The sequence below is a fragment of the Nostoc sp. genome (genome assembly GCF_036917375.1).
Taxonomy (GTDB): domain Bacteria; phylum Cyanobacteriota; class Cyanobacteriia; order Cyanobacteriales; family Nostocaceae; genus Nostoc.
In genome coordinates, this window is record NZ_JBALDN010000096.1 from 1 (window position 1) to 57,671 (window position 57,671).

Sequence of the window (57,671 nt, forward strand, 5' to 3'; positions counted from 1 at the left end):
GTTCTTCTCTCACCTTCTGTCAAAAGTGGGCCTGTGTTCAATCAGACCTCCTCTTTTTTCTTTGATTTCGACGATTTAGTCTAAACTCCAGTATATTTCTCCAGAACAAATAAGTAGAATGAATCAGGGGATTGACTACCGTACTGATTTTTCTTCTTTGGGTGTGACACTCTACGAGTTACTCACGGGAGATTTACTATTTCAATCAAACGATCCGATAAAGTTGATACATTCTCATATTTGTTTTTAGATAATTTGTTAAATAATGAAAAGGTTGCTCCATCTTCTTGGTTTGCATGCAATAAAACTTGAAAAATTAGCACGCGGTATCCTCACCATAGGGAACCATAATATTTAAACGCAAGTTTGAAAAAGTTATATATTCAAGAACGGAGAGGGGGAGATTCGAACTCCCGGAGGTTTTAGCCTCATCCGATTTCAAGTCGGACGCAATCGACCACTCTGCCACCTCTCCAGTAAATCTGTCAAACTTGTGCCGATCCTTGTTTCAGACGCTATTCAGGCGCTTTTGTTGGTTAGCACTAAACTTGACAGATAATACTATACCCTATTCTCTACGCAGATTGCACTACTGGATGCGAATGTCTACGACACAATCCGCGATCGCTCATACAAAATTTCCCCCTTAGCCACCTGAAAGTCATTCCCTACCCAAACGAGGGACACTTGCGACACCACACCCGCCTCTAGGGTGACAATGGAAAAATTACGCAACTTCTCGCCATCATTTTCCACAATCCTGGGGACACTAGCCGCATTTAAGTAAATTGTCCCCTCTGGACTTCTAAAGATGGGCTTGCGCTGCACCTTCTTGGTATGGCGTAAATCTCGGTGCATGTGACCAAATGTCACCAGAGGAATGGTTTTACCAGCAGTCAAGGCTTGAGAAATCGCCTCGCCCAAATCTGGATCGCCAAAATCGCCGCCAATTGGGTGCCAGTCTTTGCCGCAGGGGTCTTCAGGGCGATCGCCTAACCCACTAGGCCCATTGTGACCCAAAAATATAATTGTCTCGTAAGCGGCGCTTTTAACAGCTTTCACGATGCGATCGGCGGATTCTTCCAAACTCGTCACACCGTAACGTTCTTTACAGATTTCCGCGAATTTCCACTCTGGGCCACCCCAAGTAAAGGGACGACCCCCCACTACAGTTAAATTCCAAGCGGGAAAATCCAATTTACCGTAACCAACATGGGACGGGCCTAATAAATCGAGTTGTTCCTGTACCCAGTCTTCCTTAGAGCGGTCATAAGGAGCCTTTTTGCGTCCCCATTCGGTGGCGGTGTACCAGGCATCGTGGTTGCCCATCACGGCTGCTTTGGGAATATCGAGAGAAGCGATCGCTCTGACCACTTCCACCGACTCGTTGCCAAAATCCCCGACAAACAGCACTAAGTCAACACCCAAATGCTTGAGTGCAACGCCATCTTCCACTTCCCATTGGTCGTGAATATCTCCAACTACAGCAATTTTGAGGTTTATCGATTGAGTTTTCTGACTGGTCATGCCACTTTCCTTGCCGTCTATCTCCAGGATATGAAACTCAGCCCGATTTGGACACAACCCCAAAATATCAACCGTCCACTATTTTTGGTAAAAACTACTATAATTGAATCCACAGGACATACATTTGCAACATAAAGCACCCCTAAACTGTGTTTACTACTGCACTAGCTCAACGAGAAAACACCCAACTGGGTGAATTACCACTAGATTTGTTTGCCGCAATTCAGAGTCTCAAAAAAGAACTCAACGCCGTTATCCTGGCGCATTATTATCAAGAGCCAGATATTCAGGATATTGCAGACTTTATTGGGGATTCATTACAACTAGCCAAAGCCGCCGAAAAAACTAATGCGGATGTAATTGTCTTTGCTGGCGTTCACTTCATGGCAGAAACAGCAAAGATACTTAATCCCGATAAATTAGTACTTTTACCAGATTTGAATGCTGGTTGTTCTTTAGCAGACAGTTGTCCAGCAGACGAATTCGCAGCTTTTAAAGCAGCGCATCCGAATCATTTGGTGGTGTCTTACATCAACTGTTCTGCTGATATCAAGGCGATGAGCGATATTATTTGTACTAGCTCCAACGCTGTGAAAATTGTGCAGCAGATACCGAAAGAACAGCCGATTATTTTTGCCCCAGATCGGAACTTGGGGCGGTACGTGATGGAACAGACAGGACGAGATTTGGTGCTATGGCAAGGTAGCTGTGTTGTCCATGAAACCTTTTCAGAAAAGAAAATTGTCCAGTTAAAAATAGCCCATCCTGAAGCAGAGGCGATCGCACACCCGGAATGTGAAAGTAGTGTATTGCGTCACGCCAGCTTTATTGGCTCTACAGCCGCCTTACTCAAGTATTGTCAAAACAGCCCCACCAAGGAATTTATCGTTGCTACAGAGCCGGGAATCATTCACCAAATGCAAAAACTAGCTCCTGACAAGCGTTTTATTCCTGCCCCGCCGATGAATAACTGCGCTTGTAACGAATGTCCCTTTATGCGGTTAAACACCCTAGAAAAGCTTTACTGGGCAATGAAAAATCGTACTCCCGAAATTACTATGTCAGAGGATATTCGTCTTGCTGCCCTGCGACCAATGCAACGAATGCTGGAGATGAGCGTGTAACCAGTATTTTTTATCCATAAGGTAGAGACTCAGTTTTGTTGCGATCTCTACCTGCAAGTTGTTTTTTCTAATTCCTTGCAATTTCTAAAACATGGTGCTAAGATTTTAAATCGTGAGACAAATCGGGTCGGTGTCCGAGTGGTTAATGGAGACGGACTGTAAATCCGTTGGCTAGCGCCTACGCTGGTTCAAATCCAGCCCGGCCCACCACTTACGAAGTTATAAGTTATAATGACTGGGTTAAGAGCAAAGCTCCCAGCATTGTAACTTACAACTAAAAAACCAAGGTTATATTTTGCCCGTGTGGCTCAGTGGTAGAGCACACCCTTGGTAAGGGTGAGGTCACGAGTTCAATCCTCGTCACGGGCTTTTAAATTGATAAAATAATCAATGTAAAAGCAAGGGCTTCAAGCTTTTGAAGGAATTTAAATGTTGAAAAGTTAATTATCTTACTTGTATTTGTGACTATTTTGACTATCAGGTTAAAATTTGGGATATCCAGCTTGTTTTTTTAGCTATGATTTAGCTATGATTTTGTAGGCTCAGTATAAGCCACAGAGACATTTATCCATCTAGTCAAATTCAGTATCGCAAGTCCCTTAATGGAGTCTAAAACCTCACTCCGATTAGATGGAATATCTGATGTATATAAAAAAGTTTTCATTTATTTAGTTTTTTGAGCAGACTCAATAAGTTTCAATCTTCGTCATGGATTGTTAACTGTCCTTCTACTTTTCCATAAGCTTTCTTCACCCAATACCCTCTAGGTGGCTTTTCTATCCCATAAGCCTTACACCACTTTTCTACAGCCTTATCAGACACGCCAAAATCTTTCCCAATTTGTGCAGTTGGCTTTTCCCAAACTAGTTTTTCTAGTTCTTCTTTTGATGGTCTTTCAACTTTTCTGGTATGAATTCTAGAGTCTGGGTTAACCTTTCTAGTTGTTAAGTCAACGCCAAACTCCTTGTAGGTTCGCTTAAGTGCTACTTCAGTTAAATCTGTAAAATCCTCCCACCAATAAAAAGCATTAGGTGATTTAGGTGGCATAGTTCTAATACCGCAACCACCAAACGTGATTGATGGATATACTACTTTGTTTATATCTGGCAAATAAAGACCATAGAAATCAAAGTCATCAGATTTATATTTTTTCTCATGACAACCATTCTTGTCTGCCCAATTGCTTTTATTTTTCAGTGTGCCATCACAACTGTACTTAGCTTGAATTCTGTAACATTTGCCATCTTTGTAGGCAATCAAATCAAAGGGCGCATGTTCAGTTACTACTGGTACAAAAACCGAATATTCTTTCTCGACTAAATCTGCTATCACTTTAGCAGCTGCTAAATCGCCCTTATCTTTTGTGTGGTGCATTTATATGAACTCTCAAGCCTATTTGGTAAATTACCATGAAAAGGCTTCTTTAGGGTTCGTATTAAGTTAAAGCGAGCGCGGCAGGGTTCGAACCTGCGACCAACGGATTAGAAATCCGTGGCTCTATCCACTGAGCTACGCGCCCAACATAAATTAATGGCTCCCTATGGAGTCACCTACACTATTATATCGTCTTCACCTACCAACAAGCAATCAAAAATTGCAGATTTACCACTAGCAAGGCTAAGATGCTAGTCGCTAGTTAGTGCAATCTACACCGAAAACAAAACAGATGGGGTATTGGTTTAGATATATTGAGTTGTCAAGGGGTTATTTGCCCGTTAGCGCTAACGCCCTCTGGGCGGCTACCTTCGGGAAGGATCGAGCGATCGCTAGGCTCATTCCTACAGTATGCTAGGTAATTTCAGCCTTGGCGATGCTGCCAAATGCCATTATATATTCCATATTAAGAGTGCCCCTGTGAGGAGTTATTTGCTAGTGCCATGTTTATTCTCAAACGGCAGGATGTTGAAATATCAAGCATTCAGCACCCAAAAAAGGATCAGCAGGTGCCGATCCTCAGTTATCAAGGGCAGACTTTTCGCTTGATTAGTGTTTTCAAAGCTAGTCAAGAGGAAGAAGCTAGAGCCTTATGGCGAGAATTAACGGATAACCGGGGTAAAGCCTGTGTTTTGCTGGAGGAACCGGAACGCTTTAGTGTTTGGGGTAAAATCCGTTTAGAGCAACTAGATAGTGACACAGGTGGTCATGGCAAAACGGCGATTTTAGTCCAAGCCGGTATTTTGCTGTTGCAGGGTGTTTCTATCGACATTGAAGAGTTTTTAGGTGCTAGGCAAGCTGCATTATTTGAAAAAGATATTGCGGAAGTGTTCAAGCAAAAACAATTTCCCCAAGCATCATCCCTAGAAGCGGTTAAATATTTGGTATCTACTAATCCTTTGCCGACAGCTAAAATACCTGATTGGCAAGAAAATCATGTAGTTATCCTATTACAAGAACTGCATCGATTAGGAAAAGCCTATTTTGGTAACGCTAATTTTACCAAACAAGTGATTTATAAGCTAGAAGATATGCCAGAAGCCGAGCGATCGCTGTTTATCACTTGGCTAAATCAATCGCCACTAGGTAAACTATGGCAGTAGCATGGAAATTTTTTCACAAAAATCCTGCCACTGGCACTTGCTTTTGGTGTCCGATTGTGTATTACCTAGTAGATACACTACTAGATATACAGTCCTTTAAATCAAAATACTGCCAGAGTGCATCTACATAGTCAAGTCTTATGAATAACTCTTACGAGAATTCGTCCCTTTCTAAATCAATTTTCACCACTCAGAACATTGTCTTAGCTAATATTGGCTGGGCCGTACTGGCACTGCTATACTTTTTGTTGTTTAGTGCCAAAGTTCCCGGAGCAGATGGCATAGAAAGCCGAGCCGAGTGGTATGTGATTGGCACAAATATTTTTGAAGCTTTAGCTTATTTGGGTGCCGGTATCTTATGCTTGAGGAACTGGCTGAGTCCGCAAATCGTCAGCGGCCGGAATGTTTGGCTCTTAATTGGGCTAGGTATGCTTTCTTATTTCGTTGGAGGGATAATTTTCGGCTATACCGAAATAGTTTTAAAAGATGAACCGGATGTGTCTGTGGGCGATATATTTTTTGTACTGACTTATCTATTACTTGGCGCAGGCATGATTTTAGCTGTGGCTTCCAGGCGAATCAATCTGGAAAAATGGCAGTGGCTAATTGTTTTAGCAATTGCAGTCTTCGGTAGTTTGTTGGCATGGTGGATTTCTATGCAGCAGGAAACGTCCTCAGAACTGCTAGTCGCTATTTTGAATTGGTTTTACGTAGTTAGCGATGTAGTTTTGTTAATTATTGCTACCACTCTGCTACTAGCCTTTTGGGGGGGAAGAGTTTCCCAGTCTTGGCGAATGATTGCAGCGGCGGCCTTTTCGCTCTACATTGCAGATATGTGGTTTAAATATGCCCAAGGCCCCAATTATCAAAGTGGGGAGATATTAGAAGTGTTTTGGGTGTTTAGCGGAGTGTTATTTGGCATGGGCGCTGTCTTAGAATATGACGCATCACTAAGACGAACGCGGCGTACCAGCGGACGAAAACGAGCTTAGTAAGGATTTTTGGTATCTACCGTGAGAAAATTAACAGACTCTGACAAGCAAGAAATTCTGAAGTTATATCGAGAGACTGCCGAAACAACCTCAACTTTGGCAGACCGCTATGGTGTGAGTAACTCGACAATTAGTCGCCTGCTCAAAAGCACTTTGCCAGAAGATGAGTATGAATACTTAGTCTCCTTAAAGCGGGCTGCGAGAACTCCTGAGGGTAGGGCGCAGGTAAGCTACGAGCAGTTACCACTGCTGACTCAACCAGAGCCGGAGATAGAAGTTCCACCCATCGAGAGCCACCCTGTGGAAGTACCAAAGGTTGAGCCACTGCCACGTCGGGTAATTCATGTAGAGCAGGAACTTTACTCAGAGGAAACGGCGGAGTCAATTGCTGCTAGTAGACGAGTGCGGCGACGCCCCTCAGCGACGGAAAAACCAAAGCTCCGAGTCCCAGAGAAATTAGAAACTCCAGAGCCAAAGCCGCCGGAAATAGTTAGCATCCCCATCCCACCGCTAAAGAATGAACATCCAGGAGCGGCTGTCATCGCGCAGATGCTGGGCGAAGATTTGCTCGACGAATCAGAGGATTTGGATGATTTAGATGATGATGATTTAGATGATGACGACTTTGAGGAAGAAGACTTTGATGATGATGACCTGGATGACCAAAGGCCGTTAGTCACAAAACGAAGACCAGGTGAAGCATCAGTTCAAGTTTTACCTCTGTCGATAGCGAATTTGCCGAAAACTTGCTATCTGGTAATTGACCGTTCTTCGGAATTAATTACGCGGCCTCTCAAAGACTTTGGTGACTTGGGGCAAATTCCCAGCCTGGAAACCCAGCAAAGAACTCTGCCGGTGTTTGATAACCATCGCGTTGCCAAGCGCTTTTCTACGAAGCGCGATCGCGTGATTAAAGTTCCTGATAGCAAAATGCTCCATAAGGCTCGGACTCATTTGCAAGCTAAGGGCATTACACGGCTGCTGATTGATGGTCAGGTCTATTCCTTATCTATGACGGTTTAGAGGTCATGGAGACACCTGCTGGCTATGGTGTGGTATTGGTGACAGCTGGCAACATACAGGAGGCAGAAGCAATTGCAAATGCCCTTGTGGAAGCTGAACTCGCTGCTTGTGTGAGTTTGTTACCAATCCACTCAATTTACACCTGGCAAGGGAAACTGCATAAAGAGCAAGAATGGCAATTAGTGATTAAAACTGATTTGGCGCAATTTCCCGCAATGGAGGCCAAAATTAAAGAACTGCACTCCTATGAAGTGCCAGAAATTATTGCTTTACCAATTGTTGCTGGTTCTCAAGCCTACTTACAGTGGATTTCTCAGCAAGTTAAAAGTAAAGATTGAGGAGTTATGAAAATCTTAACTCCTCACTCTTCGTATAATTTAAAATTACAAACTAATAATCTGTCCCATTAAATTTGAGATATAAGAGAACGAGATGCTGCGCGAACGCGGTTCGTTCCTCTACCCTTCAAACTTCGTTTCACAGACTACTAACTGTAGACAGCCCTTGCAAAACGCTCTGCCAAGTAGATAATGTCCTGTCTACGAGCAATTTGGTTCATCCATTGTTTGGGAATATTTTCCACACCGTAGTAAATTCCCGCTAATCCACCAGTGACAGCAGCGGTAGTATCGGTATCTCCGCCTAAGTTGACAGCTTTCAGTACCGCTTCAGAATAAGACGAGCTATTTAACAAGCACCACAGGGATGATTCTAAGGTATCAATCACATAGCCACCAGAATTAATCTCTTCTACTGGTATCTTGGCAATCTCACCACTGAAAATTCTGCCAAAATGCGGCTTTTCTAACAAAAATTCCCGCACAGAATAAATTGTTTGAATATCTTGCAATCCTTGTAAATAAGCTGTTTGCGGGTCAGCCCCTTCCAAGAGCGCCACTGCAATACTAATATAAATGCCACAGGCCATTTGCGATCGCGCATGAGCATGGGTAATCGCGGAAACATCATGTACCCGTGCCAACAATTCGCCTAAAGTTAAGTTTCTGTGACAATAAGCCATCGGCAAGATTCTCATTAAAGAACCATTGCCATTACTATTCTCAACCTTCCCACCCGCCTGATGGGGAACAACTCCCTGTTTCAGGCGCATAATAGCTGTGTGGGTAGTTTGACCAATATCAAAGACATCGCCACGGGGAGTCCAGTAAGCCTCCTTGTACCAGCGCCAGAAGGAATTAGCTATAGCATCCAACGAATACCCCCGACAAAGGCATTCTGCCAAGCAAAAGCTTAAGGAACTGTCATCTGACCAAGTTCCTGGTGGTTGATTCCATGTGCCATAACCCTGCATCGTTGTCACTGGAGATTTTACTCGTTCAGCGCGGCTAGTAAACTCCACCGGCACACCCAACGCATCACCGACACATAAACCCATCAAACCAGATAACGTTTTTGCAGCGGTTAGCATTATTCAATCTCCACAATAATTGCTCAAAATTAACTTTATAGATTCCCTCTATAGCTTGTTGCAACAGATGCTACAGCCTAGTTTTTCATCATCTGTGAAAAGCTGGGCAAAAATTATTAATAGGGTATTTTATTTACCATATCCCGACTTAATTTTAGTTCCAAATATTGTGACAGTTTTAAAAGCGTCCATCGGGGGAACAAAGAACCAGATTGGAAAGACATTGAGATGTAATTATAACAGCTTATTTATCAATATAAAGGATAGTTCTACTGCAATCTTTATACATTAATAACAACAGTCATTTCATAAAAGTTGGGAATTATTTGGAACATTGTCACTTTATTTTCGACTTGGAATATACAAGTAAAAAATACAAAATTTGGTAACAATTATGAAACGCTTATTCAAGTCTTTCGTGACAATTTCTGCATTGTCTTCCTTAATAGTTGCTCCTCTTTTCCTATCAGATGGTCACGCTTCTGCTGAAACTAAAAAGGGTACTGATGCTAGTTATGTTGGTGCTGGTGTTGCAGCTGGCGTTACCAGTGGCGGACGAGGCATTAACGATGATGCCACATTTGGTGGTAATGTCACAGGTCGAGTGAAATTAGGAACTACGCCGTTTTCTGCACGCGGTAATGTCCTCTGGAGTGATAAAACAAGTGCCATAATTCCAGAACTTTCTGTGGATGTGCCTATCGCTAATAAAACTAATGCCTATTTAACTGGTGGTTATTCTTTTGTTGAGAAAGATGGCTCACCAACTCCTATAGGTAACAAAGATTCAGTAGTGGTAGGTGCTGGTGTTGAATCGGAAGTTGCTAATAACTTCCTCGTCTACACTAATGCCAAAGTTGGACTTGGTGCTTACCAAAATAGCGATGCTTCTGCTGTTAGCATCAATGGTGGTATTGGTTATCGCTTCAAATAAAAGATTATTGAGTCCTCAGTCAGTTTATACTTTACTTAGTACTCAGGACTCAGCACTTCTTCACTCACTACTCCAAAAAGCTGGTTTTGTTAAGTATTACATCACTGACAAAGCCAGCTTTTGCCGTGATAAAATTAAAATATTCCTCATTATTCCGGCCGGATTACCGGGGATCAAGTAGCCGAAGGGTGCTGATTCGGCGTCTACTAATGCTTTATTGAGAATACTATACAAGTCTAATGGTTAAATCTGCTCCTTCCCCCATCGCAACCCGTAAGCCTTCCAAAGTAGAAGGAATCAAGGAAAATAGTAATTTTTTGCGTGAACCTATAGCAACTGAGATTTTTCAAGACACTACGCATTTTACCGAAAATGCGGTGCAGCTTTTGAAGTTTCACGGTTCTTATCAGCAGGATAACCGCGACAACCGCACCAAGGGACAGGAAAAAGATTATCAGTTTATGCTGCGGACAAAAAATCCGGGTGGTTTAGTACCGCCGCAGCTGTATCTGGCTTTAGATAAAATCGCTGATGAGTATGGCAACCACACTTTACGAGCAACTACCCGTCAAGGTTTCCAACTGCACGGTATTTTAAAGAAAAATCTTAAATCAGCGATCGCCACCATTGTCAAGAACCTGGGTTCAACTTTGGGAGCTTGCGGCGACATCAACCGCAACGTAATGGCTCCACCAGCTCCCTTTAAGAATCGCCCAGAGTACCAGTATGCTTGGGAGTATGCCCAGAATATTGCTGACTTGCTGACAGCGCAAACAGGTGCTTATTACGAAATTTGGTTAGATGGGGAAAAAGCAATTAGTGCTGAAGAAGCCCCAGAGGTGAAGGCAGCGCGACAGCGCAATGGCAATGGCACAATTATCCATGACAACGAAGAACCGATTTATGGCACATACTATATGCCCCGTAAGTTTAAAATTTGCGTGACCGTGCCAGGGGATAATTCGATTGATTTGTATTCTCAAGACCTGACGTTGGTAGTGATTACCAATAAGAAGAAGCAATTAGAAGGATTTAATATTTTTGCCGGTGGTGGCTTAGGTAGAACCCACGGTAAAGAAGAAACTTTCGCTAGGTTAGCAGACCCCATCGGTTATGTAGCGAAAGATGACGTTTACGACATTGTGAAAGCGATTGTTGCTACCCAGAGAGATTATGGCGATCGCACCGACCGTCGTCATGCCAGATTAAAATATCTAATCAACGATTGGGGTGTAGATAAATTCCGCACCCAAGTTGAAGAATATTTTGGTAAAGCAATTGAAGCCTTCAAACCACTGCCAGAGTTTAAATATCACGACTTCCTCGGCTGGAATGAACAAGGTGATGGCAAACTATTCTTAGGAATTTCCATTGACAATGGTCGAGTCAAGGATGAAGGTTCGTTTCAACTGAAAACTGCTTTGCGGGAAATTGTTGAACAGTTCAACTTACACATCCGCCTGACAGCTAACCACAATCTGATTTTTTACGATATCGAACCAGATAGCAAGGAAGCTATTCAAGACATTCTCAGCCGTTACGGGGTCGGAGACGACCCTAGTAAAATCGAACCTTTAGTGCGGTATGCAATGGCTTGCCCAGCTTTACCCACTTGCGGCTTGGCAATCACGGAATCAGAACGCGCAATACCAAGTATTTTGGAGCGGATTCGCGCTCTGTTGGATAAACTAGGTTTACAAAAAGAACATTTTGTGGTAAGGATGACAGGATGCCCCAATGGCTGCGCTCGTCCTTACTTAGCAGAATTGGCCTTTGTCGGTAGCGCTCCAGAATCTTACCAATTATGGTTAGGAGGTTCGCCAAATCAGACTCGATTGGCACAACCTTACATAGAAAAGCTGCACCATAATGACTTGGAAACCTTTTTAGAGCCGATTTTTGTTTACTTTAAAAAATCTCGGAAATCGAAGGAAAGCTTTGGTGATTTTTGCGATCGCGTTGGTTTTGATGCCATCCGCGAATTTGCTGCTAGCTACGAACCGCAAACAGCTAATGGTGCAAACAAATCGCGCCATCGGGTCAATTTGAAAGAAGAGGTTTATAGCAAGTTGAAGGAAGTAGCAGAAAGCCAAGGTAAGCCGATGACTCAGTTAGTGAGTGAAGCGCTAGAGGCTTACTTCCAGAATCTTTCGTAAGCTGAATAAATAGTTAAACCATGATGGACACAGATGGATTTATCTGTGTCCATCTTTGATTTGATATTCTTGAAATTTCCAAATCCCATGTCTCAACTGCAAAGAATTGCGATCGCACCCTCCCAACTCCAACAAGGTCAAATTTCACTTACCAAAGAACAACAGCATTATTTGGGGCGTGTGTTGCGCTTGCGCGAAGGCGATCGCTTTATTGCAATGGATGGTATGGGAAAATGGTGGTTAGCGCATTTAGTAGGGGAACAAGCACGGGTTTTAGAAGCGCTTTCGGTAGAAACTGAATTACCTGTATCAATTACGCTGATGGTAGCGTTGCCCAAAGGCAATGGATTTGATGAAGTGGTACGGTGTTGTACAGAGTTAGGAGTAACTTGTATTGCACCAGTATTGAGCGATCGCACTTTGCTTCATCCTAGTCCTCAAAAGCTTGAACGCTGGCGGCGCATCGCTGCGGAAGCCGCCGAGCAATCAGAGCGCTCATTCGTACCGACAATTTTAGAACCTGTTACTTTTAATACGGGTTTGTCATTAGTCACTAGTCATCCCTTGCGGGAAGGCGTTCGCGTCGCGTCTCGTAGAGAAGCGCCTGTGTCATTTGTAAACAGTCAGCAATATATCTGTGAAGCGCGTGGTGAGTTTCCCCATTTAAAAGATTGCTTACGGCACAAAGGACAAAGGACAAATGACATCGGACAAGAAACGATTATCATTGCTACTGGCCCAGAGGGAGGATGGACAACACAAGAAATCGAGAATGCGATCGCATTTGGATTTCAGCCTGTTTCCCTTGGTCGCCGCATCCTGAGAGCAGTTACAGCCCCAGTAGTAGCATTATCCTTGATTACCGCAAGTTGTGAAGTATAAATGATTTATAGCTCACGCAAAATTACTTTTGCGCGAGACATCACTCCAACGTGTATTTAAAGTAAGTGATGATTGAGCAAGTTGCGATCGCTTTTGAGCATAAAGACTATAAAACAGCAGCTAAATTACTCAAACAGCTGCAAAAAGAATCACCCGAAAATCCTTGGGTACAATATTATCTCGGTCGGCTAAATGAAGTATCTCAAAAGCGCCAAGATGCAGAAAAAATTTATCGGCAACTGCTGCGAGATACAAGGAATGCCAAAATAGTAACGCTCGCACGCGAAGGTTTGCGACGGCTACAAGAAATTGAATTAGAAGAAAGACAAAGAGCTATTTCCCAAGCAAAATCTGAACCAAATAACACCGAACTTGGCGTACTAGTTTTAGAGCCACTCAGTACCGAGATGAAAACAGAAGCATCTCGAAAATTTGCTCAGATTATGCAGCTAGACCCTTATACTGCACGGCTGGTACTGCCAAGTCGTGGCTGGAGATTGTACCGCACTGGCCAAGTAGGAGAACTAAAATTTTATGGGAAACAGCTACAGCAGGCTGGTATTCCTTGCTTTTGGGCAACAATAGCGCAAATTCAGCAAATTCAAGTTTATCAAGTCAAACATTTCCAAGCATCTACCCCACAAGCTACTGTTGTTTGCCGAAACGAGGTAAATCAACTCGGTTCTCTGACTTTTGACTGGTCAGAAGTCACAGCAAGAGTAGTGGGACTTTTGCCCATTTTTGAACAAGTTGTAGATGTTAATGCCCGCCGTAAACTGGAATGGAAAACTCAAACACAAGACTATGCTCAGTTTTGTGATTTACACATACCTGGTAGACGTTCCATTCTCCGACTTTATGATAACGGCTATGAATTTCAGAAAGGTTTAGAAATCATTCCTCAAGCTAGCCAAAATACAATCAGAATTAATTGGAATACTTTATCAAGTTGGATTGACCAGCAACTACCTCAAGTCAAAATCTGGTCAGATTTTACGTCTTTTGCAGATACAACATTAGATCAAACAGAAATATTGAGTCATATCAAGTCTCACATCGAGCTGTTTCGTAGGGAACAGACTAATTGGGATTCAGCTTTTCATTTGTATAGTGGTCTGGTGTTTGTTAAATAATTCGTAATTCGTATTACCTACCTGAAAAACTCAATTCATAAATCCAATTGGAGTGTTATATCAAATTTATGAATATAGTCAGTACTAAAAACCAGAAACTAGGGGGTTTGTATGTTCAATCTCCTCAAGGAGAGCAGCTAGTTTTTCCACTCAGGTATACGGAAGTTCAAGCAAAAATTGCCGGTAATTTATCACGCGTTGATGTCATCCAAAGCTTTGAAAATCCCTTCACGCAGCCTTTAGAAGCAGTCTATATCTTTCCATTACCTGATGAGGCGGCAGTGGATGATATGGAAATCAAAATAGGTAGCCGTATCATCAAAGGTAATATTAAAAAACGTGAAGAAGCTGTAGCCATCTACGAAAAGGCAAAACAAGAAGGACGCACCGCCGGACTTCTAGAACAGGAACGAGACAATATTTTCACCCAATCTCTAGCTAACATCAAACCTGGCGAACAAATTGATGTCACAATTCGTTACACCGAAAGTTTAAAATTTGAGGCGGGCAACTACGAATTTGTTTTCCCGATGGTGGTGGGGCCAAGATATATTCCGGGAACGTCGATAGATGGTAGCGGTGATACAGATCAAGTTCCTGATGCTTCTCGCATTACACCGTCTGTAGTCTTAGAAGGAACGCGATCGCGTCACAATATTAATGTCACAGTCGAAATTGATGCGGGTTTGCCAATTTCTGAAGTGCGTTCTCCTTCCCATCAATTAAAAATTGAACACTCAGGTCAAATTGTGCGGATTCAATTAGCTGGAGAAGATACAATTCCCAACAAAGATTTAATTCTCCGCTATCAAGTTTCTGGTGAAGAAACTCAATCTACAGTATTAACCCAAGCTGACGATCGCGGCGGACATTTCGCCATATATCTGATTCCAGCTTTGGAATATTCTACTGATGAGATTGTCCCCAAAGATGTCGTATTTTTGGTGGATACTTCCGGTTCCCAATCTGGCGATCCGTTGCAAAAGTGTCAGGAATTGATGCGGCAATTTATTAATGGGTTAAATCCCAACGATACTTTCACAATTATCGATTTTTCCGATAAAGTCAGACAGTTATCGCCAACACCTCTGCCGAATACACCAGAAAATCGTGCCCAAGCGATCGCTTACATTAACAATTTACAAGCTGATGGCAGCACAGAAATGCTCAGTGGCATTCGTACAGCGATAAATTTCCCCACACCAGCCGGAAGATTACGCAGTGTTGTACTCTTAACCGATGGCTATATTGGCAACGAAAATGAGATTTTGGCAGAGGTACAACAGCATCTACAACCAGGAAATCGCCTTTACAGTTTTGGTGTTGGTAGTTCAGTTAACCGTTTTTTACTAAATCGCATCGCCGAAATTGGCCGGGGAATATCTACAATTATTCGTCATGATGAACCCACAGAAGAAGTTGCCGAAAAGTTTTACAGGCAAATTAACAATCCTGTACTTACAAATATTCAAATCTCTTGGCAAGGTGACACAGAATTACCTGTGATTTACCCAAAGGTAGCGCCTGATTTATTCAGCGAACAACCATTAGTTTTATTTGGTCGCAAACAAGATAAAGCTAGTGGTAATCTGCAAATTTCCGGCATTTCTGCGGGCGGTAAGCACTATGAAAAAACATTTCACCTCGTATTTGAAGAAACAGGAAATGTTGCTGTAGCGCAGTTGTGGGGACGCGCTCGCATCAAATACTTGATGAATCAAATGGTGAGTTTTGAAACCAAAGCTGGTGTAGAGGCAGTTACAAAAACAGCCTTAAATTATCAACTGCTTTCTCAATACACCGCTTTTGTAGCTGTCAGCGATGACGTGCCAGTTGAACCAGGAAGCGAATACTTATCTATGCAAGTGCCAGTGGAAATGCCTGAAGCCGTTAGGTTTGGCAAAGCTTCGGCTGCACGTAAAATATCACTCTCAATGCCATTAGCACCAGCCTCAGCAGAAGCTCCCGATTTTCTCCGGCAAAAGCGATCGCCACAATCTCCAGCAGCCAAAGAAGTTGAGATGTCTTTGAGCTTTGATTTAGAGGAGATGGAACAAGATGAAATCTTAGACCCAGCCATCAACCATCAATTAGAGGTCATCAGTGTTACAGGCTTGGATGAAACAGAAATTGCTAACCTAACCCAACACCTTCAACAACTAAACTTTTCTTTCGGCTTCAGTGGTGAAATCGTCTTTGAGTTCACCGTCAAGAAAGGTCGGGTAGAACGGGTAATGTTAGACGAGGAAGCCTCTACCCTAAAAGATGCACTTGTAGTGGAGAAAATTAAGCGATCGCTCCTACTTTGGAGAGTTCCCCCATCTACAAATGGCAAAGTTATCTTAACCTTGCATCTTCGCGTTTAATCTATAGAGACCGTAAATTTACGGTCTCTATAAATTATTTAGGTGTTTTAATCTGACGCGCCATGTCTAGATAAGCACTCATATTCGCCCCTGGACGACGACGACCATTAGAGCTAGTAGTCGAAGGAGCAAGATATTTTGGTGCAAAGGTTGTTTCAGTTGGCTCTTCTTTGAGTACTTTCGCTGCCGCCGCTTTTGCTTTTTTGCCTGGTTCAATTTTAAGACCCTCAGCAGTCTGAACTAATTGAACGTCAGCTGGTTTGGGATTTTTAGCTGATTTTTCCTTAGCCTTAGACTTAGCTGCGGCGGTTTTTGTTCCATTCAAAGAATCTGGTTTAGATGGAGTTGGTGCTTCTGATGAAATTGTCTCTGCTACTTTCTTAGCATTCGATGCAACTGTTGATGTAACTGTCTCTGCTACTTTCTTCGCGTTCGATGCTACCTCTTTAGCAGCATCTTTGGCAGCATCTTTGGCTTCGTCCAATTCTAAAAAGTAGCCGTTGCTTTTCTTCTTCCCTGGTAATAGTCCGGTAATGAAGCCCAGAATACCCCCAAGAAAGCCCTGAATACCCGAAATTAACTTTTTGATAAAATCCATTACAATTACTCCTGCCTTTTACCTTTTATATTTTGAACTCGACCGTAATTGTTAAAAATTACGACAAAATGTTACATTATCTATTTGGCGTCACCCCGTTCTGGTGACAACCCTTATAGGTTTGTGCTTAATTAACATTGTAGTAAAACCACAGGGCAAATGTTCTATTGCAAGCATTTGCAACCTGCACACACCGAGAACTAATTATTAAATTTTACTGTAGCTAAGAGCAAGATTCTGAAAGCAAGCTTTACAATAATTAACATTTCTTTGCTTGGTAAATACCCAATTGAAGTTAAACAAGCAGTTTACTCTTAACCAGTGGGAAGAGTGTCATAGCCGAATAGCAGATGGCAAGATTAATTCGTTAAATTTTATACAAACTATTTTTGAAAGCATTTCAGTTTTGTTTGCCACAATATTTTTATAAAGCAAAGAATCCGAAAAGCAATAACTTCAGTTTGTAAAGCAGTATGTACTTACAAAAGTGAAATACACCCCTTAATTCAGCCAGATTTTGTAAATGAACATTGAAAATCAACAACGCAATCCCGTTTTGTTAATACACGGTATTGACGACACAGAGGCAGTTTTTTATAGAATGGCCGCTCAATTAAGACTACAGGGTTGGTCTGTATATAGCCTGAATCTGGTTCCTAATAATGGTGATGTGGGTCTTGATGAATTGGCAAAACAAGTAGCAGATTATGTTACAGCGACCTTTGCACCAGAACAACGCCTAGATTTAGTAGGCTTCAGTATGGGAGGAATTGTCAGCCGTTACTATGTTCAGCGATTGGGAGGAATTAACCGCGTGCAGCGGTTTATTACCATCTCTTCGCCCCATTATGGAACTGTGGTTGCTTATGGTTCTAGGCGTCCTGGTTGCCTACAAATGCGTCCAGATAGCATTTTTCTCAAGGATTTAAATTCTGATGCTGTAATGTTGGAGCAGCTAGATTTTACGTCTATCTGGACACCTTATGATTTAATGATTGTCCCAGCAAATAGTTCACAAATGCCCGTAGGGAGCCAAGTAATAGTACCAGTTACTCTACACCCTTGGATGCTGACAGATTCTAGGAGTTTAGCGGTAGTCACAGCAGCTTTAACAAAGCCTATTAAGCTACCTTTGCTAAATAAAAAATCCAGTCAGTAACCAGCATCCTTGTTACGCTTGCATTACTTGCATTTTTAATTTTTAATTTTTAAGTCCTATCCCCAATTTGCGTATGTTCGTAACTCCCAAAAATCGCCTCTGGGTGACGATAATACTTGAACTCCATGAGATTATGAAAGGGATCTTCTAAAAAGAAAGTGCGATGCTCAAGAGGAGAACCAACAAAGCGATTTTTGGTTTCTTCACGAAAAAGTAACTGTTGTTGTTGTGCCCTTTGTAGTAAGTCTTGCCAGTCACGTTCTTGGGTAAAAATTAGCCCAAAATGTCTGGGATAGATAGTTTGTTGCGGTGTCAAAGGTTCTTTTGTGACATGAGCCACTAATTGATGACCGTAGAGATTGAGTATCAGGGCATGGTGGTTTTCACGACCAGGAATGCAGCCCAAACCATCTACATAATATGTTTTTGTTTGGGCAATGTCAGTTACAGGGAAAGCTAGATGGAATAAAGTTTGGCTCATAGCTTATGTGAAAAATACTAGTAATTTATGCTATCTACAATTTATGCTATTAAGTTTTGATTGTGGTTAACTTGGACACAGTTTTTATTGACATTAACTTATATTCTTTATCCTTATTACTAAGATTGGGGACTGAGTAATACTTCCGCCACTGTACTCTGCGGCTACGGAGAAGAGTTTACCTAACTCAAAAGAAGTTTTGCATTTTGTTTAATCATTGCAGCGTAAATCTAAGACCTCATTGATGGTTTGACACTCAGCTTTCCGAATGATGCCTACGCAATTTAATGAATAATACAAACATATTACTTTACCTAGAGAGGTTGCAAAAATAAAGCACTAAGCATCACAAATTCGTTATTCTGTTGATATTCAGACAAAATTACTCATGATTAATTGCTGATGTCATCCTCAATAGATTCTGTAAATCCCTGGTTAGTAGCAGTAGTATTAAACACAATTTTATTGGGTTTAGCTTGGATTGCTCCGAAAAAGCTACTTACCCCTGCTGGATTATTCCATGCCTGGTTTTTGGCCATCTTAATTTGGGTAACTTTAGGCTGGCAAGGATATGCAGTAGTAATGTTCTATTTTTTGGTTGGTTCTGGCGTTACCCGCATCGGTATGGCGCAGAAGGAGGCAGAAGGAATTGCTGAAAAGCGTTCTGGGGCAAGAGGCCCAGAAAATGTTTGGGGTTCGGCTTTGACTGGGGCACTGTGTGCTTTGGGAGTAGGAATAATAAATTCGGGATTCCTCGTACCTACTACCCAGTCGGTAATCCCCAATCCCCTGTCTCTATTATTGCTAGCCTATGTAGCGAGTTTCAGTACCAAGCTAGCTGACACTACTGCTAGCGAAGTCGGTAAAGCTTATGGTAAAAGTACCTTTTTGATTACCACACTCCAACCAGTACCTCGCGGTACAGAAGGAGCGGTAAGCTTGGAGGGAACTTTAGCTGGGATTGTGGCTTCTGTAGCGATCGCACTTGTGGGCTGGGAAGTTGGCTTAATCGATATATTGGGAGTAGCTTGGTGTGTGCTGGCAGCATTTATTGCTACTAACCTAGAAAGTGTGATTGGCGCAACACTGCAATCTAAGTATACCTGGCTGACCAATGAAGTAGTAAATATTTTTAATACATTAATCGGTGCGATCGCATCTGTGCTACTTGCTTGGACATGGATAACTTTCATTAAGTAGACTGACGAGAATAAATAATTACAATTACTCGTTTAAGTGGGGTGTCGAGCAAAACAATTCCGTTAGCTGATAGCGGGGCATTTAGCCCGTTACCAGTTCCAGATTCCCCACTTAGCACTTAGCACTCAGCACTCAGCACTCTTGAAAGGCATTAGTAAAAAATAACTAATCTGCCTTGCTACTGCGCCACCACTAATATTTTCAATCCTGATTTTGTCCCCACTACACTGTAAAAGTGATTGTGGCAAATTATTTTATTTACTAGTTATATAATTTTTTGACCATTTAGATGTAATTAGTTCATGGAATCTTTATCATTTTTATCCATTAATGACTAGATTATTTCTATATGATTTAATTTAAAAGTACTATAAGTGTTTAACAATTTTCACATAATTAGTTCATGGAATCTTTATCATTTTTGACAATTAATGACCAAATAATTTCTATAGAGCAAGCAGTAAAGTACCTGCAAGCCTCTGGAAAATTGGGACAGTTCATTGGGGATATTCTCCGACAGTACGTAATTGAGGAAGAAATCCGAACACGAGATGATATTGAAATTGGTACCGCAATAACTGAACAGTCAATTATTGACTTTAGGCTGAAAAATCAACTCACTGACCCCCAAAGTTTTCAAGAATGGTTAAAGACAAATAATACAGATTACGCTACTTTTCACACCTCGGTTGCTTTTGGTTACAAGTTAGAAAAGCTGAAAGCTGTAGTGACACAAACAAAACTCCCAGAATATTTTATTGAACGCAAGATTTTTTTGGATCGGGTAGTACTTTCCCGGATTGTTGTTGATAATCGAGAATTGGCAGACGAACTCCAAACCCAAATAGAAGAAGGAGGTAGTTTTGAGCAACTAGCTAAAGAGTATTCCCTTTCAGATGACCGAATTGTGAATGGCATGATGGGAATCGTCAGCCGAGGTAGTATGCCGGATATATTACGAGCAGCTATTGATGTGGCCAGTCCTGGACAATTGATAGGTCCAATAGAAATCGTTGGCAAAGACTCTCCCCAAGGAGAAGGGCCTTATGGTTTGTTTCGAGTAGAACAATTTCTACCAGCGTCTTTAGAAGATACTCAACTACAGCAAGCACTACAAAATGAGTTGTTTGAAAAATGGCTAGCAGAGAAAATTCAAAAACTGACAGTCAAGTTACAAGTGAGTTAAAAATTCTGGATAATGAATCTTTACGATTAAAAGTGCTAGCTTCTTTGCCTTGGAATCAGCCACCGCTATCCTGGCTGACTCCCGAACAACAATCCCGATTGGAAAATGAGTGCCAAACCCGCCAGTATCGTCTTGGAGAAAAAATCTGGTCAAACGATGTCGGTGGCTATCAATTTTTAATTGTGGCTGGGAAAGTCCGCTTGCGAGAAGAGGGCGTTGGCAAACCAATAGCCGCTCTAGATGCAGGGGATTGGTTCGGCGACTTCCAAAAGCTATCTGCGGATTTTAAAGCTGTAGCTGCTAGTAAAGAGGTGGTAGTAGTTTGTTGGGAAACTGCGCTGTGGGCAGAATTTTCTCACCCACAAATTCAGGAATTTTGGCAAGCGTTACCAGTAGAAATGGAAGGACAAAGGGAGACATTTTCCTTCTCTAGCACTCCTTCAGTAACTTCAGCCTCAGACGGGACTTCCAGCCCCCACAGCCTCCAACCCCAAAAAGGACTCCCAGCCGCCAATTTGATCGCTGCAATTTATCCGTTTGTTGCCAGTTGGAATACCGCTGCTGCCTGTTTAACAATGGTGGCGCAACAACTAGAAAATTCTGTGCAACTCGAATGGGTGCAGCGTCAACTCAGAGGACAACGCCCAAAACAGGTTGTGGAAGCAGCAGAAAAGTTAGGGTTAGTGTTGCGGCGGTTACAAGTGAGTTGGAGTGAGTTGCGACAGTTGTCATTTCCAGCTTTATTGCTGTGGAATTCTGACTCACCCCAGAGTCCATCCTGGGTGGTGGCTTATGGAGTTAAAGGCGATCGCTTAATTATCGCTAATCCTCTAAATCCCGAACGGACTTGTGAAAGCTTGCCGCAATCTATAGTTGAGGCGTCTTGGGATGGACAATTGTGGCAAGTAGAACTCATATCCCAGCAAGAAAAATTTAACCTCAGTTGGTTTACCCCAGCAGTTTGGAAGTATAAGGGATTGCTCACAGAAGTATTGTTAGCATCTTTTACCTTGCAGCTTTTGGGGTTAACAACACCGCTAATTACCCAAGTCGTCATTGATAAAGTGATGGTGCAGGGGAGTTTGCCGACTCTCGATGTGATGGCGCTGGCACTTTTATGCGTAGCCATATTTGAATCCGTACTAGGCATTCTCCGCTTATTCATCTTTACCCATACAGCTCGCCGTTTGGATTTGAGTTTATCAGCGCAGCTATTTCGCCATCTGATGCGTCTGCCTTTGGCTTATTTTGAGTCGCGCCGCGTCGGAGACACAGTAGCAAGAGTCCAGGAACTCGAACAAATTCGTCAGTTTCTCACAGGTACAGCATTAACTGTAATTCTAGATAGCATCTTTGCTGTGGTGTACCTGGCATTGATGTTTTACTATAATATCCCACTTACCTTTGTGGCTTTAGCAGTACTGCCACTCTTTGCCACATTAACGATAGTTGCAACACCAATTCTGCGTAACTGGCTCAACGAAACTTTTAACCGGAGTGCTGATAGTCAATCGTTTCTAGTAGAGACAATCACCGGAATTCACTCTGTTAAAGCCCACGCAGCCGAACCAGTAGCCCGCGATCGCTGGGAAGGCTTATTTGCCCGTTTCATTCGCACAGGCTTTAAAGCTTCTACCACCTCCAATATCAGCAGCAACATTGGTGATTTTCTCACTAATTTGTCCACTATGCTGATTCTCTGGTTTGGTGCCAAGTTAGTCATCGAACAAAAGCTCACAATTGGACAGCTTGTTGCATTTCAAATGTTGTCTGGTAGAGTCACAGGCCCGCTTTTGCGCTTAGTACAGTTGTGGCAAAACCTTCAACAAGTGCTACTTTCTGTAGATCGCATTGGTGATATTCTCAACGTTTCCCCAGAAGCTGAACTGGGAACTGGCTTAGTTTTGCCACCCCTGAAAGGACAAATCACTTTCGAGCAAGTATTTTTCCGCTACCGCCCCAACTTTGAAGCAATTCTGCGAGGGATCTCTTTCAGTGCCGAACCAGGGCAGTTTGTTGGCATTGTCGGACGTAGCGGTTCTGGGAAAAGTACCCTTTCTAAGCTATTACAACGCCTCTATCAAATTGAATCAGGACGCATCCTTATTGATGGTTTTGATATAAAAAGTGCCGATTTAGCGTCACTGCGGCAACAAGTTAGTGTAGTTCTCCAAGAAGACTTTTTATTTAACGGTTCTATTTTGGAAAATATTACTCTCGGTAGTCCCGACATTACCGCAGAGCAAGTAGTAGAGGCGGCAAGATTAGCCGTAGCACACGACTTCATTAGTCAATTACCCTACGGTTACGAAACCAATGTTGGCGAACGCGGTACAGCTTTATCTGGTGGACAAAGACAACGCATTGCTCTGGCAAGGCTATTTCTTTCCCAAGCGCCGATTTTAGTTTTGGATGAAGCTACTAGTGCTTTGGATAGTGAAACTGAACAACAAGTCCTGCAAAACCTGCAAAAAATTTCTGCTAATCGTACCGTGTTTTTAATTGCTCACCGTTTTGCTCCTCTCAAACGTGCCGACTTGATTTTGGTATTAGAGCAAGGCGTGATTGCCGAACGTGGTACTCACTCACAATTGTTACAACAAAAGGGTTTGTATTGGTCACTATATCAACGGCAGCAAGCAAACATTTAATAGATTTAACTAACTCAAAGCTTGTGGCTACATAAAAAATAAACCTTTGCAAAGCGGCTTAAGCATAGCCTTTGGCGAATGGAGGATAACTCCGTTCGCCATTTTAAGTTTGCTGATTTCAATAATTATCCTTGCTCCAGTCTGAGCGACGTAAATATTTTTATAGCTAGCGATCGCAGTAGTTCTAAGAGTAATAAAAGGAGTCAGAACATCCTAGTATAATTTATACACTAGTTTCCATTAATACACCTTAAATATTTAATCTTTACTTGATAAATTTACTCTTAATAAAAACCGTAATTATCATAATGTTTTTTGGTAATAAAATTAGCATTTTGTTATTAAATTCCATAGTAATTATTGAGAATGAAGTTTTATTCACACATTCAAATCTTTTGATTGTAAAGGTTTCAAGACTTCAAACTGTCAAAAAACGGTTGCTATCTTTGAGAAAAAATTTATGCGTATTGATGATGTTAATAACAATATATTGTCAAATAAACAGCTAAATGCCACTTCAATTTCCTCATTAGATAGCTTTAATACGAAAGATGAATACAACCTAAATTTCAGCAGACGTAGTAGCTATAACTCAGCCGATGCTGATGTGCGATTGCTAAATAACGATGAATCTAAAAATAGCAATAACGCTACTAATAATGCTTTTAGCACTCAAAATTATAACTCCACTAATGGCTATGGCTTGATTAATGGAGCAGCAGCAGTGGCTAGAGCTATTGGTCAAAATACCTTTGCTGATGTTCCCGATTTGGGTGGCAATAATTGGGGAGCAGACCTGGTTAAAGCACCGGAAGTTTGGGCACATGGATACACAGGTAAAGGCGTTGTTGTCGCTGTTGTAGATACTGGAGTTGATTACAACCACGAAGATTTAAAAAATAATATCTGGACGAATACCAAGGAAATTGCGGGTAACGGTATAGATGATGATGGCAATGGCTATGTTGATGATAATTACGGCTGGAACTTCGCCGATCAAAACAATAACACCCTAGATGACAACGGTCATGGTACTCATGTTTCCGGCACGATCGCAGGAGAAAATAATAACTACGGTGTTACTGGTATAGCCTACGATGCCAAAATTATGCCTGTCAAAGCTTTAGATAGCTCCGGCTCTGGTTCCTATAGTTCCATATCTAAAGGTATTCGCTACGCTGTAGATAATGGAGCTAATGTAATTAACCTCAGTTTAGGAGGCGCATCTTCTAATCGCACTCTAGAGTCAGCCATTAACTATGCCAGCAGTAAAGGAGTAATTGTCGTCATGGCAGCAGGTAATGATGGTGACTCATCACCAGACTATCCCGCCCGCTATGCCTCCAAGTCGGGAATTGCCGTTGGCGCAGTAGATAAAAATAATAATTTGGCTGACTTCTCTAACCGCTCTGGAACAAATCCAATCGCTTACGTCACAGCTCCAGGAGTTAAGGTTTATTCATCAGTTCCGAATAATCAGTATGCAACTTATAGCGGCACATCTATGGCTGCTCCCCACGTTGCTGGTATCGTTGCCCTGATGCTTAGTGCTAACCACAACCTGACTGATGCCCAAGTACGTCAGATTGTCACAGAAACCGCAGGAAATAGTACACAAACGACAAACTCTAGTTTAAATATTTCTAATGTCAGTTCTCTAGCGAGTCAAGTGATTGCAGAAACCGCAGGAAATAACACACAAACTACAAGCTCTAGTTTTAAAATTTCTAATGTCAGTTCCCTAGCAAGTCAGGTGATTGCAGAAACCGCAGGAAATAACACACAAACGACAAACTCTAGTTTTAATAGTTCCAATTTTGGTTCACTAATCGGTCAGGGAATTACAGAATCCACAAGATATCTAACACCAGAAAATATCAATAGTTTTAATAATTCTAATTTTGGTTCACTAATCGGTCAGGGAATTACAGAATCCACAAGATATCTAACACCAGAAAATATCAATAGTTTCAATAATTCCAATTTTGGCTCTCTAATCGGTCAGGGAATTACAGAAACCGCAAGATATCTAACACCAGAGACGATCGCTAGTTGGAATAATTCTGCTTTTAGCCCTGTAATTGGTCAGGCGATTACAGAAACTACAAAATATCTGCTATCAGCCGAAGGTAATAGCATATTAACAAATCCAGAATTACGGTCGCAATTTCAAAACTATGAGAAGATTCTGGGCAGTATCAATATGAATAGCAATCAGGATGAGAATAATCCAGATTTTGTCAAACTACTAGAGGGAATGCAAAAACAAATAGATCAGTATAGAAAATTTTTGGGTATAGCTTGAAAATTATAGCGATTTGCAGTTAAGTTAAATACTGCTAGGTTAAGAAAATTAACCTGCTCATCATTAGTGAATAAATGTAGGGGTTTAACAATGCTAAACCCTTACTTGTCGCTAATCTAAGAGACTTTCCTACCTAACGGAGAATGCCTCATTGAACCGCCGTGTCACAGGTTCAGTGATGAATGTCAAAATAGATTTTTTACGAGTGACAATTTCACCTGTAGCAGCCATCCCTGGTGTAAATTCTACTTCTTGACCTCGAACGTTTACTGAGTGTTTATTTAGCTTAATTCTCGTCGGAAAAACTAAACCTAATTCTTTATCAGCAATTGCATTTGGACTGACTTGCATAACTTCGCCATCCACAATGCCAAATTCTTGGAAGGGAAAAGTCGCCATTTTCACTTTTGCCTTCATTCCTTGACGAATAAACCCAATATCGCGGTTGAGAACTTTTACCTCTAGAAGCATTTCTTCCCCTTCCGGCAAAATTGACAGCAATTCTTCACCCGATTGTACTGGCCCCTTGGTGGCTTTGACTTTATAAATTGTACCGGCTACGGGAGCCTCAATCGTTTCTAAAGCTTGTTGCTTCCTCGCCTGCTCTAATTGACCTTGTACAGTTGTCAGTTCTTCTTTACGCTTATTAAACTGCGTCAAAATTTCGCTTTGGCGTTCTGATGCTACACGCTGGGCTTGACTGCGTGCAGCGTTGTAAGCTTGTTCTGCTTGGCGAATTTCCTGGACTTGAGCAGCAATATCTTTTTCTAATGATGTGACTTTATCTTGAGCTTCTGTGATTCTATTCTGGGCGTTGATGACTTCATCTTGCGCTCTTGTGATTTCTGTCTTTGCACGAGTTAATCTTTCTTGAGCATCCAGGTAATCGACACGAGGCACAGCGCCAGGAGTAATTAGAGTACGTAAGCTTTTTTCCCTTTCTTGAGCAAGGGCTAAATTACTTTCAATTTTAATTCGGATGCTATCTGCATTGACAAGGTTGGTTTGAGCATTTGCAAAGCTGCTTTTAGCATTAACTAAGTTATCTTGCAATCGACTCAAGCGGACTTTGGCTTGATCGATGAGTGCTATTTGGCGATTTGCTTCTGCTTCTGCTGCTGCTTGACGAGCTTGGAAGTCTTGCAGGCGAGAGCTTAAAAGTTCATCTTGCAGTTTCGTCCCAGTAGTTTTGCCTCCAACACGTTCTGCATCCAAACGCTGTAAATCGTTTTGAATCAATCTGGTAGATTTAGCTAGGCGGGAAACATCGGTTACTTGCAAGTCTGGATCTTTTTGAATCAGAACTTGACCTTTAGTAACGCGATCGCCTTCTTGCACTTTAACAGCGACAATTGATCCTCCACCCAAAGATGTCACCGGTCTTACCTGTGTAGAAGCAATTAATTCCCCCGGTGCTGTTGCAACTTCATCTATTTGCGAGAAGTACGCCCAGGCGATCGTCCCAAATACGATGGCGCTCATCGTTCCCGCTAATAATCTAGTGTACAGGGGCGGCAATTCCTGTACCGCCTTCCCCAACTCATAAGTAAGTTGTTCCTCTGGTTGGGCGAATCGCTCTTTTGTCTGACGTGCTTGAGCAGCATTTGCAGCTAAGGAAGATTTCATTTGTGTCCTTTATCCTTTGTCCTTTGTCATTAGTCATTTGTCCTTTGTTATTCACTAATGACAAATGACTAATAACTAATGACTAATATTTAATTCAAACTGCTAAATAGCGCCGCAAAAAACTTTCTAATGTCTCCAATTGAAAGTTAAAAATCGCCTCTAAATTGGCAATTTCATCTTTTGTGCAGAAAAATTCATTGGCTAGCAATGTGCGATAAGTTCCCAAAGCTTTTTGGATTTTGGGATTAAATAAACCCAATGCACTCTGTAACCCATCAATGACAAATAGGGGTGAGTTAATTATTACTGGTTCTTTGGCGAAAATCCGACCAAAAATCCGGGGAATATCTTCTCGCAATAAAATTTCTGGCCCTCCAACGGGTAAAATCTGGTTGCGAGCGCCTTCAACTGTTACAGAATCCACCACTATCCTTGCCAAATCATCAGTACTGACAATTGAGGTACGGTTTTTGCGATCGCCAACAAGCAGATACAATCCTGTTTCTCGAAATCGTTCTACCAGTGGCAGCAAGTTAGATGCTAATCCAGATGGGCGCAAAATAGTGTAATTTAAGCCACTAGCTGCCAAATATCGCTCTACTGCTCGTTTAGCTTTAAAAACAGGAGCGTTTTCATAACCGCGATCGGCTCCTAGTACAGAAATAAAGACAAAATGCTCTACGCCATTGGCTTTTGCCTGGTCGATGAGTTCAATATTGGCGCGGTAATCTAAAGATAGGGCATCGCTATCAGAACCGTGTGTGCTGATAATATACCGCACACCCTGACTAGCTTTCTGGATATCTTTTTGTTCTAACAAGTCACCGATGAAGATTTCTGCACCTCGGTGTTCTAACTCGCTATAGCGCGAGGTAAGGCGGACAAATGCCCGCACAGACTGTTCTCGTTGTCGTAGGAGTCGCACAACTCTGCGACCAATTCCTCCCGTTGCTCCAGTTACTAGAAACATACAAATACCTAAATTGAATAGTTACAGCGTTTATAGTTGTCAAAATGCTCGATATATGCTTAAACTCCATTGAGCAATACTTAAATAGAGATATGAGCATATTTTTATACTTTGTTACTATGCTCAAGATATTCTCACGCTAATAAATCACACCTTATTCATTTTAATACTCTGAAAATGATCCCCCATATTTTTGTAGATGTCGGGGATAGATTAATAGGAGGGTACAACACGAAAAAGGGGGATGTCGGGGATGCAGAGGAGGCAAAACAATGAATAAAGAAGCAATTAAAGAAAGATCATACGTGCAATCCAAGAAGCATTAGATAAAGATAGAGAAAAGTAATCTTAAAGAAATAGTTGTCATAACTGTGAGAATTACTGGTATGAGTCAGCAATCAAGCATATTGCTTTCTTAATATGCTTGATTACTTGCGGAAAACACCAAAATGAGAAAGCAAACTGGGTTTTGAATAAGTCAAATGCCATTTTGCTTATTCAAATCGACTTGATATATTGTTTTTATCAAGTAACTAGTTATTGTCCATCGTGACTTTTTCGGCTTATTCTTTGGCTTTGACTGTGGTCGATATTTCTTGCACAATTCTCGGTATTTAATAGCGTATTCATTTGCAAGAATCTTTTTTAACTGTCGCTTGTAGGACAAGGAACAGACTTTTTCCCTGACCAATCTGTAAGAGTATTTTCATCTCTATAATGCCGGGGAGTTTTCAACAGCAAATACCAAGCCTCTCCAGCATCTAATAAATTAAAGTTTTCAGAATATTGAGTTTCTAACAAATCCCTAACCAGAACATAATAGTCCGAGTTCATTCCTGGAAAAATATGATGTTCAGTGTGATGAGAAAAATTTAAATGCAACAAGTCAAATATTTTGTAAACCCGGAGAGACATACTATTAATTAGTGGATCGTTAACGCTAGTCATCCGACAAAGTAAATGATTTGTATAAATATAAAAAATTACTCCAGCATAACCAATTGCAATCGGTAAAAAGTAACCAAGTATGAGCTTTATGGGGTCAAATTGGAGATAGATGAGGATACTCAGATGAATCATTATCATCATCAATAATTCCCCTGCGATCGCTCGACGATCTTTCGGACTGACTGTAAATGCAGCAGGAACATAATCGACGGATTTATGATTGAAAAATAGCACAGATGTCACATTGCGAAAAGTATGTACTCCCCAAGCAGAAGTCATTCCCACTATGAACCATATAGGATTGACTTCAGTTGAAGGCACAAATAAGTCCTGAATCCATTTTCCCCAGGTTGAAGATTGTTCATACAAGTAATTACGATCTGGGTCGCCTAAATCATTAGTGTGATTATGATGTACTCGGTTATGAACTGCTTTCCATAACGTTGGTGGCATCCACAACATTGTTAACCCTAAAAAGCTAATGATGTAGGTTAACCGAGGGTTTTTAATTACGCTACCATGCATCAAATCGTGGGTGCTAAATAGTAAGACAACCACGCTATTGCCCATAATTATGCTTAAAGGTACATAAAGCCACAAAAGATATGGCGACCAAGAATCTAACCGAGCCGCTATCATCCAGCCTAGAATCAAAATTGCCAAATTAATGAACAAGATAATTAACTTACTTGGATCGGGGATAAATGCTTCCGGTGGCATCAGGGAACGTAATTCTTTCGCATATATTTTCTGATGAATCAGTTTTTGCTCGGTACTAACATTCATAAATAATTGTCATGTCGAGAATTTAGCTGAGTGAAGTTTTGCGGTAAATTGTAGCTTTTTAAAATCGAACGATTCAATTCACAATAGCTAAAGGTCTAAATATACCACACAATATTTTTACAATAGACCTATTGGAGAATTTTGGCATCGCCCACAAGTATGCCTCAGAATAAATTCTGAGGCATACAGTCTGAAGCTGACTAAAATTATTGTTTGAACCACATTTCCAGCCAAGGACAAGAGGTCTAATCTATAGACTTCTTGCATAAGTCGGGAAAAGGGGAAAGGGTTCTGTATTGTCCCTTTCCCCTTTAACCTTTACCCTTTTCCCCAAGAATGCAAAAAGCACAAATGCCAAGAGGTCTTATGAAAAGCTTTCTTAATTTGGAATTCCCCCACATCTTGGTAGATGCAGGGGATAGGTTCATGAGATTAGTTTTACTGGCTCAACAAGTTGATAACTTGTTCAAGCGACATCTTAGCCTTGTGCAAATTGAGCAGGTTCTCCTGGTCGTATCGGTCAGGATAGCTGATTTTCCTGCCTTCCAGCGTTATCCGAATTAGTGCTGCTTGCTCATCTGTAGGTGAATTCATCTCATCTATAGCAGAACTGATTATCTGGATAGCGTTAAAGATAGGATTGTTTGGAATCAAGCTCCCACTGGACTGGCTTTCAAGCAAATAATACGATCTAAGACAACTTGGTATTACCCGCATTTCTAGCCTTTAGCTAGAAAGAAGCTTGAAAGAAGTTTTGCCAATTTAAAATCCCCCTATATCTTTGTAAATGCAGGGGGAATATTAACAATTCAAAATTGTTTCAGATGGGTATGTAAACGCTTTACACAAGCAGCCCACCTGAAAACTATTCAGACGCTTTGTTATTAGCTCTATTAGCACGCGCCTCAGCTGAAGCCATGACCTCATCGAAATTTTCTAGCACTTCGCCAGGGAAGTTTTCCAAAACTCTGGTAGAAAGAGCAACCCGCCCTTTACCTTCATCCAAGTCAATAATTACAGCTTTAATTGGCTGACCAACTTGAAATACTTTTTCTAAAGAATCAATAAATTTCTGGCTTACTTGCTTGATATGAAGTAAGGCGCTCATCCCACTTAAATCGACAAATACACCAAAAGGTTTGATGCCAGTAACTTTGCCTTCTACTAGTTGACCTAGTTCTAATAAGCTGAAGTTGCTAGAACGAGTTGCTAAACGCTGAGAAAGGATGAGTTTGTTGGTATTTTTATTAATTTCCAAAAAACCCACAGTCAGATTTTGACCTTTGAGTGCTTCTAAATTATCACGCTCTGCCAGGTGCGATCGCGGGATAAATCCCCGCAAAGAAAGAATATCGACGGTTACACCACCTTTATTCACACCCATAACCCGTACTTGCACAGTCTGAGCATTTTCCTGCATTTCGGTCAGTCGTTCCCAGATGTGCTGAATTTCCAACTGCTTTCGAGAAAGGGTAACTTGCCCTTCTGCATCTTGATCTCGGATAATCAAAAACTGCATTTCCTCTTGCAATGGCAGCACTTCCGATAAATCGGTAACTGCTCTCAAAGAAGCCTCATCGCGCGGCAGAAAAGCTGACGACTTACCACCAATATCCACATAAGCTCCATCATGGTCAAGTTGGAACACTTTGCCATGTACAAGCTGTCCCTTTTGAAATTGGTAGTCGTGTTTTTCTAGTGCTTTGGCAAAATCGTCCATTGTAAAGGGCGAATTGGCTGTTTGAGAAAGTTTCGATTCGGAATTCATGACTTTTGAAGATTGGTTGTTATTTGATATGGTGCAACTGAAGTTTAGATTGTCATTTGTCATTTGTCATTTGTATTCACCAATGACCAATGACCAATGACTAACTTGGCTGCGTATGCTTCAGTTTAGTTGACCAAAGAGTTGTTTTACTTGCTCCCAAGCATCGGCCGCAGCTTTAGGATTATAACTGGCACGGTGGTTACAGAAAAATCCGTGATCAGCTCCATCGTAGCGAAACACACGATGAGGAATTTTATATTTTTCTAACTCTGTTGCAATCTCATCTACTTGTTCGGCCGGGATGCTAGCATCTTCTGTGCCAAAAAAGGCATAGAGAGTGCCTGGAATTTCTCTGGTGCGGGTAACAGTAGGAGCGCCACCTCCCGGTGTGCGAGTGGTAATTCCAGCACCGTAGAAGGAAGCTGTAGCTTTAATATCTGGCAAGGTGGCTGCAAGATATGCGACATGACCGCCAAAGCAGAAGCCAATACAGCCAAAACCATCTTTTTTCACTTGAGGCAGATTTTTGAGGTAGTCAATTGCTAGTTGAATATCGCTCAATAACTCTGAGGCTTGAGTTTGCATGGCGTAGCTTCTGCCCGTTTCAATATCTTCGGGTGTGTATCCGGTTTCAAAACCAGGAGCAATCCGTTGAAAAAGGGCAGGTGCGATCGCTACATACCCAAGTTGGGCAATTCGTTCTGTAACTTCCCGAATGTGAGCGTTGATACCAAAAATTTCCTGTAATACTACAACTCCTGGGTAAGATCCAGGTTCTTTCGGCTCTGCTAGATAAGCAGACACTTGAATATTATCTTGCAAAAGATTAACCGTTGTGGTAATTGTTGCTTGCTCTGTCATAATAATTTTTACCAGTGGTGTGTGATTAGCCGTGTGTTTATTTGATATAACTATGCCAGTATCCCCAGCTTTTTTTCTAATTAAATTATCAATTACCAATAATGAGAGCATTAGAAATTGAGTTTAGAAAAAATTTATATGTAAATAACTGATTCGTATGTAATAAATACAACTAGTTATCAAGGGATGCTGAGTTAAAAGTGCTGAGTAGGAAAGCAACACCTAAGACTCAAACCTCAGCACTCAAGACTCAGCACTCAGCACTTAGTATTCAGGAGGTTTGGTGATGATTCAATTCCGTATTCAGCCAGACAGCGAAATTCCCGCATCAACCCAGCTGTTTAATCAAATCCGATTTGCGATCGCTTCTCGGCAATATCCCCCGGCTTACAAATTGCCAAGCACACGGGCGCTGGCAATGCAAACTGGGTTACACCGCAACACCATAAGTAAGGTTTACCGTCAACTGGAGGAAGACGGATTTGTTGAAAGTATGGCTGGTTCGGGTATTTATGTTCGTGCCCAAGGTCATGAGGGCGGTAGTAGGCTGCAATCACCAATTCTCAAACAAAATCCTGATGCATATCAAGTTGTCCAGCAAGCACTTGATGAGTTGCTCTCTCAAGGATGTTCGCTGAATCAAGCTAGAGAGCTATTTTTAGCGGAAATTGACTGGCGCTTGCGTTGTAGTGCGCGAGTATTGGTTGCAGTGCCATCTTATGATATGGGTGCTGGTGAGTTGATGGTGTATGAATTAGAGCGATCGCTAAAAATTCCAGTCCAGTTGGTAGCAATGGAAGAATTAACCGCAGTGCTGGATAAAACTACCTCTGCGACAGTCGTCACCAGTCGGTATTTTATCAGTAATGTGGAAGCGATCGCAGCTCCAAAAGCTGCACGAGTAATTCCTCTCGATATCTACGACTACAGCAAAGAACTTAGCCTCTTGAAAACCTTACCAAAAGAAAACTGTGTTGGGATAGTTAGCCTTAGTTCCGGGATTGCACGAGCCGCAGAAGTCATCCTCCACGGTTTGCGGGGCGATGAACTATTGGTGATGACTTCGCAGCCAAAAGATGCTTACAAACTTCAGGCAATGGTTAAACGGGCTGAGGTAATCATCAGCGACCAAGCCAGTTTTGCAGCAGTGCAAGCAGCCGTACAAGCCTCTGATGAAGATATTATTCGTCCACCAAAGCTGATTAAGGTTGAAAATTATATCGGCGCTAACTCGATTAACTTGCTAAAACGAGAACTGGGTTTAAGTTAATCTCAAGATAATTCTACCAACATCTTTGAGAGCAACTAATACAGGAGGGATGGGATAGTGCAGATTGTGATTGTGGGCGCAGGCCCAACAGGTGTAACCCTTGCCCTGCTCCTTGTAAAACGTGGTATTGCTGTAACGTTAATTGAAGCAGCAAAAGACTTTCATCGTGTATTTCGCGGTGAAGGATTAATGCCCAGTGGCTTAGAAGCTTTAGAGGAAATGGGTATATCAGCCTTGTTGGAACATATTCCCCATCGCCAACTTGACGCGTGGGAATTCATTATCGGGGACAAGCAGTTATTTCGAGTTGATGAACCAATGGGGGCAAGCCGACCCTGTACGCTAGTTTCACAACCACCACTCCTCAAAGCACTGATTTCAGAAGCTCAAACCAATGATGGGTTTGAATTTATCCAGGGTGTTCCGGTCAAAGATTTACTGTGGAGTAACCAACGTGTCGCAGGTGTAGTACTGAGCGATGGGAAAGAAATTACTGCTGACTTAGTGATTGGGGCAGATGGTCGAAATTCTCTTGTGCGACAACGTATAGGATTGGAATTGGTACGTCAGCCCAAAAATATTGATATTCTCTGGTTTAAACTTGCCGCCAGCCCTGAGTTTGCAGCCGATAATGTGTTTCGTACAATTGTAAATGGCGATCGCGTATTTACCATCTTTCACGGAGCAGAATCAGGCAAACTACATCTGGCTTGGGTGATGTCGGCAACCGAAAACACTGACTCCAAACAAGCCAACTGGGCAGAGATTTTTGCCTCCTTATCGCCCTCATGGCTAGCAGAGCATTTCCGTAATCATGCAGACACCATCGAATCCCCTATTCGGCTTTCTGTTGTGGTTGGTTATTGTCGGCAATGGCACGCACCAGGGGTACTGCTTCTAGGTGACGCTGCACACCCAATGTCTCCCGTCCGTGCCCAAGGAATTAATCTCGCATTCCGTGATGTGATTGTCGCTGCGAATCATCTTGTGCCGTTGTTGCAAAAAGAAGCTGGACACCAGGATATTGACATGGCACTGTCGCACATCCAAGCGGAACGTGAGCCAGAAATTATCCGCGCCCAGCAACTCCAGTTAGAGGAAGCTAAACAAGGCGAACTACTGCGAAAAAATGCACTGGTGCGATCGCTGTTGATTCAACTTGCTCCCTTGCTCCGTAAAATAATTAAAAAGTCTTGGTTAAAGCGACAATATAAAATGCGTCAAGGTATCACGCAGGTACAGGTACACTTAACTGTCTAAAAAACCGCCATCAGTTATCCCACTTGTGGTTGTGGGGTGTTAATTTGCAAAAACTCTTGTACCTGTTGCATATAAGTTGGCGCATCTTCCAACATTGGGAAATGCGCTGTGTTACGAATCATCACAAATTTCACTTTGTCACTCAAGGCAGCAGCTTGACGCCCCATCTCGGCTGGAATAATTTTGTCATACTCCCCTGCTACAAGCAGAGTCGGCACTGTCAGCTTGGCAAACTCTTGCGGCATCACTTCAGATTGAGCCTTACTGACTGAAGTAAAAATTGTTCCTAAAGCCGCATCGTAATCTGCTTCGAGAAAATCTTTCAAAAAAGCTTGCCGCTCAGAATGTGGTATGGAACTATGCAGAAATCTGGCCATAAACATCCGGTCAACAAATGGAATTTTGCTTAACCACTTGGGACGGAATTTCACTACATAGCCACCAAATTTATGAAAAGCACTAAAAGATTTTTCGTCGTACTCAAAAATGCCGCTACAAGTTAAAATTCCTCGTTCTACTCGTTCGGGATAGCGGTTAAAAAATAAAGTGGCAACAGAAGCGCCCATTGAATGAGCATTGATATAAACACGCTGAAGATGTAACCCATCTAGCAAACCTGCCAAATCATCAGCGTATTCCTCTAATTCATAGGTTAACTCTCTGATTGCCTGTGATTCTTCCTGGGGGGATTCAGATTCGGCAACAGCTTCACTGGCTTGGGCGATGGTTGGTTTCCCACCAGAACGGCCAAATCCCCGCATATCGTAGAGTAAACAATCAAATTGCTCCGATAAAGCATCAGCAGTATTTTGCCAATATCTAGCCGAACCAGCCCAACCATGCATAAAAACCATCACTGGTTTTACCAAAGAACCGGATGGTCTTTTCACCCATTCGTAGTAATGCTCAACGCCACGAACATTAATATAAGGCATTAGTCATTTGTCCTTTGTCAGTTGTCATTAGTCCCTGGTATATGGTTATTATTCCTTATTTTTTGACCAATGACTAATGACCAATACAACTCTTGGAGAGGCTACGCCAACGAATACGTGGTAGTTGAGCGCAGTCGAAACTCAGTACAAGTGACTAATGACTATTAAGCTGATTCTGGCTTCGGTAGTGAAGACGGATGTATTATCAGTTCAGCAGTCGATCGCTTCTCGACCATTTCCCTTGTAACTGTACAGCGTGTCACATCCTTACGGGATGGTAACTCATACATTACATCCAGCATCAATTCTTCGACAATACCACGTAATGCTCTAGCACCAGTTTTACGGCGGTAAGCTTCTTGAGCGATCGCTCGTAAAGCATCTGCTTTAAAATCTAACTGAACATTATCCATCTTCAGCAGCTTTTGGTACTGCTTGACTAAGGCGCTGCGTGGTTGAGTAAGAATCGCCATCAGCGCTTCTTCATCTAGCGGATCTACTACTGCTACCATTGGCATCCGCCCAATAAATTCTGGAATCAGGCCAAATTTTACTAAATCATCCGGTTCTAGATGGCGAAGCGTGTCTGCTGCTCGTTTCTCCTTCGATTGGCCTTCTCCCGGTTGCACAAAGCCAATTGCTTTTTTGCCAACTCTCTGGTCTACAATCTTTTCTAAGCCCACGAAGGCACCACCACAGACGAACAAAATATTACTTGTATCAATCTGGATGCAGTCTTGATAAGGATGCTTACGTCCTCCTTGGGGTGGTACATTAGCGATCGTTCCCTCTAACATTTTCAGCAAGGCTTGCTGCACGCCTTCGCCAGAAACATCGCGGGTAATTGACGTGTTCTCGCTCTTACGAGCAATTTTGTCAATTTCGTCAATGTAAATAATTCCCCGTTGCGCTTCCTCTATATCCAAATCTGCCACCTGCAACAGTCGCAGCAAGATATTTTCCACATCTTCTCCCACATACCCTGCTTCCGTCAGCGTCGTCGCATCGGCTACGGCAAAGGGTACATCCAGGATTTTCGCTAGAGTTTGCGCTAAGAGAGTTTTACCGCAACCAGTCGGGCCAATTAACAATATATTGGACTTTTGCAGTTCTATGGCGTCATCCGCCCCAGGTTTGCCACTGGCTTTAGACTGAATGACTGCCAGCCGCTTGTAGTGATTGTAAACAGCTACTGACAACACTTTCTTGGCTTCGTCTTGACCAATAACGTGTTCGTCTAGATACTTTTTAATCTCTCTTGGCTTGGGTATTTGATTAAACGAAATACTAGCAGAGTGAGTACGCCGTTTTTCAGGTGGCTCTGCTCTTGGTGCTGGTTGTGCTGCCGCACCATTAGTATCGAGTAACTCCTCGTCTAGTATTTCATTACACAAGTCAACGCATTCATCGCAGATGTAGACTCCCGGCCCTGCGATTAATTTACGCACCTGCTCTTGAGACTTGCCACAAAATGAACATTTCAAATGGGAGTCGTACTTAGACATACCAGCCTCTTATTTCAGAATGGTGACGTTTTCCCCTGCTACGGGAAGATTTTGCCTGGAAATGACTTGATCGATCAAACCGTAGTTTTTTGCCTCTTCTGCCGACATAAAAAAGTCGCGCTCAGTATCTGCTTCTATTCTTTCTAAGGGTTGACCAGTATGGTGAGCCATTAACTGATTCAACTTAGCCTTAACGTAAAGAATTTCTCTGGCTTGAATTTCAATGTCAATGGCTTGACCTTGAGCGCCACCAAGTGGTTGGTGAATCATAATCCGGGAGTCGGGCAGAGACATTCGCTTACCGGCAGCCCCTGCTGTCAACAAAAATGCCCCCATGCTCGCGGCTAATCCAAAACAGATGGTAACAACATCAGGGCGAATTTGCTGTATTGTATCATAGATTGCCATCCCTGCGTAGACGGAGCCGCCAGGAGAATTAACATACAGTTGGATGTCTTTTTCTGAGTCTTCGGCGTCTAGGAATAACAACTGAGCCACAATCGAGTTGGCTACGGCATCGTCTATTGGCGTTCCTAAAAAGATAATCCGCTCTCGCAGCAGGCGGGAGTAGATGTCGAAAGCTCTTTCTCCCATGCCAGATTGCTCTATCACCATCGGCACGATGTTGCTAGGGCTGCTTAACTGGGAGTTAATGTTTATTCGACTTAAGTTGCTGATTGGGGAATTTCCCGACTGCGATTCAAGCATACAAGCTTTCTTTGACAATTATTTAGGACAAATGTTTCAGCAGCAGATGCTGCCTTTTCAACGAATGGAATTTTTATAAGCTACGTATTAACCATTATGCCTCATATAATTTCCTCTCGTGTAACACAGTATCAAGCTCAAGTGATAACAGGTGTCACTATTTGCCGAAAATTCATTATTTAATTATTCCGACTTAATCCCTTAATTGGGCATTGGGCATTGGTTATTTCTCTCCCTACTTCCTCATCTCCCTTACCTTACCCATTTCACCAGTACTTTAACTCAGAACTGGTGAACTCATGGTTGTGGAATTTTTTATTATCCTTCTGTAACTTCTGTAGAAGCTTCGCTGTTTTCTTCCTCAGTCTGAGGTGCATCAGCATCAGCATCTGATTCTACGTCTTCCGTTTCCTCCACAGGACTCAAGGAACCTTCGGGTACAAGTTCAACTGAGGAATGTTCTAATAGCCAATCAATGGTTTTTTCGGTTAATAGTTCGTTTTCCACGATTGAGCGCAGTCTATCTTCATCAACGTCTTGTTCCTCCGGGTACTGTTCCAAAAGTTCTGCGACTCTGGCTGCGATTTCTTCTGGTGTTACCTCGATAGATTCGCGTTTACTGACTTCCCGCAAGGACAAGGAGCGTTTAATGCGTTCAATAGCCTCAGTACGCGATCGCTCCCGCAACTGAGGAATAATATCTTGAGTAAACAGCTTTCTCACATCCAATCCCTGCTGAGACAGTCGCATTGCTGTTTGCGTTAGCATTGCATCCACTTCTTGCTCAATCAAGGTTGCTGGTAAGTCAACTTCTACGTGCTTGAGTAGTTCCGTTAACAAGGCTTCCTGCTTGTTTGTTTTTGTTTTGTCGTCCGCCTCTTTTTGATATTGCTCTACCAAAGAAGCGCGTAACTCCTCTAAGGTTTCAAAATCGCTGACTTCCTGGGCGAAATCGTCATTTACTTCTGGTAGCTCCTTTTCCTTTAGTTCTTTGAGCGTCACCGTGAAAGTTGCCGCTTTTCCTGCTAAATCTTCATTAGCATACGGGTCTGGGAACTGCGCCGCAATTTCTTTGGTTTCTTCAGGATTCATCCCCACTATTCCCGAAATGAAGCCTGGAATAAACTTATCTTCTTGCAACTCAACTTGAAAATCAGTTGCTTCGGCTCCCGGAATCGGTTCTAGTTCAGCTGTTTCGTCCTCACCCTCGGCTCTTGCGAATGAACCTTTAAAATCGACTACGGCTACATCGCCGATTTGGGCTGCACGTCCTTCCACAGGAATCAATGTCGCCAATTCTTGACGTTCCTTGTCAAGGCTAGCGTCTACTCGTTCTGGATCGTACTTAACTTCTTCAGCTTTGACTTGCAAATCGGTGTACTGAACTAAATTTACTTCTGGTTCTACATCGACAGCCGCCGAAATCGTCAGGGGTTTTCCCGGTTCATAATTATTAATCAAATCCTCAAAAGAGGAGCGCAACTGCGGTTGGCCGATTGCTGGGATGGCTTCTTGTTTGACTGCTTGCTCAATGCCATCTTGAATTAGTTCTTCCAGCGCCGCTGCCTTGATTCGAGTTGTACCCAGCCGTTGTAGCAATATCGGCCGAGGCACCTTGCCTTTACGAAACCCAGGAATATTGGCAGTACTCGCTAAGTTTTTAATGACCTGTTCGTAAGTTTGCTTGGTAATTTCCGGCGTAATCTCTATTTCCAGGCCAATTTGGCTGGCGGGAAGTTTTTCCTGGGTAACTTTCATGCTTCGTCTCTAGTTTTCTGGTATTTTATACTCCGAGTACACACAAAACGCAATAAAATAATTGTTTGCGTTTATGGCTTGATGTCTCTTAGGGGTAATGGGAGTTTGCCAAAAGGTCTTGCGACATCCAAGGATGGATGTGTGTCCTGGGGCAAAGATCCAGTTTACTGCCAATTATCAAGGACTTGACATTTTACCTTCATAACAATTTGGTTAATGGGGTATTGGGGTTAGGGGAAAAAATCTGTAACCTCTACCCTGTAACCTAATACCCTATTCGCTTCTTCACTCCCGACTCACCTAAAACTTGGGAATTAATTATTCAGTGGGCTAACGCCGTGATATCCTGGTCTCAAAGAGTGGTTAGTACCCCAGATTAAAGTTATAGTATTGAGTCTAGCTATTATCTAGCTATTATTAAGTTATGTGTGGTACAAGAGTGCATCTGTTACTTAACCGCATAGCTCAGTTTTACGTTGTGCTGGCTTTTTGCATTTAGTAGTATATTCATCATCTAAGTCAGCAAGTTTGTAGCCAATATATATTTATTTCTTTACAGGAAGGATGCTTGTTAAACGCCTAAATGCAGATATCTCCCTTTTTATGATAAATAGCGGTTTATTGTATAATATATAGTTATAGTAAATCAATGAAAAAATCGCTGTTATTTTAAAATGCAACATCACTTAACTTAATTAAAAAAATGTATTAAATATATAAAGATATATTAAATTAAAGAAAAATCTAAACCTATTAAAAATGTATTTCCAGACTGCGATCGCTATTTAAATATAACTAAATTGTCAATTGTTCCAAGAAATTGCAGATAAGTCTCTTAAAGGAGGAAACAAGTTTGTCGAAATCCTATCGTTTAGCTATTTTAGGAGCTACTGGTGCAGTAGGCACAGAGTTGCTGGAATTATTAGAAAGTCGTAATTTCCCGGTTGCTGACTTGAAGTTATTGGCATCAGAGCGGAGTGTGGGGCGATCGCTGCGATTTAAAGGTGAAAATATACCAATAGAAGCAGTTAGCGATCGCGCCTTTGAAAATGTCGATATAGTACTAGCTAGTGCAGGTGGTTCCACATCCAAAACTTGGGCAGCAGTTGCCGTCGAAAAGGGCGCAGTGGTAATTGACAACTCCAGTGCCTTTCGGATGAACCCGGAAGTTCCTTTAGTAGTTCCAGAGGTGAATCCCCAAGCCGCAGCGCATCACCAAGGCATTATTGCTAACCCCAACTGCACAACGATTTTAATGGCTGTGGCAGTCTGGCCATTGCATAAAGTTAAACCAGTACAACGCATCGTCGCTGCAACCTACCAATCTGCCAGTGGTGCGGGTGCTAGAGCAATGGCAGAAGTCAAAACCCAAACAAGCGCTATACTACAAGGACAGCCACCGATAGCCGAAATATTGCCTTACCCATTGGCATTTAATTTATTCCCGCATAACTCCCCATTAAACGATTTGGGTTATTGTGAGGAAGAAATGAAAATGGTCAACGAAACCCGAAAAATATTTGGTACGCAGCAAATCAGAATCACTGCAACCTGTATACGGGTTCCCGTACTCCGCGCCCACTCAGAAGCCATTAATTTAGAATTTGAGACTCCCTTTAGTGCGAAGGAAGCCAGAGAAATTTTAAATTCCTCTCCTGGAGTAAAACTGGTAGAAGATTGGGGAACGAATCATTTTCCGATGCCTATTGAAGCAACAGGTCGAGATGAAGTTTTAGTGGGAAGAATTCGCCAGGATATTTCTCATCCTTGTGGCTTGGAATTATGGTTATGTGGCGACCAAATTCGCAAAGGCGCAGCATTGAATGCAGTACAAATCGCTGAGTTGTTGGTAGAGAAAAATCTACTCAAACCATTAGCTATTAGTCATTAGTCATTGGTCATTAGTCATTGGTCATTGGTAAAGTGACAAAAGACTAATGACAAAGTAAAAATGACACTTGAAAGCAATTTGCAGATAGGTTATTACAATAGAGAACCACCAAGATATAAAAACATGGGTAATCAGGAGTGAAAAAAGGGTGGGAGATTTTGGCAATGTTTTAACCGCTATGATTACGCCATTTAAAGCAGATGGTAGTGTCAACTATGATGTAGCGGCAGAACTGGCGGCGCATCTAGCTAACAACGGTACAGATACATTGGTGATGTGCGGCACAACCGGAGAATCCCCGACGCTAAGTTGGGATGAGGAATACCAGTTGTTTGTCGAGGTATTACAGTCCGTGGCCGGAAAAGCCAAGGTAATTGCAGGTTGTGGATCGAATTCCACCAAAGAAGCGATCGCAGCCACCCAAAAAGCGTCTAAAATAGGAGTACATGGTTCCTTACAAGTTGTTCCTTATTACAACAAACCGCCGCAAGCGGGATTGGAAGCGCACTTTAAGTCAATAGCACAAGCCTGTCCCGACTTACCGTTGTTGTTATACAATGTCCCTGGTCGTACCGGACAAAACCTTCAGCCAGAAACAGTTGCCCGGTTAGCTGAGGTTAGCAATATTGTCGGGATTAAAGAATCCACTGGTAATATAGATCAGGCAAGCGAAATTCGTCGCTTGACACCAAAAGAATTCCACATCTATTCTGGTGATGATTACATGACTTTGCCCTTGTTAGCGATCGGGGCAAAGGGTGTGGTAAGTGTGGCTTCTCATCTGGTAGGAAACCAACTACAGCAGATGATTCAAGCTTTTAGTGCGGGAAAAATTGAGGTAGCAAGCGAAATTCATCTCCAACTGTTCCCGTTGTTTAAAGCTCTATTTCTCACTTCAAATCCCATTCCAGTGAAAAAAGCACTGCAACTTCAAGGTTGGGAGGTTGGTTCAACTCGTCCGCCGCTATGTGAAGCTGATTTAGAAGTCAGTCAAAAATTAGAAGCGGTTCTGAAAGAACTTAGTTTAATTTAACCACCAACTTATTTAAATGCTAGTAGTATCCTCCTTGTCAAAGATACATATAAACAACGATCGTAATTGTTCATAAGTTGCAATTTAAAAACCTGTGCTAGGACTGATAGATATACTATGAATCCTTGAGTTTTACAGTTGATTTTATTAAATAAAAAATTGAAATCTTCAATTAAAACTTGATTGCTTTGGGACTGACTTAAGAGACAGATGATGTTGTCTTAAATACAAGTTCGTTAACTATCAACTTAATTAACCACAAGTAACAATCTAAGGAGAAAATGGCTAAAAACGAAGCTAATAATTCCGCCTTGAAAATTATTCCTTTGGGCGGTTTACATGAAATTGGTAAAAATACGTGTCTTTTTGAGTATGACGATGAAATAATCCTGTTAGATGCAGGATTGGCTTTTCCCACAGAGGCGATGCATGGAGTCAATATTGTTTTACCAGATACGACCTATCTGCGGGAAAATCGCCACAAAATTAAAGGGATGATCGTTACTCATGGTCATGAAGACCATATCGGCGGGATTGCTTTTCATCTTAAGCAATTTGATATCCCGGTGATTTATGGCCCTAGACTAGCAATGGCAATGCTAGAGGGTAAATTAGAAGAAGCAGGAGTCCGCGATCGCACAGAAATTAGAACAGTTCTACCACGTGATGTAGTGCGGATTGGCAAAAACTTTTTAGTTGAATATATCCGTAATACCCACTCCATCGCTGATAGTTTCACTGTTGCCATTCATACTCCCCTGGGTGTAGTCATTCACACAGGGGATTTTAAAATTGACCATACCCCAGTGGATGGCGAAAAGTTTGACTTGCAACGCCTAGCTGAACATGGTGAAAAAGGCGTTCTTTGTTTGCTAAGTGATTCCACAAACGCGGAAGTGCCAGGATTTACACCTTCAGAACGTTCAGTTTATCCCAATCTGGAGAGAGTATTTAGTCAAGCACCTGGGCGATTATTCGTCACTACCTTTGCTTCTAGCGTCCATCGCATCAACATGATTTTGGATATTGCGAAAAAGCAGAACCGTGTAGTCACAGTTGTCGGGCGTTCCATGCTGAACTTGATCGCTCATGCCCGCAATTTAGGTTACATCAAGTGTGAAGATAATCTGCTGCAACCATTGCACGCTGTCCGCAACCTACCCGATGAAAGAGTACTGATTTTAACTACAGGTTCTCAGGGTGAATTGATGGCAGCAATGACCCGCATTGCCAACAAAGAACATCCTCACATTAAAATCCGCCAAGGAGATACGGTAGTATTCTCTGCTAACCCAATTCCCGGAAATACGATCGCAGTAGTCAACACTATCGATAAGTTGATGATTCAAGGTGCAAAAGTGGTCTATGGTCGGGATAAAGGGATTCACGTCTCCGGTCACGGCTGTCAGGAAGAACAAAAACTGATGATTGCCTTAACTCGACCCAAATTCTTTGTGCCATTTCACGGCGAACATCGGATGCTAGTGAAGCACGCAGAAACGGCTCAGAGTATGGGCATTCCCGCAGAAAACATGATCATTATTCAGAATGGTGATATTGTCGAACTGACAGAAGATGCTATTCGTGTCGCTGGGAAAGTGCCATCTGGTATCGAATTGGTGGATACTACTAGTTCGGGGATGGTAAGTGCCAAAGTGTTGCAAGAACGGCAACGTATGGCTTCAGAAGGGATTATCACGATCGCAGCTGCCATTGATTGGAATGGTAAACTGTTGGCAAAACCAGAAACTCACCTCCGGGGTGTAGTTACAAGTGTAGAGCGATCGCTTTTACAAACCTGGGTAAAACAACGCATTGAAGAAATCCTTTCTGTGCGCTGGACAGAATTTGCTCCTGAGCAAGGTGAAGCAGCAGATATAGACTGGGGTGGATTGCAAGGAACTTTAGAACGAGAATTGCAACGTTCAATCCGTCGGGAATTGCAATGTCAGCCATCTGTGACTTTATTGATGCAAATCCCTGATGAGCCACCTGTAAAAGTTGCTGATGGGAGAAGACGGCGGACTCGGACTGCTGCTCAGGTAGCATCATAGAGAATTTTAGGTAAAAATCTATACAGAAATAAGTTTGAGCAGTGGCTTTCACCGCTCAAATTTTGATTGGCGCAAAGACACAGAATTTTTCTGAACGTCTTTGCGCTTTCTTTTCTCATGGCTATGGAGCTTGCCTATCATTCTTCGATCTAACTTGTTAGGTTGCTATCACTGAAGGCGTGCGTACTGGGTACTGCCAGGATGGATTGCGCTGTAGAGTACAGAAACACCCATAAGCAAGTTCATCTGATATTAACGCTTCAGACTATATCATTCTCAAATCGCACTGCCAACCTAAGTTTTGTGAAATGCAATCGATTCTACTCCCTCAAAAATCGCTACTTTTACGGTATTCAGCTAGCGATGAAAAGGATGCACTTACGTGAGAAAGTGGGAACACGGAGAGGAAAAATGCCTTCTAGGATATTACTGATGTTTATACTTAGCAAAAATTCTTTTAGAAAGACCTTATATTAAGTTCTGTAAATGTTACACTAAAACCTATCCAATGATGGATGTCTTTATTAAAATTTAAACTGTGTCAAGTTATGAACAAGATCGTAATATTACACTACCGATCCCCAGAAATTTGCGATTAACTTGACGTAGTAATAAATTAGGTTCTGACTTAAGTGGCTAATCAGGTATTACATTATATCGCAGTCAGAACGCGATTTTTCCGGGAAAGTTCGTTGCCACGTTGTATATATTCATCAAAAAGGTGAATAGCCTCAATAACACAGAGGGTTAACCATGAAGGTATTCGACAATACCACAAAAAAGATTTTTCTGGCTAGCTGGGTATCAATCAATCAAGCAGAAACTACTGACCATAAAGTAACCCAGTTAAACCATTCTCCTTCCAAGCCTCACTGGGATATTCTCCAACCCTTACGGCAGCGAGTAGAAAACATTCAAGTCCGCGATCGCCAATTAGCTCACCGCTTGTGCAAACTGATTCCATCTCAGTGCCCTTTTGAGCGCGATGTCAAATTATTTGGCAAGACCTTGTTTCACATCCCGCCGATGTGCAAGCTCAACCCCTTATACGAAGAAGTGGTTGGTTTACGTTTCCGAGCGTTGTGCTATCTAGCCGACGACTGTGGCGAAGATGTATCGCAGTACTGCTAATACTGAGATATGAGGGTTGAGGGAAAAGTTATGAGTCAGGAGTAAAACGTCGGGGATCAATAATATAACTCCTAACTCCTAACTCCTGACTATTCTTTTATTATTTTTTTACTATTTCTTTTGCCATTTTTGGATGGCATCTTGAGCATCTTCATAAGCGCCTGTCTCCTCTGGCACTAAAGCTGCCGTCGCAATTGCGGCTTTGCGTTCTCCTTCGGCGGCGCGACGCTTTGCCAGGTCTAAAATTTTCTCACTCCATTTATTGATCGATTTTTGCGCAGTATCGAAGCCTGGTTGTCCGGGTGGTACTTTCTTGGCAACTTCGATCGCCCGGTTGTAGGTAGATGCCTGTTCGGACTTAATTAAGGCATTCGCTGCATCTAAAAGAGTTTTGTTACTCACATACTGCTTACCCTCTAAACGCCACAGGTTAATTGCTGCTTGTGCTTTCGCGTAGGGGGCTTCGTCTTTGGTGATTAATCGAGCCGCAGCAATAGCGCTGGCATACTGTCTTTGTTTAGCACGACCCTCTGCTAAATCTAAAATCATCTGGCTCCAAATCTTAATATTCTCCTGAGCTTGTTCGTACAATGGTTCGCCAGGTTGAATTTTTCGGGCCGTAGCGATCGCCATACTCAAATCGCTCGCCTGAGTTTGTCTGAGAGACATTTTCGCCAGGTCTAATACTGCTTGATTTCGCTTTTTTGACTGGGAACTAGAAGTTATTTGGGCGCTAGATTGGTTGTTGAGTCTAACTGGTGGAGTGCGGTCGCTTGGTAAATTCTCGACAACCTGGCGATCGCTAACATTAGCATTAGATGATGTGCTTGATATTTGCTTAATTCTAAAAGTTTCTTGATTACGCAGAAAAACTACAGCGATTAAACCTGCTGCCAGCAAGCTGCCTCCGCCCCACAAAATAAACTGTTTCCAAAAAGGGATGCTTGGCTGATTCGCTGGCAATCGCGAGACATAACCTTTAGAAGAATTTGGGATAAATCTTCCTTTGGTATTCACTCCCAAGGAAGTTTCCGCCATTGGCTGGGAAACTAAGCTGCCACCTGATTCCTGGACTTTTTTACCTTTCGCCTGTTGGGAGGAGTTCACACTAACTTCTCCCCGTCTGCTTCGATCTGCTGAAGTTTTAGAGAAATCATCAAGGGGAGGAGCGGCACGTGCAACAGCAAAGGATTCTTCAGGATAAATCACGGGTTCTGGTTGAAAGTCACTTTCTATTGCCAATTTTGGCAAGATTACTTGCTGCCTTGATGGAATGATAGTGGCAGGGTTTTGGATAGGACGCCAGTGGTGATGACATAGCTTTGGCACAATCAGGCTTAGGTAGCTTTCTAAATCTGCCAAGTTGCTGCCATTACCAGAACGTAAAGCTTCTAACAAAGCTGCTGTAAAAAATCCGTGACCTAGTTCGCTACTCTCATGGGAAAATTGTTCTGGTTGGCAAGAAAGAATTGTTGCCAGTTGTAGTTCTTGAGCTAATTCTATTGTTTCTTCACCAACAGGAGCATCCGCTTGAGTGCCAAAAGCGCGGTTGATATCGAGTAGTAGCAATACATTCAGGTCAGCAAGTTGCAGACTTTGCATTAGCGATCGCAATTCTATGCCAGTCTCTTGCACCAGTTCCGGGTTGCCCTCTGCGGGCATTAAGTAATCTTTGCCTTTGTAGTTGACTCCATAGCCGCTAAAGAATAACCACAGATAGTCTTCCGGTTGCCAACTTGTTGCTGCCAAATCTTCAAGCAGCAGCAAAATATTTTCCTTCGTCGGGTAAGTCGATCTATCCCCAATCGGCGGCGAAGTATCTGTCATAACTAGACAGTGCTTGGGGAGAAAACCTGCCTCTGTCACCAAAAAATCTTCTAGTGCCTCAGCATCTGCTTGGGCACAACTTAAAGGTTGAAATAACTGATATTGATTGATACCAATCGCGATCGCCCAGTAATTTGCCATCCCGCTCTTTGTCAGTTATTGTTGTTTGCTGGTCTTAAAATTGCGGTTGGCTTTGCCAAAAAAACAAAGCTAACCTATGTCTTATAGTCTAGGTGATTCTGATTGAATCTTAAGTTAGAATGTAATTTTTATTACGTTAATTAGCCGGAAAATACCTTTACCTAATTTCAATAACAGATCATTACTAAGGAGATAGAAGGTCATGAGCAAAATTTCTGCTCACCTACCATCATCGCTCGCTCCCTTTTCAGTTATTAGCCAAATTGCCAGAAGAATCCGGATAATTCCTTTAGTAGTTTTGCTCATATCTACTGTTCCTGCGTGGTTTTTGATGGAAGCGATCGCACCGCAGCTTGTGCGAGCTTACACCGCTAGAGTCGATCTAGCTATTGACCGCCTGCCAGAAGAAAACTATGAAACCGTTCTCAGGAGAGCGGAAGCGGTCGCTAGGGCAGCTGCTCAAAGGAGCTTCGACCAAGATATCTTGGTGACAGATGTTTCCATCATTGTGTCCGTACAAAATTATGGAGCGATCGCACCAGTCCTGACATTAGATGTCAGTCGTCCTCAATGGCGATCGCGTCCTGATGCTCAAAACTGGGCCACTTACTTCAAAACTGCGCGTTCTTTACTTTTCTTTGAAAATAACTCTAATCAAGTTCCAGCAGCTAGCGCTGTGTCAACGCCAAAATGACGGGTTGAGCTAGAAGTCCGAGCCAAAGCTTTCTTGGCTCGGAACCTTGCAAGAATAGAAAGAAAATCATTTTTTCTGTTCCCGCGTCTTGGCGTCAGTCTTAACCCAACTTATTTATTCCTGACTCAACTGTTGTCTTTGGCGTCAGTGGATGGCCTAGAATAAGAAGGTTGTCAAGAATCGCGATATCTGCTGACATGGCTGTTCCTAAGAAGAAAACTTCCAAATCAAAACGAGATAAACGTCGAGCTACCTGGAGGCATAAAGCCGTCGTTGAAGCTCAGAAAGCCCTGTCTCTGGGCAAGTCAATTTTGACTGGACGTTCTACATTTGTTTATCCAGCTGCTGAAGAAGAGGAAGAAGAATCATAATTTCTCAGTCAGGAAAAGCACGAACAGCACCGATAGATTTGATTGCCAAACTCAAGAATCAAACTTCTTATCGCTAGATAAATGCTTTTTCTGAGCTTTCCTGATTGCATTATGAATCATAAACACTCTACATAAGCTCATTAGATCGAAAAAAATTGGTAGTGAGTAATTGGAAATATCCATTACCCATTACCTATCATTCAAGAGTTCATATAAAGAGTAAAACATTTGATACTGTTGGCAACTCAGCAAAAAAGCTTGTAAACATCTTGAGAAAACTGATTTTTCTCTAACTATGATAGGAAAATTTTTTCAGAAACCAGGCAAAGAAGAAGGCGATCGCGTTCCTCCTGGTCAACACTTAGCTAAAGGTTTTCCCGTTTTAACTTACGGTGAAACTCCCCAAGTCAGCACTGAGGAATGGGAGTTTCGAGTTTGGGGTTTAGCAAAATCTGCTACCTTTAGTTGGTCAGACTTTATGGCGCTGCCTCAACACGAATTCACAGCTGACTTCCATTGTGTAACGCGCTGGTCTAAACTTGATGTCAAATGGACTGGCATTAAAGTTACAGATTTCATGGGTCTGATTGAATTAGACCCGAAAGTAGCCCACGTTATGGAACACTGCTATGGCGGCTACACTACCAATATTTCTGTAGAAGATTTTCTGCGGGAAGAAAACTTCTTTGCTTTTAAAGTCTTTGGTGAAGACCTTCCATCTGAACACGGTGGGCCGATGCGGCTAGTTGTACCCCACCTCTACGCTTGGAAAAGTGCTAAGTGGATTAATGGTTTGGAATTTTTAGCTGCTGAAGAACTTGGTTTTTGGGAGCGTAATGGCTACCATCGCCGTGGTGAACCTTGGGCTGAGGAGCGTTACAGCAACGCTTTTGGGATTTAATAGTTAGGAGTTAGAAGTTTAGAGTTAGGAGTTAGGAGTCAAAAATTCATAACTCATAACTCATAATTTCTAACCTAGAAGTTTCTTGATTAGCGGCAATTTGCCTTGATATGGAGCGTATCGCCATTTTAAATCAAGCCAGAAAGAGTTTTGCAATACACTTTTCTTATGGGAAAAAGTGTCAAAGCTAGCTTTGCCGTGATAGTTGCCGATACCGCTATCTCCTACTCCACCAAATGGTAAAGACGAGACACCAACCTGCATCACTGTGTCGTTAATACAGACTCCACCAGAGGAAGTTTCTTGCAAAACTCGCTTTTGCAGGTTTTTATCTTGAGAAAATAAATATAACGCCAAGGGTTTGGGTCTAGAGTTAATCAAGGCGATCGCTTCTGCAATGTCAGTATATTCAATGATGGGTAGAATGGGCCCAAAAATTTCTTCCTGCATTACAGAATCTTTTAGGGAGACATTATCAATCAGTGTTGGGGCAATATAGCGCTCTGAAGGTTGATTTTCTCCACCGATGACAACTTCACCGTCTTTGAGAAAACTAACCAATCTCTCAAAGTGTTTTTCACTGATAATTCGGGCATAATCAGGACTGCTTGCTGGATTCTCGCCATAAAATTCTTTTAAAGATTTTTCCAGACCATCTATTAAATCTTTTTTGATTGTTTTATTAACTAAAAGATAGTCAGGGGCGATACAAGTTTGTCCAGCATTAATGAATTTTCCCCAAGTAATTCGTCTGACAGTGTGTTCGAGATTAATGTCAGTATCTACAATACAAGGACTTTTACCACCCAATTCTAAAGTCACTGGTGTGAGATATTTTGCCGCTGCTGCCATGATGATTTTGCCGACAGCTGTACCACCAGTAAAAAAGATATGGTCAAACTTTTCTGCAAGTAGTTTTTGACTTGCTTCCACGCCTCCTTCAACCACTGCAAGATAAGCAGGGTCAAAATGTTTGGCAATAATCTTAGCAATGACATCAGACGTATGAGAAGCAATTTCTGAAGGTTTGATAATTGCACAATTACCGGCTGCGATCGCACCTATTAACGGTGAGATAATTAACTGAAATGGATAGTTCCAAGGGCCGATGATTAAGACAACCCCTAATGGTTCTGGATAAATTTTCGCTGAGTAGGAAAAAAAATCCCAGGAAACCGCTGCTTTTTGGGGTTTAGTCCAGTTTTGAAGATGTTTGATGGCGTAATCAATATCCTTAATTACACTGATTTCTGTAAGGTAAGTTTCTACTTCTGGTTTATGTAAATCCGCTTTTAATGCCTCGACTATTGACTGTTCATGCTCAATGATTGCTTGCTTAAGATTTTTCAGTTGTTCAATGCGAAAATTTACATCTTTAGTTTTACCCGTTTGAAAAAAATCTCGCTGAGTCTGGATAATATTGCTAATGTTAGATAATTCAGTGGTAATCATTGTTTTGTCCTATTAAAAACTATTTAATGCTAATGCTATTATTTCAGCATATTTGATTCGTAAATTTTTAGCATTTGATTTTCTAAGTGAATTTTTTACTTAAATTATCGTAGATAGTAGTAAGGTTATAAATCATGAATTACCAGGATAAAAAACTCTATAATTCATAATTTATAATTACTAGTTTTTTCATGCTTTGGTGGGTAGAAGGACAATAAATACACTACCTTTGCCCAACTCAGAATTAAGTAGAATAATGCCTTGATGTGCCTCGACAATTCGACGAGCAAGGTACAATCCTAAGCCACTACCAGAACTCTTATGACTGCCTTGGCGAAATCGTTCAAATATAGTGGCTTGTTCTTCAGGGGGAATACCTGGGCCTGTATCCGCTATTTCAATTCTAATGTAGTCAACGGAATTGGATGTTTCAGAGAACTGAGATTGATTACTTTTGTTGAACTGGCGTTGAGAAGTAAAACGAATAGTAATAGACCCGGAGTCGGTAAATTTGATCGCATTCCCTATGAGGTTGGTAAATAGACGATGCAGTTCTAAGCGATCGCCCATGACTGTGTTTGTGATTAACTCTTTAGTAACATCCAAATTAAGGGACAGTGTTTTATCTTGAGCTAAGGGTGACAATTCTCCAATCACTTCATCTAGCAATTGACCCAGATTAACTGGTTGAAATGCTAAACTTTTGCGACCCGCTTCAAAACGATAAACTTCCAATAAGGTATTGACCATAGAAAGCAGGTTGATGTTGCTACGCGCCATGATGGTGATTACTTCCTGCATTTGCGGTGATAATGTTCCCAACGCACCTTGTTGAAATAGCATTAACATACGATCGGCGGCTACCAAGGGAGTGCGTAAGTCGTGGGTGAGGCGGGAGACAAAATCTTCTCGCTGACGGGCAATTTCATCACGTTCATCCATACTATGCTTCAAACGCAGGAGCGATCGCACTCTTGCTAGCAATTCATCTACTGTTACAGGTTTGCGGATAAAATCATCAGCACCCAAGTCTAAACCGTGGGCGACGTTGGGCGCATCGTGGGCAGTGATCAGCAATATGGGGATATATTGCGGCAATTTCATATCTCCACGAATGTGCTTGGTAACTTCGTACCCGTCCATACCTGGCATCATTAAATCCAGCAGAACCAAGTCACAAGGAGAAGCTTTCAATTCTGCTAAGGCAGAAATCCCATTTTCTGCCGTGCTAATGGTGTAACCTTCTTCTTCCAAAATAGTTTTGATCAAAAACACGTTATCAGGAGAGTCATCGACAACTAGAATTTTGTCAGAGCGAGAAGATTGTGAAGTCATATAGATGCAAGGTACGAGGTAAAAGTAAATTTTTAGAGTAGCTGGTTTATTAGACCTGCCTTGAAAATAAGGCAGGAGGCAGATCGCTTTTAGCGTCTCCCCTTCTCCCAAAGGGAGAGGCTAGCGCCAAGGGAGAAGGCAGGAGGAAAAGACATTTTTATTGTTCCTTGTGAGCGCAGCTCATGAAGTCTCTTGCAGAATTATTTTATGGTAATATAGAGGGTTTTTAGCTTGATTAGACTCACTTATGCGATACGAGCAAACAAAAAAACTATCAAATCGAGCCTGGCAAGCTTTTAATTCTCACCTTAAAACAAACGATCGCTTATTTCCCAGAGTTGAGACTATCTAAAACTTGCTGAAATTCTGCTGTAGAATGAATTGCGATCGCACTCTTACTATAAAACAGGCGATCGGTGTGTTATGCCAATACATCGGGTGTTATGCGAATACGTCGGCGTGTTATGCCAATACGTCGACATGTTATGTTAATACATCGACGTGTTATGCGAATACGTCGGCGTGTTATGCCAATGCATCGACATGTTATGTTAATACGTCGACGTGTTATGCCAATGCATCGACATGTTATGCCAATACATCGACGTGTTATGCCAATACGTCGGCGTGTTACGTTAATGCATCAGAGCGATAGCTCATCCTCCAGAAGTGAGATTATCTAAGAGTTGCTGAAATTCTGCTGTGGAAGGAATTGCGATCGCACTTTTATGAAGCATTTTTAGCACAGATGGTTCTTCTATCCTATTGATAACTTCAACAATAGAGCTTGGCACTTCTCCAAATCGCATTTCTAGGACTGTAATGATGCTTTCTCTAGCAGTTTCAACAATTCCTTCTTCTTTTGCTAGCCTTTCAATACTAGTTACGTAGCGCATTTTACCCAAGCTTCCCCTCCATCCAGTAGCAAAACTTTTGCGACTTTATCGACCAAACGCCTCCCAATTTCTGCATCTGGTTCTAGCTGTTGCAGTTCTATGTCCAAAAATTCATAAGGTCGCGTGCAGTCGATTTCAGCATAGGCTTGGGTGAAAAAGAATTCCAGAAAGCGGGGAAAATATAGCTCATTAACTTCTTTCCAAGGACTATCGTAATCAGTAAGTTGCTCGGTCATGAACTAAAACAAAAAGTACCTCTGTGCCATTGGTAAAATTGTCGCAGGTTCACAAATCAGCAACTCACCATCAGCCCTGACTTGGTATGTTTCTGGATCTACTTCAATGTGGGGTAGTGCATCATTCAGCTTCATATCCCGCTTACTCAATTGGCGTGTCCCAGAAATAGCTACTGCTGCCTTTTGTAAACTTAACTGGCTGGGAATTTCCTTTTCTAAAGCTGCTTGGGAAACAAAAGTTAATGATGTGGCATGACGCGCCCCTGCAAAACTTCCAAACATCGGTCGCATATACACTGGTTGCGGTGTGGGAATACTGGCGTTAGCATCGCCCATTTGCGCCCATGCAATCATTCCGCCTTTAATGACTATCTCTGGTTTCACGCCAAAAAATGCAGGACGCCACAAACATAAATCTGCTAATTTTCCCTCTTCCACTGAACCCACATATTCAGCAATTCCGTGAGCGATCGCCGGATTAATCGTATACTTAGCAACATATCTTTTTGCCCGAAAATTGTCTGCTTTTTCCTCTGTTCCTTCTGGGTTAAGAGTTCCGCGTTGCACCTTCATTTTGTGAGATGTCTGCCAGGTGCGAATTATCACTTCGCCTACCCTTCCCATTGCCTGGGAGTCGGAAGAAATCATGCTAAATGCGCCTAAGTCGTGCAAAATGTCTTCAGCAGCAATGGTTTCCCGACGGATGCGAGATTCGGCAAAAGCGACATCTTCAGCGATCGCAGGATCGAGGTGATGGCATACCATCAACATATCCAGGTGTTCGTCTAAGGTGTTGAGGGTGTAAGGACGTGTGGGATTGGTGGAAGATGGCAGAACATTGGCTTGGCCACAAACTTTGATGATATCTGGTGCGTGTCCCCCGCCTGCGCCTTCGGTGTGGTAGGTATGGATAGTACGATTTTTGAACGCAGCGATCGTATCTTCCACAAATCCGGCTTCGTTCAGCGTATCAGTATGAATTGCTACTTGTACGTCATATTCATCGGCAACGCTGAGGCAGGTATCAATTGCTGCGGGTGTAGTTCCCCAGTCTTCATGAAGTTTTAATCCCATTGCACCGGCAGCTACTTGTTCTACAAGTCCTTGGGGTTGACTAGCGTTACCTTTGCCCAAAAATCCTAAGTTGACGGGAAAAGCATCAGCAGCTTGCAGCATTCGGTAAATATTCCAAGGGCCGGGAGTGCAGGTAGTGGCATTTGTACCTGTAGCTGGGCCAGTACCACCGCCTAGCATGGTGGTAATACCGGAAGCGATCGCCACTTCAATTTGTTGGGGACAAATAAAATGAATATGGGCATCGATACCGCCAGCAGTGAGAATCATTCCTTCACCAGCTAAGGCTTCAGTACCGGGGCCAATAATAATATCTACATTATTTTGAATATAAGGATTTCCGGCTTTACCAATTTTGAAAATCTTGCCATCTTTAATGCCGATATCCGCTTTGACAATACCCCACCAATCGAGAATTAAGGCATTAGTAATTACTAAATCTACAGCACCATCGGCATTAGAAATGGGGGATTGTCCCATTCCGTCTCGGATGACTTTACCGCCGCCAAATTTCACTTCATCGCCGTAGGTAGTGAAATCTTGTTCAACTTCAATAAATAATTCTGTGTCTGCAAGTCGGATGCGATCGCCTACAGTTGGCCCGTAAGTTTCGGCATAGGCACGGCGATCCATTCTGTAACTCATAACTATTCCTCACAAACTGCGAATTTGGAATTTTTCAAACCCGATCTGAAAACCATTCCCTTCAGGCGAGGCACACATTACACCTACACTTACTGTTTCTGCTGGAGTCAAATAAGCGAGCCGCAGCATTGTATACTCAGTTCCATTCAAAGAGTATTCCACCTCTATTGCTGTGCCGCGTCGAGTTACACGCACCCAAATTGCAGATGGATTTTGCGGTATTGGAATAACAGACCAATCTGAGAAATTCCGTGTAACTACTGCGCTAATTTGTTGCACACCATTGACAAATTCAATGCCACATTTTAACCAATTCAATTCATCTGAACGTATCATCAAGCCAGCTTGATCGTATAAATCCTGATACTGTCCACTGACTTTAACTTCTACAATAAAGTCACCTTGAATTTGTTGATAAAAAAAGTGACCATTATCTCGAATAAAACCGTAGTGAGTTTCCCGCCAGAAATCTGTTTTTGCGCCGGAAGTGATAGCGATCGCTTCATCTTTCACTTCCCAAACAGGCGGTTCATTGTACCATTCCATTTTCATAACTAAAGAGAACCGTTAATTTTCGCGTTGAAGCCGTAGACTTTGCGAGTACCGACTAAGGGGATTAGAGTTATTTCTTTTTCGTCGCCTGGTTCAAAGCGGACTGCGGTTCCTGCGGGAATATCGAGGCGCATTCCTCGCGCTTGTTCTCTGTCAAAGTTTAAGGCGGTGTTGACTTCATAAAAGTGATAGTGGGAACCAACTTGTATGGGGCGATCGCCTGTATTTGACACTAGCAATTTTATAGTTGGACGACCAAAATTTAGTTCAATTTCACCTGTTGGTGTGATAATTTCCCCAGGAATCATAATAAATTAAAAACTAAAAAATTAACGAATTGGATTATGTACTGTCACTAACTTTGTGCCATCAGGAAAAGTTGCTTCTACCTGTACTTCATGCACCATTTCTGGTATCCCTTCCATGACATCATCCCGCGTTAAGAGAGTTGTACCATAACTCATTAATTCAGCTACAGTTTGCCCATCCCTTGCACCTTCTAAAATGGCAGCAGAAATATAAGCGATCGCTTCAGGATAATTCAGTTTTAAACCCCTTGCTTTACGTCTTTCTGCTAATAAAGCAGCAGTAAAAATTAATAGCTTATCTTTTTCCTGCGGCGTAAGTTGCATTCTTGCCTCTTCCTTCGCGTCCTTCGCGCCTTCGTGGTTCGTTCAAAGCTGCCACACTCTTGGTATACAATTACCACGATTTAAAAAAGAAACTCGCAGCAACTGCCAAACATTAATAAACCAGTTTCTAACCTCAGATGTAGAAGTACCGCGATATCGACACAATAATCCATGTTGTAACCGACTAACACCCGCTTCTCCTTTCCCATCCCATAAATTTCGCGTTTTTTCGACAATTTCTCCTGAAACTGCGCCACCAACCCAAACTAGACTACCTACTATTGGTTTTCCAGCCAAACCGTGGGGACTGTGAAAAGTATCTTCGCTACCCCGTAACCATTGCCGATCGATCCACAAAGGAACATCTTGTTGCCAAATTTCCGTGTGCGATCGCCATTCTCCTTGCAAGAATTTTTCTCCTCTAGCACTGCGGCCAAATCGGGTAATTTCCCAGCCTAACCAACTGCCCCCGGTTGCTAATTCTACCCGTAAATCTTGCCGATAAATCGCGTCGTTAAATAAAATTGTCTCTTGCGGCAACCACTCCAAACAAGCGCCAGTATCAACTTGCATCTGGATGGTTTGTCTAGCTTGTAAGCCATTACTGCGATATATCTTACTTGCAGCAGCTGTAGTGATTAAAGCTTGGGTTTGGGGTTGGAGGTGGATGTTAGAGGATAAGCGATCGCCTCCTACCATTCCCCCAGCCGTGTGTAAAATTACGCTAT

Annotated in this window: 49 protein-coding genes and 4 tRNA genes (1 of these 53 running past the window's edge); 26 read left to right on the forward strand and 27 right to left on the reverse strand. The window is 42.2% G+C overall.

The features are described 5' to 3' along the window. Nucleotides 1-390: 390 nt before the first annotated feature. Nucleotides 391-475 (reverse strand) — tRNA-Ser (locus tag V7K45_RS25930). Nucleotides 476-606: 131 nt separating this feature from the next. Further along, nucleotides 607-1,527 (reverse strand): TIGR04168 family protein, encoded by a 921-nt coding sequence (locus V7K45_RS25935; RefSeq protein ID WP_335007805.1) that lies wholly within the window; start codon nucleotides 1,525-1,527, stop codon nucleotides 607-609. Nucleotides 1,528-1,676: 149 nt separating this feature from the next. Between V7K45_RS25935 and nadA the strand changes: the two genes are divergently transcribed. The 3 genes from nadA (at nucleotide 1,677) to V7K45_RS25950 (ending at nucleotide 3,020) form a co-directional block, all read left to right on the forward strand. After that, on the forward strand, nucleotides 1,677-2,651 hold the full coding sequence (nadA, locus tag V7K45_RS25940) for a quinolinate synthase NadA (protein ID WP_335007806.1): 975 nt from the start codon (nucleotides 1,677-1,679) through the stop codon (nucleotides 2,649-2,651). A 124-nt stretch (nucleotides 2,652-2,775) separates the two neighbouring features. Beyond that, nucleotides 2,776-2,861, forward strand: a tRNA-Tyr gene (locus V7K45_RS25945). An 87-nt stretch (nucleotides 2,862-2,948) separates the two neighbouring features. Further along, nucleotides 2,949-3,020, forward strand: a tRNA-Thr gene (locus V7K45_RS25950). 327 nt (nucleotides 3,021-3,347) lie between these two features. On the opposite strand, the gene V7K45_RS25955 is transcribed toward V7K45_RS25950, so the two are convergent. After that, the gene (locus tag V7K45_RS25955) at nucleotides 3,348-4,025 is read right to left on the reverse strand and encodes a group I intron-associated PD-(D/E)XK endonuclease (RefSeq protein WP_335007807.1); all 678 of its coding nucleotides are present in this window, start codon (nucleotides 4,023-4,025) and stop codon (nucleotides 3,348-3,350) included. Between the two features lie 72 nt (nucleotides 4,026-4,097). Beyond that, nucleotides 4,098-4,170 (reverse strand) — tRNA-Arg (locus V7K45_RS25960). Between the two features lie 358 nt (nucleotides 4,171-4,528). Here V7K45_RS25960 and V7K45_RS25965 point away from each other — a divergent pair. From V7K45_RS25965 to cutA, 4 genes are all read left to right on the forward strand, one after another. Next, a complete protein-coding gene (locus V7K45_RS25965; protein ID WP_322739187.1) occupies nucleotides 4,529-5,188 on the forward strand; it encodes an Npun_F0813 family protein in 660 nt (219 codons plus the stop codon). Between the two features lie 140 nt (nucleotides 5,189-5,328). Continuing rightward, complete coding sequence (locus V7K45_RS25970) at nucleotides 5,329-6,180, forward strand: hypothetical protein (RefSeq protein ID WP_335007808.1); 852 nt, start codon at nucleotides 5,329-5,331, stop codon at nucleotides 6,178-6,180. 21 nt (nucleotides 6,181-6,201) lie between these two features. After that, nucleotides 6,202-7,203 carry a transposase gene (locus V7K45_RS25975; RefSeq protein WP_335007809.1) on the forward strand — a complete coding sequence of 334 codons (1,002 nt, stop codon included), beginning with the start codon at nucleotides 6,202-6,204 and terminating at the stop codon, nucleotides 7,201-7,203. 5 nt (nucleotides 7,204-7,208) lie between these two features. Then, the gene (cutA, locus tag V7K45_RS25980) at nucleotides 7,209-7,541 is read left to right on the forward strand and encodes a divalent-cation tolerance protein CutA (RefSeq protein ID WP_335007810.1); all 333 of its coding nucleotides are present in this window, start codon (nucleotides 7,209-7,211) and stop codon (nucleotides 7,539-7,541) included. Between the two features lie 149 nt (nucleotides 7,542-7,690). Here the strand turns inward: cutA and V7K45_RS25985 are convergent, their stop codons facing one another. Further along, nucleotides 7,691-8,632, reverse strand: coding sequence for an ADP-ribosylglycohydrolase family protein (locus tag V7K45_RS25985; protein WP_335007811.1), 942 nt, complete (start codon nucleotides 8,630-8,632; stop codon nucleotides 7,691-7,693). Nucleotides 8,633-9,026: 394 nt separating this feature from the next. On the opposite strand from V7K45_RS25985, the gene V7K45_RS25990 reads away from it, so the two are divergent. The 5 genes from V7K45_RS25990 (at nucleotide 9,027) to V7K45_RS26010 (ending at nucleotide 16,103) form a co-directional block, all read left to right on the forward strand. Further along, nucleotides 9,027-9,566, forward strand: coding sequence for a hypothetical protein (locus V7K45_RS25990; protein WP_335007812.1), 540 nt, complete (start codon nucleotides 9,027-9,029; stop codon nucleotides 9,564-9,566). Nucleotides 9,567-9,805: 239 nt separating this feature from the next. Continuing rightward, entirely contained in the window at nucleotides 9,806-11,722 is a 1,917-nt protein-coding gene (gene sir / locus V7K45_RS25995) for a sulfite reductase, ferredoxin dependent (protein WP_335007813.1), read from the forward strand. 87 nt (nucleotides 11,723-11,809) lie between these two features. After that, nucleotides 11,810-12,604, forward strand: coding sequence for a 16S rRNA (uracil(1498)-N(3))-methyltransferase (locus V7K45_RS26000; RefSeq protein ID WP_335007933.1), 795 nt, complete (start codon nucleotides 11,810-11,812; stop codon nucleotides 12,602-12,604). Between the two features lie 68 nt (nucleotides 12,605-12,672). Beyond that, nucleotides 12,673-13,737 carry a tetratricopeptide repeat protein gene (locus V7K45_RS26005; protein WP_335007814.1) on the forward strand — a complete coding sequence of 355 codons (1,065 nt, stop codon included), beginning with the start codon at nucleotides 12,673-12,675 and terminating at the stop codon, nucleotides 13,735-13,737. A 68-nt stretch (nucleotides 13,738-13,805) separates the two neighbouring features. Next, nucleotides 13,806-16,103: a VIT domain-containing protein gene (locus V7K45_RS26010; protein WP_335007815.1), complete on the forward strand. Its 2,298-nt coding sequence runs from the start codon at nucleotides 13,806-13,808 to the stop codon at nucleotides 16,101-16,103. 34 nt (nucleotides 16,104-16,137) lie between these two features. On the opposite strand, the gene V7K45_RS26015 is transcribed toward V7K45_RS26010, so the two are convergent. Beyond that, nucleotides 16,138-16,701, reverse strand: coding sequence for a hypothetical protein (locus V7K45_RS26015; RefSeq protein WP_335007816.1), 564 nt, complete (start codon nucleotides 16,699-16,701; stop codon nucleotides 16,138-16,140). A gap of 523 nt (nucleotides 16,702-17,224) precedes the next feature. On the opposite strand from V7K45_RS26015, the gene V7K45_RS26020 reads away from it, so the two are divergent. Further along, complete coding sequence (locus tag V7K45_RS26020) at nucleotides 17,225-17,860, forward strand: esterase/lipase family protein (RefSeq protein WP_335007817.1); 636 nt, start codon at nucleotides 17,225-17,227, stop codon at nucleotides 17,858-17,860. 49 nt (nucleotides 17,861-17,909) lie between these two features. On the opposite strand, the gene V7K45_RS26025 is transcribed toward V7K45_RS26020, so the two are convergent. Beyond that, a complete protein-coding gene (locus tag V7K45_RS26025) occupies nucleotides 17,910-18,341 on the reverse strand; it encodes a VOC family protein (protein ID WP_335007818.1) in 432 nt (143 codons plus the stop codon). A 402-nt stretch (nucleotides 18,342-18,743) separates the two neighbouring features. Between V7K45_RS26025 and V7K45_RS26030 the strand changes: the two genes are divergently transcribed. The 4 genes from V7K45_RS26030 (at nucleotide 18,744) to V7K45_RS26045 (ending at nucleotide 25,683) form a co-directional block, all read left to right on the forward strand. Further along, nucleotides 18,744-19,541, forward strand: a complete 798-nt coding sequence (locus V7K45_RS26030) for a TIGR00297 family protein (protein WP_335007819.1) — start codon at nucleotides 18,744-18,746, stop codon at nucleotides 19,539-19,541. Between the two features lie 403 nt (nucleotides 19,542-19,944). Beyond that, complete coding sequence (locus V7K45_RS26035; protein WP_099102542.1) at nucleotides 19,945-20,727, forward strand: peptidylprolyl isomerase; 783 nt, start codon at nucleotides 19,945-19,947, stop codon at nucleotides 20,725-20,727. Next, nucleotides 20,676-23,378, forward strand: a complete 2,703-nt coding sequence (locus tag V7K45_RS26040) for a type I secretion system permease/ATPase (RefSeq protein WP_335007820.1) — start codon at nucleotides 20,676-20,678, stop codon at nucleotides 23,376-23,378. The genes V7K45_RS26035 and V7K45_RS26040 overlap by 52 nt, the downstream gene beginning before the upstream one ends. A gap of 460 nt (nucleotides 23,379-23,838) precedes the next feature. After that, nucleotides 23,839-25,683, forward strand: a complete 1,845-nt coding sequence (locus V7K45_RS26045; protein WP_335007821.1) for a S8 family peptidase — start codon at nucleotides 23,839-23,841, stop codon at nucleotides 25,681-25,683. Nucleotides 25,684-25,812: 129 nt separating this feature from the next. On the opposite strand, the gene V7K45_RS26050 is transcribed toward V7K45_RS26045, so the two are convergent. From V7K45_RS26050 to V7K45_RS26075, 6 genes are all read right to left on the reverse strand, one after another. Further along, entirely contained in the window at nucleotides 25,813-27,309 is a 1,497-nt protein-coding gene (locus tag V7K45_RS26050; RefSeq protein WP_335007822.1) for an HlyD family efflux transporter periplasmic adaptor subunit, read from the reverse strand. A gap of 94 nt (nucleotides 27,310-27,403) precedes the next feature. After that, entirely contained in the window at nucleotides 27,404-28,279 is an 876-nt protein-coding gene (locus V7K45_RS26055; protein WP_335007823.1) for an SDR family oxidoreductase, read from the reverse strand. Between the two features lie 645 nt (nucleotides 28,280-28,924). Continuing rightward, complete coding sequence (locus V7K45_RS26060) at nucleotides 28,925-30,013, reverse strand: fatty acid desaturase family protein (RefSeq protein ID WP_335007824.1); 1,089 nt, start codon at nucleotides 30,011-30,013, stop codon at nucleotides 28,925-28,927. Between the two features lie 438 nt (nucleotides 30,014-30,451). Continuing rightward, nucleotides 30,452-30,607: a hypothetical protein gene (locus tag V7K45_RS26065; protein WP_335007825.1), complete on the reverse strand. Its 156-nt coding sequence runs from the start codon at nucleotides 30,605-30,607 to the stop codon at nucleotides 30,452-30,454. A 271-nt stretch (nucleotides 30,608-30,878) separates the two neighbouring features. Beyond that, complete coding sequence (locus V7K45_RS26070) at nucleotides 30,879-31,781, reverse strand: S1 RNA-binding domain-containing protein (protein WP_335007826.1); 903 nt, start codon at nucleotides 31,779-31,781, stop codon at nucleotides 30,879-30,881. Nucleotides 31,782-31,901: 120 nt separating this feature from the next. Further along, a complete protein-coding gene (locus V7K45_RS26075) occupies nucleotides 31,902-32,642 on the reverse strand; it encodes a dienelactone hydrolase family protein (RefSeq protein WP_335007827.1) in 741 nt (246 codons plus the stop codon). 286 nt (nucleotides 32,643-32,928) lie between these two features. Here V7K45_RS26075 and V7K45_RS26080 point away from each other — a divergent pair, with 286 nt between their 5' ends. Both V7K45_RS26080 and V7K45_RS26085 read left to right on the forward strand, forming a co-directional pair. Then, a complete protein-coding gene (locus V7K45_RS26080) occupies nucleotides 32,929-33,912 on the forward strand; it encodes a GntR family transcriptional regulator (RefSeq protein WP_104905920.1) in 984 nt (327 codons plus the stop codon). Nucleotides 33,913-33,966: 54 nt separating this feature from the next. After that, entirely contained in the window at nucleotides 33,967-35,172 is a 1,206-nt protein-coding gene (locus V7K45_RS26085; RefSeq protein WP_335007935.1) for an FAD-dependent monooxygenase, read from the forward strand. A 14-nt stretch (nucleotides 35,173-35,186) separates the two neighbouring features. Here the strand turns inward: V7K45_RS26085 and V7K45_RS26090 are convergent, their stop codons facing one another. The 4 genes from V7K45_RS26090 to tig form a co-directional block, all read right to left on the reverse strand. After that, nucleotides 35,187-36,107: an alpha/beta fold hydrolase gene (locus V7K45_RS26090; protein ID WP_335007828.1), complete on the reverse strand. Its 921-nt coding sequence runs from the start codon at nucleotides 36,105-36,107 to the stop codon at nucleotides 35,187-35,189. Between the two features lie 164 nt (nucleotides 36,108-36,271). Continuing rightward, nucleotides 36,272-37,612, reverse strand: a complete 1,341-nt coding sequence (clpX, locus tag V7K45_RS26095) for an ATP-dependent protease ATP-binding subunit ClpX (protein WP_292775233.1) — start codon at nucleotides 37,610-37,612, stop codon at nucleotides 36,272-36,274. 9 nt (nucleotides 37,613-37,621) lie between these two features. After that, nucleotides 37,622-38,320: an ATP-dependent Clp endopeptidase proteolytic subunit ClpP gene (clpP, locus tag V7K45_RS26100; protein ID WP_104905916.1), complete on the reverse strand. Its 699-nt coding sequence runs from the start codon at nucleotides 38,318-38,320 to the stop codon at nucleotides 37,622-37,624. 318 nt (nucleotides 38,321-38,638) lie between these two features. Continuing rightward, nucleotides 38,639-40,078: a trigger factor gene (tig, locus tag V7K45_RS26105; RefSeq protein ID WP_335007829.1), complete on the reverse strand. Its 1,440-nt coding sequence runs from the start codon at nucleotides 40,076-40,078 to the stop codon at nucleotides 38,639-38,641. Between the two features lie 853 nt (nucleotides 40,079-40,931). Between tig and V7K45_RS26110 the strand changes: the two genes are divergently transcribed. The 4 genes from V7K45_RS26110 (at nucleotide 40,932) to V7K45_RS26125 (ending at nucleotide 46,187) form a co-directional block, all read left to right on the forward strand. Further along, a complete protein-coding gene (locus V7K45_RS26110; RefSeq protein WP_334875499.1) occupies nucleotides 40,932-41,969 on the forward strand; it encodes an aspartate-semialdehyde dehydrogenase in 1,038 nt (345 codons plus the stop codon). A gap of 148 nt (nucleotides 41,970-42,117) precedes the next feature. Beyond that, nucleotides 42,118-43,002, forward strand: coding sequence for a 4-hydroxy-tetrahydrodipicolinate synthase (gene dapA / locus V7K45_RS26115; RefSeq protein WP_335007830.1), 885 nt, complete (start codon nucleotides 42,118-42,120; stop codon nucleotides 43,000-43,002). Nucleotides 43,003-43,283: 281 nt separating this feature from the next. Next, nucleotides 43,284-45,056, forward strand: coding sequence for a ribonuclease J (locus tag V7K45_RS26120; protein ID WP_322637531.1), 1,773 nt, complete (start codon nucleotides 43,284-43,286; stop codon nucleotides 45,054-45,056). A gap of 753 nt (nucleotides 45,057-45,809) precedes the next feature. After that, nucleotides 45,810-46,187: a Mo-dependent nitrogenase C-terminal domain-containing protein gene (locus tag V7K45_RS26125; protein ID WP_335007831.1), complete on the forward strand. Its 378-nt coding sequence runs from the start codon at nucleotides 45,810-45,812 to the stop codon at nucleotides 46,185-46,187. A 111-nt stretch (nucleotides 46,188-46,298) separates the two neighbouring features. Here the strand turns inward: V7K45_RS26125 and V7K45_RS26130 are convergent, their stop codons facing one another. Beyond that, on the reverse strand, nucleotides 46,299-48,155 hold the full coding sequence (locus V7K45_RS26130) for a caspase family protein (protein WP_335007832.1): 1,857 nt from the start codon (nucleotides 48,153-48,155) through the stop codon (nucleotides 46,299-46,301). Between the two features lie 202 nt (nucleotides 48,156-48,357). Here V7K45_RS26130 and V7K45_RS26135 point away from each other — a divergent pair, with 202 nt between their 5' ends. The 3 genes from V7K45_RS26135 (at nucleotide 48,358) to V7K45_RS26145 (ending at nucleotide 50,121) form a co-directional block, all read left to right on the forward strand. Next, nucleotides 48,358-48,849, forward strand: coding sequence for a hypothetical protein (locus V7K45_RS26135; protein ID WP_094348614.1), 492 nt, complete (start codon nucleotides 48,358-48,360; stop codon nucleotides 48,847-48,849). A gap of 197 nt (nucleotides 48,850-49,046) precedes the next feature. Next, a complete protein-coding gene (gene rpmF, locus V7K45_RS26140; protein ID WP_094328804.1) occupies nucleotides 49,047-49,220 on the forward strand; it encodes a 50S ribosomal protein L32 in 174 nt (57 codons plus the stop codon). Nucleotides 49,221-49,515: 295 nt separating this feature from the next. After that, entirely contained in the window at nucleotides 49,516-50,121 is a 606-nt protein-coding gene (locus tag V7K45_RS26145) for a sulfite oxidase-like oxidoreductase (protein WP_335007833.1), read from the forward strand. 69 nt (nucleotides 50,122-50,190) lie between these two features. Here V7K45_RS26145 and V7K45_RS26150 read toward each other — a convergent pair whose 3' ends face one another. The 9 genes from V7K45_RS26150 to V7K45_RS26190 all read right to left on the reverse strand — a co-directional run. After that, nucleotides 50,191-51,573, reverse strand: coding sequence for an aldehyde dehydrogenase (locus V7K45_RS26150; protein ID WP_335007834.1), 1,383 nt, complete (start codon nucleotides 51,571-51,573; stop codon nucleotides 50,191-50,193). A gap of 189 nt (nucleotides 51,574-51,762) precedes the next feature. Next, nucleotides 51,763-52,908, reverse strand: a complete 1,146-nt coding sequence (locus tag V7K45_RS26155) for a hybrid sensor histidine kinase/response regulator (protein WP_335007835.1) — start codon at nucleotides 52,906-52,908, stop codon at nucleotides 51,763-51,765. A gap of 656 nt (nucleotides 52,909-53,564) precedes the next feature. After that, nucleotides 53,565-53,804 (reverse strand): hypothetical protein, encoded by a 240-nt coding sequence (locus V7K45_RS26160; protein ID WP_335007836.1) that lies wholly within the window; start codon nucleotides 53,802-53,804, stop codon nucleotides 53,565-53,567. After that, on the reverse strand, nucleotides 53,792-54,040 hold the full coding sequence (locus V7K45_RS26165) for a hypothetical protein (RefSeq protein WP_335007837.1): 249 nt from the start codon (nucleotides 54,038-54,040) through the stop codon (nucleotides 53,792-53,794). The genes V7K45_RS26160 and V7K45_RS26165 overlap by 13 nt, the downstream gene beginning before the upstream one ends. Nucleotides 54,041-54,043: 3 nt before the next feature. Next, nucleotides 54,044-55,759: an urease subunit alpha gene (gene ureC, locus V7K45_RS26170; RefSeq protein WP_335007838.1), complete on the reverse strand. Its 1,716-nt coding sequence runs from the start codon at nucleotides 55,757-55,759 to the stop codon at nucleotides 54,044-54,046. Between the two features lie 9 nt (nucleotides 55,760-55,768). Next, complete coding sequence (locus tag V7K45_RS26175; protein WP_335007839.1) at nucleotides 55,769-56,305, reverse strand: DUF1349 domain-containing protein; 537 nt, start codon at nucleotides 56,303-56,305, stop codon at nucleotides 55,769-55,771. 8 nt (nucleotides 56,306-56,313) lie between these two features. After that, nucleotides 56,314-56,619 carry an urease subunit beta gene (locus V7K45_RS26180; protein WP_335007840.1) on the reverse strand — a complete coding sequence of 102 codons (306 nt, stop codon included), beginning with the start codon at nucleotides 56,617-56,619 and terminating at the stop codon, nucleotides 56,314-56,316. Between the two features lie 21 nt (nucleotides 56,620-56,640). After that, complete coding sequence (ureA, locus tag V7K45_RS26185; protein ID WP_335007841.1) at nucleotides 56,641-56,943, reverse strand: urease subunit gamma; 303 nt, start codon at nucleotides 56,941-56,943, stop codon at nucleotides 56,641-56,643. A gap of 42 nt (nucleotides 56,944-56,985) precedes the next feature. Continuing rightward, on the reverse strand, nucleotides 56,986-57,671 hold the 3' portion of the coding sequence (locus V7K45_RS26190) for an urease accessory protein UreD (protein ID WP_335007842.1). The gene runs 151 nt beyond the window's last position; 686 of the gene's 837 nt are visible here — the last part of the coding sequence; its start codon lies beyond the right edge, outside the window — the gene reads right to left on this strand; its stop codon occupies nucleotides 56,986-56,988.

Bases quoted from the DNA above. Each gene is read 5' to 3' on its own strand.
- V7K45_RS25935 (WP_335007805.1), bottom strand. From the start codon at position 1,527: ATGACCAGTCAGAAAACTCAATCGATAAACCTCAAAATTGCTGTAGTT.
- V7K45_RS25955 (WP_335007807.1), bottom strand. From the start codon at position 4,025: ATGCACCACACAAAAGATAAGGGCGATTTAGCAGCTGCTAAAGTGATA.
- V7K45_RS25965 (WP_322739187.1), top strand. From the start codon at position 4,529: ATGTTTATTCTCAAACGGCAGGATGTTGAAATATCAAGCATTCAGCAC.
- V7K45_RS25970 (WP_335007808.1), top strand. From the start codon at position 5,329: ATGAATAACTCTTACGAGAATTCGTCCCTTTCTAAATCAATTTTCACC.
- cutA (WP_335007810.1), top strand. From the start codon at position 7,209: ATGGAGACACCTGCTGGCTATGGTGTGGTATTGGTGACAGCTGGCAAC.
- V7K45_RS25985 (WP_335007811.1), bottom strand. From the start codon at position 8,632: ATGCTAACCGCTGCAAAAACGTTATCTGGTTTGATGGGTTTATGTGTC.
- V7K45_RS25990 (WP_335007812.1), top strand. From the start codon at position 9,027: ATGAAACGCTTATTCAAGTCTTTCGTGACAATTTCTGCATTGTCTTCC.
- sir (WP_335007813.1), top strand. From the start codon at position 9,806: ATGGTTAAATCTGCTCCTTCCCCCATCGCAACCCGTAAGCCTTCCAAA.
- V7K45_RS26000 (WP_335007933.1), top strand. From the start codon at position 11,810: ATGTCTCAACTGCAAAGAATTGCGATCGCACCCTCCCAACTCCAACAA.
- V7K45_RS26005 (WP_335007814.1), top strand. From the start codon at position 12,673: ATGATTGAGCAAGTTGCGATCGCTTTTGAGCATAAAGACTATAAAACA.
- V7K45_RS26010 (WP_335007815.1), top strand. From the start codon at position 13,806: ATGAATATAGTCAGTACTAAAAACCAGAAACTAGGGGGTTTGTATGTT.
- V7K45_RS26015 (WP_335007816.1), bottom strand. From the start codon at position 16,701: ATGGATTTTATCAAAAAGTTAATTTCGGGTATTCAGGGCTTTCTTGGG.
- V7K45_RS26020 (WP_335007817.1), top strand. From the start codon at position 17,225: ATGAACATTGAAAATCAACAACGCAATCCCGTTTTGTTAATACACGGT.
- V7K45_RS26025 (WP_335007818.1), bottom strand. From the start codon at position 18,341: ATGAGCCAAACTTTATTCCATCTAGCTTTCCCTGTAACTGACATTGCC.
- V7K45_RS26030 (WP_335007819.1), top strand. From the start codon at position 18,744: ATGTCATCCTCAATAGATTCTGTAAATCCCTGGTTAGTAGCAGTAGTA.
- V7K45_RS26035 (WP_099102542.1), top strand. From the start codon at position 19,945: ATGGAATCTTTATCATTTTTGACAATTAATGACCAAATAATTTCTATA.
- V7K45_RS26040 (WP_335007820.1), top strand. From the start codon at position 20,676: ATGGCTAGCAGAGAAAATTCAAAAACTGACAGTCAAGTTACAAGTGAG.
- V7K45_RS26045 (WP_335007821.1), top strand. From the start codon at position 23,839: ATGCGTATTGATGATGTTAATAACAATATATTGTCAAATAAACAGCTA.
- V7K45_RS26050 (WP_335007822.1), bottom strand. From the start codon at position 27,309: ATGAAATCTTCCTTAGCTGCAAATGCTGCTCAAGCACGTCAGACAAAA.
- V7K45_RS26055 (WP_335007823.1), bottom strand. From the start codon at position 28,279: ATGTTTCTAGTAACTGGAGCAACGGGAGGAATTGGTCGCAGAGTTGTG.
- V7K45_RS26060 (WP_335007824.1), bottom strand. From the start codon at position 30,013: ATGAATGTTAGTACCGAGCAAAAACTGATTCATCAGAAAATATATGCG.
- V7K45_RS26065 (WP_335007825.1), bottom strand. From the start codon at position 30,607: ATGAATTCACCTACAGATGAGCAAGCAGCACTAATTCGGATAACGCTG.
- V7K45_RS26070 (WP_335007826.1), bottom strand. From the start codon at position 31,781: ATGAATTCCGAATCGAAACTTTCTCAAACAGCCAATTCGCCCTTTACA.
- V7K45_RS26075 (WP_335007827.1), bottom strand. From the start codon at position 32,642: ATGACAGAGCAAGCAACAATTACCACAACGGTTAATCTTTTGCAAGAT.
- V7K45_RS26080 (WP_104905920.1), top strand. From the start codon at position 32,929: ATGATTCAATTCCGTATTCAGCCAGACAGCGAAATTCCCGCATCAACC.
- V7K45_RS26090 (WP_335007828.1), bottom strand. From the start codon at position 36,107: ATGCCTTATATTAATGTTCGTGGCGTTGAGCATTACTACGAATGGGTG.
- clpX (WP_292775233.1), bottom strand. From the start codon at position 37,612: ATGTCTAAGTACGACTCCCATTTGAAATGTTCATTTTGTGGCAAGTCT.
- clpP (WP_104905916.1), bottom strand. From the start codon at position 38,320: ATGCTTGAATCGCAGTCGGGAAATTCCCCAATCAGCAACTTAAGTCGA.
- tig (WP_335007829.1), bottom strand. From the start codon at position 40,078: ATGAAAGTTACCCAGGAAAAACTTCCCGCCAGCCAAATTGGCCTGGAA.
- V7K45_RS26120 (WP_322637531.1), top strand. From the start codon at position 43,284: ATGGCTAAAAACGAAGCTAATAATTCCGCCTTGAAAATTATTCCTTTG.
- V7K45_RS26125 (WP_335007831.1), top strand. From the start codon at position 45,810: ATGAAGGTATTCGACAATACCACAAAAAAGATTTTTCTGGCTAGCTGG.
- V7K45_RS26130 (WP_335007832.1), bottom strand. From the start codon at position 48,155: ATGGCAAATTACTGGGCGATCGCGATTGGTATCAATCAATATCAGTTA.
- V7K45_RS26135 (WP_094348614.1), top strand. From the start codon at position 48,358: ATGAGCAAAATTTCTGCTCACCTACCATCATCGCTCGCTCCCTTTTCA.
- rpmF (WP_094328804.1), top strand. From the start codon at position 49,047: ATGGCTGTTCCTAAGAAGAAAACTTCCAAATCAAAACGAGATAAACGT.
- V7K45_RS26145 (WP_335007833.1), top strand. From the start codon at position 49,516: ATGATAGGAAAATTTTTTCAGAAACCAGGCAAAGAAGAAGGCGATCGC.
- V7K45_RS26150 (WP_335007834.1), bottom strand. From the start codon at position 51,573: ATGATTACCACTGAATTATCTAACATTAGCAATATTATCCAGACTCAG.
- V7K45_RS26155 (WP_335007835.1), bottom strand. From the start codon at position 52,908: ATGACTTCACAATCTTCTCGCTCTGACAAAATTCTAGTTGTCGATGAC.
- V7K45_RS26160 (WP_335007836.1), bottom strand. From the start codon at position 53,804: ATGCGCTACGTAACTAGTATTGAAAGGCTAGCAAAAGAAGAAGGAATT.
- V7K45_RS26165 (WP_335007837.1), bottom strand. From the start codon at position 54,040: ATGACCGAGCAACTTACTGATTACGATAGTCCTTGGAAAGAAGTTAAT.
- ureC (WP_335007838.1), bottom strand. From the start codon at position 55,759: ATGAGTTACAGAATGGATCGCCGTGCCTATGCCGAAACTTACGGGCCA.
- V7K45_RS26175 (WP_335007839.1), bottom strand. From the start codon at position 56,305: ATGGAATGGTACAATGAACCGCCTGTTTGGGAAGTGAAAGATGAAGCG.
- V7K45_RS26180 (WP_335007840.1), bottom strand. From the start codon at position 56,619: ATGATTCCTGGGGAAATTATCACACCAACAGGTGAAATTGAACTAAAT.
- ureA (WP_335007841.1), bottom strand. From the start codon at position 56,943: ATGCAACTTACGCCGCAGGAAAAAGATAAGCTATTAATTTTTACTGCT.